Source organism: Burkholderia sp. MBR-1 (genome assembly GCF_013822785.1).
Classification (GTDB): domain Bacteria; phylum Pseudomonadota; class Gammaproteobacteria; order Burkholderiales; family Burkholderiaceae; genus Burkholderia; species Burkholderia vietnamiensis.
Map to the genome: position 1 here is coordinate 115,343 of NZ_CP053611.1, position 54,004 is coordinate 169,346.

Consider the following 54,004-nt stretch of genomic DNA (forward strand, 5'->3'; position numbering starts at 1 on the left):
TCCGTATCGCGGCCACGAGATACGCGTGTGGGCGCGCCGCAACGAACGCGGCGCGTGGGCGGACGAGGTGCAGGTGTACGTCGACGGCGCGCGCATCGAGCTGTTCGTGCCGGAGCCGGCGAATCCGGAGTGGGCGTCGGAAGAGGAGGCGCTGCGCGCGGGCGTCGAGCGTGGACGTTATCTGATCGACAAGCGGCTCGACGACGATTGAGTCGCGTTGATGCACGTTGATGCGCGGCCGGCCGGTATGGCGTTTGCGGGCCGGCCGCGCACCTCGTCACCCGATGCCGGCGCCGTGCCGGGAGGAACCATGAACGATCCGCGTACGCTTCATATCTACCGTTACGATCCCGACCGCGACGCCGCGCCGTACATGCAGCGCTACGAGATCGACGTGAGCGCCGACGACCGCATGCTGCTCGACGTGCTCGGACGCCTGAAGCACGACGACGAGACGCTGTCGTACCGGCGCTCGTGCCGCGAGGGGATCTGCGGCTCCGATGCGATGAACATCAACGGCAAGAACGGGCTCGCGTGCCTGACCAACATGAAGACGCTGCCGCGCGAGATCGTGCTGCGGCCGCTGCCCGGGTTGCCGGTGGTGCGCGATCTGATCGTCGACATGACGGACTTCTTCAACCAGTACCACTCGATACGGCCTTACCTGATCAACGACACGACGCCGCCTGAACGCGAGCGGTTGCAGACGCCGGAGGAGCGCGACCAGCTCGACGGGCTGTATGAGTGCATTTTGTGTGCGTGCTGTTCGACGTCGTGCCCGAGCTATTGGTGGAACCCGGACAAGTTCGTCGGGCCGGCGGGGTTGCTGCAGGCGTATCGGTTCATTGCCGATTCGCGCGATATGGCGACGGCCGAGCGGCTCGATGATCTCGAGGATCCGTATCGGCTGTTCCGGTGCCGGACGATCATGAATTGCACGGATGCGTGTCCGAAGGGATTGAATCCGACGAAGGCGATTTCGGAGATTCGGACGATGTTGGTCAGGAGGACGGTTTAGGGGGCGGGGGGCTCAGCGATCCGGGCGAACGCGACGCGCGTACCGTATTTTTGCTGGAAACTACGGTCGCGATTTCGTCGGGATGCTGAAACTTGGCGCCGAGTTCGTGCGCGGGGAACCGGGTCTTGTCTGCATCACCTCGTTGCCATGAATACGGGCTGCTTTTGCCCGTGGATTCGTGTAACGCCGGGAAGCCGGTGATGGATTGTCCCGTCTCGTTACGGGATTCGGGTTCGCGGCAATACGATGCCCCGTCCCACGCCCCCCGCACGCATCCGAATTGACCTCACGGCCGCGCCGCCACCTCATCGAGATGCCGCAGCAAATCGGCCGGATCGTCATACACGCGCAGCGCGCCGGCGCGCTCCAGTTCGTCGCTGCCGTAGCCGCCCGACAACAGGCCGACGCCCAGCGCGCGACAGCGGCTCGCCGCAAGCATGTCCCAGATGCTGTCGCCGACCACGACGCTATGTTCGATCTGCACGTTCAACTTCGCCGCGGCGGTCAGGAACAGATCGGGGTCCGGCTTCGCATACTTGACTTGATCGCGCGTGACGACCACGTTCTTCGCCGGATCGACGCCGAGCGCCTCCAGATTGATGGCCGCGGTTTCCATGCGTCCGCTGGTCGCGATCGCCCAGCGGATGCCGGCGTTCGACAGCGCGGCCAGCAGCTCGCGCGCACCGGGCAGCGGCCGCACCTGCGCGCGCAGCCGCTGGTAGGCGGCCGCATGCAGCCGGGCGAGCCGTTCGACGCGGTCGGCGTCGATGTCGCCCGACGTTTCGCGCAGCAGCTGGTTGAGGAACAGCCCGCCGCTCATCCCGATCTTGCGATGGATGCGCCATACCGACAGCTCGATGCCTTCTGCATCGAGCGCTTCCTTCCACGCGAGCACGTGCTGGTAGACGCTGTCGACGAGCGTGCCGTCGAGATCGAACAGAAATGACGTTTCAATGCGCATGTGAATCTCCTGGCCTGGTGACATTCGGGCGAATCGTTCGCGAAGGGTTGCGCACATTATCGGCCCGCCGACGTGTCGCTGCCATGTCGCCATGTCGCCCTCGCGCCGCGGCGGCATGTCGGGCACCGCTGTACAATCGGCCCGATGCGCGGGGCGGCACTGCCCGGCACGCTCCGTTACGGCCCGCGCACGCGCGCCCAACCTTCGTCGAATTCCCGTATGGCAACTCCGGACGCCGTCAGTTTCGAGCAGTCGTGGTGGGGCGTCCTGGCCCTCGCCCTTACTGCCTTCATCTTCAACACCACCGAGTTCGTGCCCGTCGCACTGCTGAGCGCCATCGGCGACAGCCTGCAGATGCAGCCCACCGCCGTCGGCCTGATGCTGACGATCTACGCGTGGGCCGTCGCCGTCGTGTCGCTGCCGCTCACCTTCGTCACGCGTCACGTCGAGCGCCGCAAGCTGCTCAGTTGCGCGCTGCTCGTGTTCGTCGCCAGTCACGTCGTGACCGGCGTCGCGTGGAATTTCACGGTGCTGATGATCGGGCGGCTCGGCGTCGCGTGTGCGCATGCGGTGTTCTGGTCGATCTCGGTGCCGCTCGCGGTGCGCCTCGCGCCGAGCGACCGCAAGAGCCGCGCGCTGAGCCTGCTCGCGATGGGCACCGCGATCGCGATGGTCGCCGGCATTCCGCTCGGGCGCGTGATCGGCGAAGCGCTCGGCTGGCGCGTCACGTTCCTCGTGATCGGCGTGGCGGCGGCCGTCGCGTTGCTGCTGCTGCGCGCGACGCTGCCGACGCTCGCGAGCCAGGGCGCCGGCTCGCTCGCCAGCATCGGCACGTTCCTGCGCAAGCCGGCGCTGGTGTCGCTGTACGCGATCACGGTGCTGGTCGTGTCCGCGCACTTCACGTCGTACACGTACATCGAGCCGTTCGTGCAGACCGTCAATCATGCGAGCAGCAGCCGGATCACCTACGTGCTGATCCTGTTCGGCGTCGCCGGGATGCCCGCGGCCATCTGCTTCAATCGCGTGTTCCCGGAGCGGCCGGCCGATTTCCTGCTCGCGTCGATCGTGGCGTTGTCCGCATGTCTGCTGGTGCTGTTTCCGAGCGCGCTGAACATCGTCACGCTGTCGGTGCACACGCTGGTGTGGGGCGGCGCGATCGTCTGCTTCGGGCTCGCGATGCAGGCGTGGGTGCTCAAGCTCGCGCCGCACGCGACCGATCTCGCGGTGTCGATCTTCTCGGGGCTGTACAACGTGGGCATTGGCGCCGGCGCGCTGCTCGGCAACCATATCGCCGCGGATTTCGGCCTTGCGTGGGTCGGCACGTTCGGCGGCGTGGTCGGTATCGTGTCGGCCGCGATCGCGTGGGCCGCGTTGCGGCTGCATGAGCGACGCGCGGCGGCGTAGGGCGGCGCTGTGCCGGCGATGCCGGTGAGGGCGCAGTGGGCGATTTGGTGATGTGCTGGTGTGCCGACGCCCGACGCCCGGTGTGTCGACCCACCGATGTACCAATGCATCAATCGGCCCGTCCGCCCATCCGCCGCATCCCCATCCGCCGAGACGCTGATGCGCCGACGTGCCGGTTTGTCGATACGTCAATCGTCTATGCACCGACGCACCGACGCACCGGTGCGCCGCTGCACCTACGTGCCTCGCGCGATGGTCACTCAGCGATGGCCCGAGATCTTCGCGGGCCGCCGACTCCCTATACCGGCGCGATACCATCGCCGCGCGCCCCAGTCCCGCCGACGTCATCCCGGCGAACGGATAAGCCGCCGCATTTCCACTAGCGCCACGGTAAATCCTTCCATTCCGCCGTCAGGAAAACCCTGGCCGCCCCCAGCCGACCGCTGCCTTCCGCCCAGTTTTCACGACCGCGGCCTGCGCCGCCGCACGCCTATACCCGCGCGGCCCCCAAACCTCCTCCGACCGCGCTCCAGCAAGCGTCCCGGCACGCTCGACTGCCCATTCAAGGTATCGTGCGCCGCGAAATTTCCGTTCGTACGATGTATTTCGATACCTGGTGGGTATCAAATAGCCAGGACAAAAGTATTGGACGCAGCATTTCCCCGCCGCGTATAAATCCGTTCCATGAACTCGCCACACGCAACGTGCGACCTGCCGCGCAACGTCGAGCCGCACGACATCGCAACCGCACCACCGGCGTTGCCGTACCTGAAGTTTTCGGCGACACCGTCGCGTCGCCGCCCGCCGTCGCTATCCGGCGGAGACGTTTGATCCGAGCAGCCGTCGTGTTGCGCGCGCCGCACCCGTCGATCGCTTTTTCCAAAACTACACGTGGAGACACCATCATGAGCGTCAAGGTTTTCGAAACCAGGGAAGTGCAGGATCTGCTGAAGGCCGCATCGAATGCGAACGCCAACGGCGCGAGCACCGGCGACGCGCGCACGCAGCAGATCGTGCTGCGGCTGCTCGGCGACCTGTTCAAGGCGATCGACGATCTCGACATCACGCCCGACGAAGTCTGGGCCGGCGTGAACTACCTGAACAAGCTCGGTCAGGACGGCGAAGCGGCGCTGCTCGCGGCCGGCCTCGGGCTCGAGAAGTATCTCGACATCCGCATGGACGCCGCCGACGCCGCCCTCGGCCTCGACGGCGGCACGCCGCGCACGATCGAAGGCCCGCTGTACGTCGCGGGCGCACCGGTGCGCGACGGCGTCGCGAAGATCGACCTCGACGCCGACGCAGGCGCCGGCCCGCTCGTGATCCACGGCACGGTCAAGGACCTCGACGGCAAGCCGGTGGCCGGCGCGCTGGTCGAATGCTGGCACGCGAACTCGCACGGCTTCTATTCGCATTTCGATCCGACCGGCGCGCAGCGCGACTTCAACCTGCGCGGCGCAGTCAGGACCGGCGCCGACGGCACCTACGCATTCCGCACGCTGATGCCGGTCGGCTACGGCTGCCCGCCGCAGGGCGCGACGCAGCTGCTGCTGGACCGCCTCGGCCGCCACGGCAACCGTCCGGCGCACGTGCACTTCTTCGTGACGAGCGACGGCCATCGCAAGCTGACGACGCAGTTCAACATCGAAGGCGATCCGCTGATCTGGGATGACTTCGCGTATGCGACGCGCGAGGAACTGATCCCGCCCGTCACGACGAAGACCGGCGGCGCGGCGCTCGGGCTGAAGGCCGACGCGTACCAGGACATCACGTTCGACTTCGTGCTGACGCCGCGCGTCGGCGGCGCCGACAACCAGATCGTCGAACGCCCGCGCGCGAGCGCCGCCGCCTGAACACCCGACCGCACGGCCGCGCAAACACGCGGCCGCCGGTCTCCCCAGGATTCAATCGACACCGATGCGAGCGTGCTTGCAGGACGCGGCACGCGCACAGGAGGAACCAACATGTCCGCGACGATCGACCCCACCACCGAACTGGACCACCTGCTCGCCACCGCGGTGCAGGACGACAAGGACGCCGGCATCTTCCGCTGCCGCCGCGACATCTTCACCAACGAGGCGCTGTACGCGCTCGAGATGAAGCACATCTTCGAGTGCAACTGGGTGTATCTCGCGCACGAGAGCCAGATCCCCGACAACAACGATTACTACACGACGTGGATCGGCCGCCAGCCGGTCGTCATCACGCGCGACAAGACCGGCGAGCTGCACGCGGTGCTCAACGCATGCGCGCACAAGGGCGCGATGCTGTGCCGCCGCAGGCACGGCAACAAGGGCAGCTTCACGTGCCCGTTCCACGGCTGGACCTTCTCGAACACCGGCAAGCTGTTGAAGGTGAAGGACGAGAAGACCACCGAGTATCCGGTGCAGTTCAACACGAACGGCTCGCACGACCTGAAGAAGATCGCGCGCTTCCAGAGCTATCGCGGCTTCCTGTTCGGCAGCCTCAGCGACGACGTGCTGCCGCTCGAGGACTACCTCGGCGACGCGCGCTTGATCATCGACCAGATCGTCGACCAGGCGCCGAACGGGCTCGAAGTGTTGCGCGGCAACTCGTCCTACATCTACGAGGGCAACTGGAAGATGCAGATGGAGAACGGCTGCGACGGCTATCACGTGAGCACCGTGCACTGGAACTACGCGGCCACGATGGGCCGCCGCAAGGAAGACGGCACCAAGGCCGTCGACGCGAACGGCTGGAGCAAGTCGGTCGCGGGCGTCTACGGCTTCGATCACGGCCACATCCTGCTGTGGACCAAGACGATGAACCCGGAAGTGCGGCCCGTGTACCGGCATCGCGACGAGATCGCCGCGCGCGTCGGCGCGGTGCAGGCCGACTTCATCGTGAACCAGACGCGCAACCTGTGCGTGTATCCGAACGTGTTCCTGATGGACCAGTTCAGCACGCAGATTCGCGTGGTGCGGCCGCTCGCCGTCGACAAGACCGAGGTCAGCATCTTCTGCTTCGCGCCGAAGGGCGAGAGCGACGCCGACCGCGCGACGCGGATCCGTCAGTACGAGGACTTCTTCAACGTGTCCGGGATGGGCACCGCCGACGACCTCGAGGAATTCCGCGCATGCCAGGCCGGCTACGCGGGCAGCACGGCGATGTGGAACGACCTGTCGCGCGGCGCGCCGCTGTGGATCGACGGGCCCGACGAGAACGCCGCGAAGATGGGGCTGAACCCGCGCGTGTCGGGCGAGCGCAGCGAGGACGAAGGGCTGTTCGTGTGTCAGCACGAATACTGGGTGCGCGTGATGCGCGATGCGTTGCAGCAGGAACGCGGGGAGGCACAGGCATGAACATCGACTACCAGACCATTTGCGCGGCGCTGTATCGCGAAGCGCGCCTGCTCGACGATCGCGAGTGGGACGCGTGGCTCACGTGCTACGCCGAGGACGTCACGTACTGGATGCCGGCATGGGACGACGACGATCGGCCGACCGAGGATCCGCAACGCCAGATCTCGCTGATGTACTACGCCGATCGCGGCGGCCTCGAGGACCGCGTGTTCCGGATCAAGACGGAGCGCAGCGGCGCATCGACGCCCGAGCCGCGCACCAGCCACAACGTGACGAACGTCGAGGTGCTGGCGCAGCGCGACGGCGAGGTGGACGTGCGCTACAACTTCCACACGCTGAACCACCGCTACCGCGTGACCGATCACTTCTTCGGCACGGCGTTCGTCACGCTGCGTCGCGCGGGCGATGCGTGGCTGATCTCGAACAAGAAGATCGTGCTGAAGAACGACTACATCCGGCAGGTGCTCGACGTGTATCACGTCTGACGCCGATCGACCGACAGTAACCAGACGGAGACGAAGCGATGTCCACCTACCAGATCGCACTGAACTTCGAGGACGGGGTCACCCGCTTCATCGACTGCAAGGCTGGCGAGAAAGTGCTCGATGCGGCATTCCGCGCGAAGATCAACCTGCCGATGGACTGCTCCGACGGCGTGTGCGGCACCTGCAAGTGCCGCGCGGAAAGCGGCCGCTACGACCTCGGCGACGACTATCTCGACGATGCACTGAGCGACGACGAGAAGGCGGCCGGCGTCGTGCTGACCTGCCAGATGGTGCCGCAAAGCGATTGCGTGATCGCGGTGCCGGCGTCGTCGCTCGCCTGCAAGACCGGCCACGGCGCGTTCGCCGCGACCGTCGCGAAGGTCGAGCCGCACAACGACGCGGCGATCGTTCTCGAACTCGACGTCGGCGCCGCCGCGCCGGTCTTTCTGCCGGGGCAGTACGTGAACATCGGCGTGCCGGGCAGCGGCCAGCACCGGTCGTATTCGTTCTCGTCCGCGCCGGGCGACGCGAAGCTCGCCTTCCTGATCAAGAAGATTCCGGGCGGCGTGATGAGCACGTGGCTCGAGACGGCTCGCGCGGGCGACACGCTCGAACTCGACGGGCCGCTCGGCAGCTTCTACCTGCGCGAGGTCGCGCGTCCGCTGCTGTTTCTCGCGGGCGGCACGGGGCTCGCGCCGTTCCTGTCGATGCTCGAGGTGCTCGCGCGCAGCGGCTCGCAGCAGAAGGTGCATCTCGTCTACGGCGTGACGCGCGATCTCGATCTGGTGTGCGTGGAGGCGCTCGACGCGTACGCGGCGCGGCTGCCGAACTTCACGTTCGCGACGGTGGTTGCCGATGCGGCGTCGAACCACGCGCGCAAGGGCTGGGTCACGCAGCACATTCCGGCCGATGCGCTGAACGACGGCGACGTGGACGTCTATCTGTGCGGGCCGCCGCCGATGGTCGACGCGGTACGCGGGTATTTCGACGAGCAGCGCGTGACGCCGCGCAGTTTCCATTACGAGAAGTTCACGCCGAACGTGACGGCGAAGGCGGCATGATGATGCAACGATTCTCGGGCAAGGTCGTCGTCGTCACCGGCGCGGCACAGGGCATCGGCCGCGGCGTCGCATTGCGCGCGGCGGCCGAGGGCGGCAGCGTGCTGCTGGTCGATCGTGCGGAATTCGTCGCCGAGGTGGCCGCCGAAGCGCCGGCGGGCAGCGCGGCCGCATGCGTCGCCGATCTGGAAACCTACGACGGCGCGCGCGCGGCGATCGCATGTGCGATCGCGGCGTTCGGTCGGATCGACGTGTTGATCAACGGCGTCGGCGGCGCGATCCGGATGCGGCCGTTCGCCGAGTTCGAGCCGGCGCAGATCGACGCGGAGATTCGCCGCTCGCTGATGCCGACGCTGTACAGCTGCCATGCGGTGCTGCCGCATATGGTCGAGGCGGGCGGCGGCACGATCGTCAACGTGTCGTCGAACGCGACGCGCGGGATTCGCCGCGTGCCGTATTCGGCCGCGAAGGGCGGCGTCAACGCGTTGACGGCGGCGCTCGCGATGGAGTATGCGGAACACGGGATCCGCGTGGTCGCGACCGCGCCGGGCGGCACCACGGCGCCGCCGCGCCGCGTGCCGCGCAATGCGGCCGGCGACAGCGCGCAGGAACAGGCGTGGATGGCCGAAGCGGTGCGGCAGGTGACCGATTCGACGTTCTTCAAGCGCTACGGCACGCTCGACGAGCAGATCGCGCCGATCCTGTTCCTCGCCTCGGACGAAGCGAGCTACATCACCGGCACCGTGCTGCCGGTCGCAGGCGGCGATACGGGCTGAACGACGCCCGGTCAGGCGAGGCCGCGACGCCCGGTCAGGCGCGCCGCGTTGCAGTTCAACAGGAGGAACGGCCGGCGCTGTGCGCCCGGCCACGGAGACACCGATGCGCAACCGCGAAGCGATCATCCCGGCCGGGATGGAAAGCGTGTACGACAAGATCGGCTACGCGCCGGCGATCAAGGTCGGCGATACCGTGTACGTGTCGGGCCAGATCGGCCGCGACGCGGGGATGCAGTTGGTCGAAGGTCGTGAAGCGCAGATCGTGCAGGCGTTCGAAAACCTCAAGCGCGTGCTCGAGGCGGGCGGCGCGACGCTCGACGACGTGGTCGACCTGACGACGTTCCATACCGACATGCGCGACCTGCCGCTGTTCATGCAGGTGCGCGACCGTTATTTCCACGCGCATCCGCGGCCGGCGTGGACGGCCGTCGGCGCGCACATGCTCGGCGGCGCGCCGGGTTACATCGTGGAGATCAAGGCGGTGGCGGTGGTGGAGCGGTGAGCATGAGGCTCGCGACGTGCGAGGTCGTCGGTTGGTTGTATGTACGATTGCGCGCGACGCTGGCCAGTCGCGCGATGGAACCGAAATCGCTGGCACGTCGGGCCGCGACGACGCAATGAGTCCGCCGGATTGCGTCGCCGCGAGCAACGCGATCGGAGATGGGCGTGAGTGAAGGTGAGTCGGATACGTGTCGATCCGTTCGCCCACGCGCGGTATCGCCGACGATGGATCGCCGCGCGTAACCGCCTGACATCCTGTTCCGAAGCCGAAGCCGAAGCCGAAGCCGAAGCCGAAGCCGAAGCCGAAGCCGAAGCCGAAGCCGAAGCCGAAGCCGAAGCCGAAGCCGAAGCCGAAGCCGAAGCCGAAGCCGAAGCCGAAGCCGAAGCCGATGCCGAAGCCGAAGCCGATGCCGAAGCCGAAGCCGAAGCCGAAGCCGATGCCGATGCCGAAGCCGAAGCCGACACCGACACCGACACCGACACCGACACCGACACCGACACCGACACCGACACCGACCTTGGCGCCACCCGATTCACCCACCCGCGCCGCCCCTAGCGATGAATCGCCGCACGCAATCGCCGGACGTCCTGTTCGGACACCGGCGCCGCGCGATTCCCCCACGCGCCGCGCACGTAGCGGACCACCGCGGCGATCTGACTGCTCGTCAGCGCGTCGCGCATCGCCGGCATCCACTCGACGGGGCCGTTCTTGCCGGGCGCCGGCTGCGCACCTTCGACGACGATGCGGATCGTGCTGGTCGGTTGAGGTAAATGGCGATCGCATGACGATCGCCGTCGGTCAGTAGCGCGGTGCGCTTGCCGACGACCGGCGCCATTGCGCCGAATACCGCGCCGCGCGCGGCGTGGCCGCCGCGCAGGAACGCGGCGACGTCGTCGGCCGACCAGCGGCCGAGGCCGTCCGGCGCCGCGCCCGTAAGGTTCGGCGCGAACCAGTGATCGTTGATGCCGCCGGTCAGGAACGCCGGGCTGCGCTCGTCGTAGCCGCGCTCGTTGTAGGCCGGCCCGCGCGGCGTATGGCACGCGCCACAGTGGCCGAGCCCCTGCACCAGATACGCGCCGCGATTCCATTCCGCCGATTTCGACGGCTGCGGCGTGACGCGGTCGCGGTTCGCGAACACCAGGCTCCATAGCGAAAGCGCCCAGCGCTGGTTGAACGGAAACGGCAATTCCGTACGCGTTGCCGCATTCGCGGACGGCGCGACGCCGCGCATGAAGTACGCGTACAGCGCACGCACGTCGGCGTCGCTCAGGTGCGCGAACGACGGGTACCGCATCGCCGGATACAGCCGGCTGCCATCCGCGCACACGAGCGCGGGTGAGCGCGCGAGCATCGCCGCGAAGACGGCGCTGGACAGCAGCGCGAGCACGAACGGCACGCAGCTGTCGTCGGGCATCTTGAGGATCGCGCTCGGCTTCGCCGCGAGCGGCGTGACCGCCAGCGCCTCGCGGCCGTGCGCGAGCCGATAGCCGACCCGCATGCTGCTGCGCTGCGCGGCGTCGCGCGTTTCCCACAGCGGATGCCGCGACGCGACGAGTGGCAGCACCGCGAAGTTGTACGCCGGCGCGGGCGACGCGACCGACCATTCGAGCCCGGCCGCGCCCCACGGGTTCGCGCCGGCGCGCTGGCCACGCCGCGCGCTGACGAGCGGGTTGACGACGAACATCACGATGCCGATGCCGATGCCGAACGCGAACGAGCCGATCGTGGTCAGCAGGTTCGACGTGTCCCAGCCCATCCCGGACGGGTACGTGTAGACGCGCCGCGGCATGCCGAGCAGCCCCGACACGTGCATCGGGAAGAAGCCGAGATTGAATCCGACCAGCACGACCCAGAACGTCAGCCGGCCGAAGCGCTCGTTCATCATCCGGCCCGTGAACTTCGGAAACCAGTACGTCACGCCGCCGAGCACGGGGAACACGTTGATCCCGAGCAGCACGTAATGCAGGTGCGCGACGACGAAATACGTGTCGGTGAGCTGCCAGTCGAGCGGCACCGCCGCCGTCATCACGCCGGACACGCCGCCGATCACGAACATCAGCACGAAGCCCGCGAAATAGAGGAACGGCGTGCGGAACACCGGTCGTCCGGTCCAGATCGCCGCGATCCACGCGAACACGGCGACTGCGCTCGGGATCGAGATCAGCATGCTGGCCGCGCCGAAGAACGCGAGCGCGAGCGGCGCGATGCCGGTCGCGAACATGTGATGCACCCAGACCTCGAAGCCGATCAGCATCGTCGCGACCGTCGATACCGCGACGGCTTCGTACGCGACGAGCGGGCGGCGGCAGAACGTCGGCAGCGCGTCCGACACGATGCCCATCGCCGGCAGCACGACGACGTACACCCGCGGGTGCGCGAACATCCAGAACAGGTGCTGCCACAGCAGCGGCCGGCCGCCATTGCGGTCGAGCCACAGCAGCAGGAACGCGAGGCTCACCGACGGCACCGCCACGAGGTTCGCGACCGACGCGGTCAGCGTGCCCCAGACGATGATCGGCAGCCGGTCGATCGACATGCCGTGCGCACGCATGCGCAACAGCGTGACGACGAAGTTCGCGGCGCCGCCCGTCGTCGAGATGCCGAGCAGGATCATCCTGAGCGCGTAGATGTCGATGTTCGCGCCCGCGCTGTAGTCGAGCGACGTGAGCGGCACGTAGTTGAACCAGCCGCCGTCGGGCACCGCGCCGAGCGGAAAGCTCGCGTACAGGAACAGCCCGGCGAACAGGAACACCCAGTACGAGAACGCGTTGAGCCGCGGGAACGCCATGTCGCGCGAGCCGAGCATCAGCGGCCACAGGTAGTTCGCGAAGCCGGACAGCACCGGCAGCGCGTACAGGAAGATCATCGTGACGCCGTGCATCGTGAACAGCGAGTCGTACTGCGCCGGGGTGAGCACCGTCGCGTTCGGCCGCGCGAGCTGGATGCGCATCACGAGCGCCTCGACGCCGCCGAGCAACAGGAACGCGAACGCGGTGACGATGTAGCGGATGCCGATGCGCTTGTGGTCCACCGTGCCGAGCCAGCCGCGCCAGCCGGGCGCCGATTCCCACAGCTCGGCGAGCGCCCGCTCGTGCTCGGAGCCCGGCGGCGCGTCGCCGAGGTCGGGCACGCGGCTGAGCGCGGGGCGCGTGTCGCGGGCAACGGCCATCGTCATCCTCCGTTCAATGCAGGGTTGCGAGATAGGCGGCGAGATCGTCGGCGTCGCGCGGCGCGAGCGCGAACGACGGCATCAGCGTTTGCGGCTTGCGCTGCTGCGCATGGGCGATCCAGTCGCGCAGGTTGGCCGGCGTGTTCTCCAGCGTGCCGGCCGCGAGCAGCCGGCGCGAGCCGACGTGCGTCAGGTCGGGGCCCGCATCGCCGGTCGCGTCGGTGCCGCGCACCGCGTGGCAGCCGGCGCAGCGTTCGGTGAACAGGCGCCGGCCGCGCAGCTCCGGGCCGGCCGCGTCAGCCGGCGCCGGCTGACGCTGCGCGGCGAGCCACGCGCGAAACGCGGCGGGCGGCTCGGCCACGACCTCGAACGCCATGTGCGCATGCTGCGCGCCGCAGTACTGCGAGCACTGCCCGCGATAGACGCCCGGCCGGTCGGCCTGCAGCCACTGGCGATTGGTCTGGCCGGGGATCGTCTGCGTCTTGCCGGCGAGTTGCGGCACCCAGAACGCGTGGATCACGTCGGCGCTCGTCAGTTCGACGAGCACCGGTTCGCCGACCGGGATGTGTATCTCGTTCGCGGTGACGAACGCCGCGCCGTCCGCGTCGGCCGGATAGCGGACGGCCCACCACCAGTCGTGCGCGGTCACGCCGATCGTCAGCGCGGGCGGCCGCGGCGGCGCGGCCACCACCGCGAGCACGCGCAGCATGTAGACGAGCGCGCCGAACAGCAGCACGGCGATCGTCACGCACACCAACGCGCACAGCGCCAGCAACGCCCAGCCGAGCACCAGCACTGGCCGGGCGGCCGGCCCGGCCGCATGCGCGAGCGCCGACTCGCCGCGGCGGATCACGCCGCCCGGCAACGTCCAGCGCAGCGCTTGCCGGCGCGCGACCAGCAGCACGCGGCCGTTGCGACGGCAGACGATCGTCGCGCGCTCCTTCGTCAACGGTGCGAGCGGCACCGCGCGCACCGGAAAATCGGACGGGTCGGGGAGCGTCATGCGAGGCGGGTAGGTGATGAGGGCGAGGCCTATGACCATGGGCGGCAACGGGGGTGCCCGAAGCGGTGCGCGCGGTGGGCGGCGACGAAGTCGCGGCGGCGTGGTCGTCGCGCGTATAGGGCTGGACTAGACCAAACAGACAGCGTCAGATTGTCTGACTCAGTTCGGCTACAAGGTGACTTTCTGATGCACGGACCAAGTGGCCGGCCCAGTCCCGATTGAAGACACACGAAAGCGGCTCGCTCCGCCAGACTGGAGAGCAATGGTTGCCAGCTCTAGATCGCGTGCTTTCGAGCGCCGCGTACACTCGATTCTACGAGTCAACGACTTCGACCGCTTTTGCTGATGCCTAGACTCCCGGATCAAGCAGATTAGAGGAGAAGTCGCACGATTGCGCCGCAAGTCGCGCCACGGCGGCACTGAGCGAATGCGACTGTTCCGCCCGATGCATGGCGACGTACCGCACTAGCGGGAGCGCGGGCCGCGTCGGCACCACAACGAGCGCACGTCGCTCGACCATGCGCGCAAGACAGGCTTCGGGTAGGTAACTAACGCCAAGCCCCGACAGTGTGAGCCCAATCTGCGCAATCAGGCTGTTGCTCGCCAGCACTTTCTGCAACGCGACCCCTTGCTCCTCCAGAAACCGGCTATACACGTAGCCCGTACCCGACAGGCCGCCCTGCAAAATCAGCGGAAACTTCGCGATATCGGCAAGCGGAATCGCACGCTTTCCCGGCGCGAGACTGGCCGCGCACATCCACGCATTCCGGACCTGACCGACGAGCGTCGATGCATACGGCTCGACTTCGTGCATCTGCGGCACGATGATCACGTCCACCGTGGCAGCCGCCAGCCGCTCGCGCAATGTTGCATTCAGATCGACCTCCGCTTCGACCTTGACCTTAGGGTATTCGGCCTGAATCGCGGCAATGAGGCGCGGCAGCCACGTCAGGGCCGTGAGTTCCGTTACGCCAATGCGAATTTGCCGAACCAGCGCCTCTTTCGAGCTCATGCGCTCGACGATCTGGTCACGCCGCTCGAGCAATTCCCTCGCGTGCTCGAAGAATTCTGTGCCCTTCTCCGTGAGGCGCGCGCTGCGATTCGCGCGGTCGAACACCGCCATGTCGAAAGCCCGCTCCAGTTCCTGCACGCGCTTGGAGATCGCCGATTGCGTGGTATTCAGGCGCGTCGCGGCCGCTTCGAACGAGCCGAGCTGGACGATCCAGTACAAGGCTTCCATTTGCTTGAACGTCAGCATGGCTCCGGACTCACATCACTAAAAGCGATAGTTTCTCATAGAAAAAAATCGCTTTTTTAGTTCATTTTGACTGGGTACTTTTTCCTCTAACGAGTCCCTGCAGAGGCTCGACTCATCTATATCAACCGATACGTGTCTGGAGAGCGCATGGAGTCCGTCATGGAAACACCTCACCCCGAACGCGCGGCGCGCAAGCCTCGCATCGGGCTCGCGTGGCAAATTTTGATCGGCCTGATCGCCGGCATTGCGGTCGGGCTGGTGCTCAACCGTTTCCCGGAGTTTCGCGAGTCAGCCATCAACGGCTTCCTGCAACCGGCCGGCGATATCTTCATTCGTCTGATCAAGATGGTGGTCGTACCCATCGTGTTCACGAGCATGGTGATGGGCATCGCGGGCGTCGGCGACGGGCGCTCGCTCGGGCGCATCGGCCTGAAGACGCTCGTGTACTTCGAGGTCATCACGACGATCGCCATCGTGCTGGGACTCGTGCTCGGCAACGTGCTGCATCCGGGGCTGGGCACGGATCTGTCCCAGCTCGGCCACACCGATATTTCGCGCTATCAGCAGACCACGCAGCAAACGCAGGGTCATCACGGCTTCATGGCGCTTTTGCTGAGCATCATTCCCGACAACATCGTCATGGCGATGGGGCGCGGCGATCTGCTGCCGGTGATCTTTTTCTCCGTGCTGTTCGGATTGGGCCTGCAATCCGTGCCTGCCGAATATCGCCAGCCGGTGCTCGCAACCTTCAAGGGCATCAGCGATGCGATGTTCAAGGTCACCGGCATGGTGATGCGTTACGCGCCGTTCGGTGTGTGTGCGCTAATCGCGGTGACAGTCGCGAGTTTCGGCTTCGGTTCGCTGCTGCCGCTCATCAAGCTGGTTGCGGTGACGTATCTCGCGATCGTGCTGTTCGCGGTGTTCGTGCTCGGCATTACGGCACGCCTCTTTGGCTTCAACATTTTCACGCTGGTGCGCGTCATCAAGGACGAATTGATCATCGCCTTCTCGACGTGCAGTTCGGCGACGGTTTTGCCGCAACTGATGAAGAAGATGGAAGACTTCGGCGTGCCGAAGAGCATTACGACGTTCGTGGTGCCCACGGGCTACACGTTCAATCTGGATGGCGCGTCGATCTATCTCGGCATCGGCACCCTGTTCGTCGCACAGCTCTATGGCGTGCATCTGGGCGTGCAAGAACAGATCGTGCTCGTGCTCACGATGGTCGTGACCTCCAAAGGCGCGGCAGGCGTGCCCGGCTTCATGTTCGTGATCCTGCTCACGACGCTCGCCAGTGCGGGACTACCGCTCGAAGGGCTCGCGTTCATCGCAGGGGTTGACCGCATCATGGACATGGGACGCACCGCGCTGAACGTGGTGGGCAACGCGCTTGCGCCGCTCGTCATCGCCCGCTGGGAAGGCCAGTACGACGCGGAGAAAGGCAAGGCGTATATCGCGTCGCTGGACGCATGAGATTCGTTGAATTCAGTAATGACTAACATGGAACGAGGAGCAGATCCAATGAGCAGCAATCGCGGGCAGTTGTTTTCAGCATCGATGATGGAGGCCATCAAGCAGCGCTTTCATTACGTCGATCGCGATATCGACAACCGTGAGCGTCTTTTCTTCGACAACGCAGGCGGGTCGTTCAGACTGAAATCGGCACTGGAAGCATTCGCGCGAATCGATGCGCTGCCGGACTGCCCCGAGCGTATCCACGAGCGCGCGCTGTTTCTGCAGGATATTCAGGCGCGCGGCGAAGACGACGTGCGCCGCATCCTCAACGCGCGCGGCGGAAGTGCGTACCTCTCGCTGACCGCTTCGGCGGCGATGTTCGACATGGTCCGCGCGGTGATGGAGAACGTGCCGGGCACGAACGCCGTCACCACGATTCTCGAGCATCCGTCGTCTTTCGATGCGATGACGATGTACTGCGAGCGTACGAACAAGGAGCTTCGCATTGCACCGAGCAATGCCGAAACCGGCGGCGTCGATACCGATGCCATCGTCGCGCTCATCGACGACGATACGGCACTTTTAAGCGTGATGTACGCATCGAATATCTCGGGCGCGAAGCTCGATATTGCGGCCATCGTCGAACGTGCGCGAGCGCGCAAGCCGGATCTTTTTATCATCGTCGATGCGGTTCAGCATGCGCCACATGCGGTTATCGATCTGCAAAAGACCCCTGTGGACGGCATCAATTTCGCGCCGTACAAGTTCTTCGGGTGCCGTGGTTCTGGCGTGTCATGGCTGTCCGAACGGCTTGCCGAACTTCCGCATCATCGGCTCGCGGCCAAGGACAAAGGGGTTTGGGAACTCGGCAGCCCCGCGCCCGCGCAATTCGCCGTGGTGAGCGCGATCGTCGATTATGTCGCGTGGATCGGCACCCAGTTTAGCGACGCCGAAGACCGGCGCGAACGGTTCGTACAAGGCATGCAGCGCATCGAAGAGCACGAGCGCGCGCTGCTTTCGTTGTTGCTCGACGGCGTTGACGGACAGCGCGGGCTGCGAGCGATCGAAGGCGTACGCGTGTTCTGGGATCACGACGATCTGACGCGCCGCGATCTGATCGCCGGCATCGACTTCGATAACCTGGACCCGACCGCCGCCGTACGCGCCTATGAAGAGCGGGGCGTGATCGTCTATGAGCGGATTGCGACGAGCCTTTACTCGGGGCGGATGTTGAAATCGTTCAGCCTCGACGGTGCGGTGCGCATCTCTCCGTTGCATTGCCATGCGCCGAGTGACGTTGCGAAGTTCCTGGCAGTGACTGAGGACATTGCGATCGCGAGTCGGCTCGCCGGATAGCGGAGGGTGAGACAGAGACGCATCGAGATTTTATTGTGATTCTCGGTGCGTCCCCATAGCCACGTCGGAGGGGCAGCTAGTTTGCATGTCGGGAGAGTCACAGGTATCGCTTGCAAACAAATGGTCGAGTTCAAGCCAACACCCGACTGCTGATACGCCGCGTCGAGGGGCAGTTCAGGGTCGATCCCGGCCCTTGATGAAGTGACGGTCGCCGCGACCAGCGAGCCGATCACTTCGAGGTGGCTCAACTCCTCGGTCGCGATGTCCAACAGCATGTCCTTGCGGCCTGGATCCTCCTCGGTGACCGCCTGCGTGAAATAGCGCATCGCAGCGGCGAGTTCGCCCTGCGGGCCGCCGAACTGTTCGAGCAGCAGGTTCGCGAGCCCCGGATTGGGCGCATCGACGCGTACCGTGTACTGAAGCCGTGTGTTGTGAATGAACATGAAACCTCCGTTGAGGGAGGGGAGCACACCTGCGATGCAGCCGCGAGCACGACGCGCACCCTTAGTGCTGGGGCTGCTCGGGCGCGCGCATCGTTGCCGGACGGCGTTCGGGTGCTGGACGGGCGCGGAAGCCATACCGTGATGGGGCCGATGCACGGCCCTGCGCCGCATCCGTCCGCGACTTTTCAACGCGTTGTCATTTCTGCCGTCAGCGCGCGAGTGTGCGCGCAGCTGCGCGGCGATAGCACCGGGCAAGCGCAGTCAGCGCGTATCGCCGTTGCCTGTGGGCATGTGCGCCCCGGCACCATCGGCCGGCGCGCGTTCATCGGAGGGCAGCGGCTTGCCTTCGGCCGGATCGTGCGCGCTGCGCGGCGGCGGCGTGTGCGTGCCGTGACGCTTGCCTTCGGGGCCGGGCGTGCTGTCGCCGCGGTCCTGTCCTTGCGAATCGGTGTCGAGTGAATTCGAACGGGTCATCGGGCTGGCTTCCTGTCGGAACATGGGGGGAAGGCGCGCACGCATCGCCCGTGCCGGCGCCTTCGCGTGGCGATGCACACGGCCGGGCGCGCCGTTTGCTCACCCGCGCCGTCGAGGCCGGCCCGCGCAATGTCGCGCGCGGCCGTTGCCTGGAGCGATGTTCGATGTCAGATGCGACCCTGTTCCCGCTGTCCGATCCGCAGCAAGTCCTTGCCTCCCTCCTGCGTGCTTTTGCGTCTACGCCGGCGCGACGCGCGGCCGTGTGCGCGTGGCGCGCTCTCGCGCCGCCCCGCGTCGCGGTATCGGCCTACGCCGGTGGTGCGGTCGGTCTCGCACCGCGCGTCGCCGTTGCGCGCGCCGGAGACGGCAACGCGGCCGGCGGCGACGACGGCAATGCCGGCCGCGACCGCCGCGACGACCGCGATGAGCGCGACACCGACGCGCCGGGCGGCGGCGGCGGTGACGGCCATCCGCACGACGATCGCGGCGGCCGCACCGGCGGCGATGGCGACGGCGACAGCCATGACGGCGAACGCAAGCGCCCGGGGAGGAAGCCGCTGATCATCCTCGGCGCGGTGCTGCTGGTGTTGCTGATCGTCGGGCTCGCGTGGTGGCTCGCGACGCCCGATCAGGAGCGCACGGATGACGCTTATACCGACGGCAACGCGGTCGCGATGGCGCCGCACGTGTCCGGCTAGGTGCCCCGGCTTGCCGTCGACGACAACACCTTCGTGCATCGCGGCGACGTGCTCGTCGAAATCGATCCGCGCGACTATCGCGCGCGGGTCGACGCGGCGCGCGCACAGCTCGGCCTCGCGCAGGCGCAACTCGATGCGGCGCGCGTGCAGCTCGACATCGCCCGCGTGCAGTATCCGGCGCAGTACCGCCAGGCGCGTGCACAGATCGAGTCGGCGGACGCCGCGTACCGGCAGGCGCTGGCCGTTACCGCAAGGGGCTGTCGCCGTTTCTGGACGTGCTCGACGCGGAGCGGCAATGGTCGGAGGGGCGGCAACAGGCGGTGCAGGGCGAGTAGCAGACGACGACGGATCTCGTCGCGCTGTACAAGGCGCTCGGCGGCGGGTGGCAGACGTCGGGTACGGTGGCGGCTGCGAAGATGGGGGATGCGGCGTCGAGAGATGCGGTGTCGAGGGATGCGGCGCCGAGCGATGCGGCGTCGCCGTCACGCGCGGCCACATCGGCCGCGTTTCAATAGCGCGCGGCCCTCACAGGCACGCGCGCGAGAACAGCAGCGAATCGGCGTCGTTGAAGCGAACGCGCACCGGATCGGCGTAGCCGGCCTTCTGCGCCACGCGGATGGACGCGGTGTTGGTCGGCGCGATCAGGCAGACACTGCGCTCGAAGCGCTGCTGCGCATCGAGCCAACGCAGCGCGTGCGTGAGCGCTTCGGTTGCATAGCCTTTGCCGTGCGCCCAGCTCGCGAGCGCCCAGCCGGCCTCCGGCACGCCGCGGATCGACGGCTCGACCGCGCGGTGGAAGTCCGCGAAACCGAGATCGCCGACGTAGCGGCCCGACGCCTTCTCGCGAATCGCCCAGTAGCCGTAGCCGAGCAGCGGCCACAGTCCGCGATACGCGAGCAGCCGCATCCACGAGTCGCGCGGCGCCGACGGCTTGCCGTTGAAGATGTGCGCGACGACGGTCGGCTCGGTCCACATTGCGGCGAGCGCCTCGAAGTCGCCGAGCGGATGGCCTTCGAGTATCAGGCGTGGGGTGTCGAGAATGGGCGGGGACGTGACGGGCGGCAGGGCGCTGGATGTCATCGGGCGTTCCATCGGGAAGGACGGGCGAAGGCGGCACGCGGCGTCGCCTTCGGGCTGCCGTACGATACCGCGGAACGCGCTGCGGATGCGCAAAGCCCCGCCTGTATCGTGGAATCCGCGCGTGTCGACGGCCGTCGCTACCCGTCGTTCTCGCGACGCTGTCGCGTGCGATCGCGCAGGCGCTCGTCGAGTGCTGCTCGCTTGCCCGTCACGCGAGGCGTGCGGACCCGCGGACCTGCGGACTTGCTGACTGGTGGGCTTGCAATTCACAGACCCAGAGACCCGCACACTCGCGCGGCGACGCCCCGCGGAGCGTCGCCAACGAGTCCGCTCATGCCGACGTACGGCCCGCCCGCGTACTGGCGCGACGCGTCAGCGGCCGCATGCCGGCCGCCGACTACTTGCGGCTTTTCAGAAAATTGCGCCCGTGCGCGGTGATCGACGCGCCGGAGCGGCCGTTCGCCGAATGGCTGACGAAACCCGCGCCGACGAGTTCGTGCTCGACCGACCAGCCGAGCGCCGGCGCATCGCGGCCATAGCGCACGTCGGCGAGGCGCTCGAGCGCCCACAGTGCGGCGGCCGACAGGTTGGGGGTGTTGGTGGACGTGGCGTTGTCGTTCATCGCTTCCTCTGGCTGGGTGATTCGGGGTGGACGGCACGGGGCCGTGGGGCCGGACGACGCAGCGTCAGCCGGCCTGCAGCAACGGCAGCAGCGCCTGCAGCGCGGTGTCCTCGTCGCGGCCGGTGGCCAGCAACTGGGCGGACGTGCCGCCGTGCAACTGCAGCGCCGCGATCGCGGCGGCGTCCTTGGCGGCGGCGCTGACGCCGTTGGCGATCAGCAGGATGTCGCTTTCGAAGCGGCGAGCCGCCGCGACCAGCGCATCGCGCGCATGGCTCGCGCGCTTGCGGTTCCATGCCGCACCGATTTGGACGTAGACGACGGTTGCCACGATGCGGATCAGCCGCGAAGCGCGCGGTCGGAACGGCGCGCGGCGGCCGGCAGGATCGGCTGGGTGCTTGCGTCGCTGCATCGTGCGACCAGCCTGGCTGCATCATCTATCTCGAACATGTCGGCATCCTCGGTTAAGCGGCGATCAAGTCCGGCGAACGATCGGAACGGAGGATTATAATACGTACACCAGTTTATGTGTATGGCATTATAATGTTGTGCGCATGATCTGCGGCCTGTCGAACGTTGGCGGGCCGCTGCGACATGCGATCCCGGCGCCGGTTTGCGCGCCGGTATTTTTTTGTCGATTGACCCGAACCCCCCACCGAATGGAAGCTGCAATGAACGCCGCCCCCGCCTGCCCGCAATGCGCGATGGAAAACACTTACCCGGACGGCACGCTGTACGTGTGTCCCGACTGCGGTCACGAATGGTCGGCCGGCGCTGGCGCCGAAGCGGGCGACGAGCCGGCGGGCGACGTCGTGAAGGATGCGAACGGCAACGTGCTGTCGGACGGCGATTCGGTCGTCCTGATCAAGGACCTGCGCGTGAAAGGTTCGTCGATCACGCTGAAGATGGGCACCAAGGTGAAGAGCATCCGGCTCGTCGGCGGCGATCACGAAGTCGATTGCAAGACCGACATGGGCGGCTTCATGCTGAAGGCCTGCTACCTGAAGAAGGTCTGAGCGCGTCATGGCGCGGAGCGCCAATCGCAAGGCTTGCCGAACATGAGCGACGATCGGGCATCGTACGATGCATTCCTGCGTTTTCTGGCGACGCCGTTGAGCGACGGGCGTCCGTTCGTGCTCGAGACGAAGCACGCGGTGTCGCTGCATTTCGATCATTTCGGCACGCAGAGCTTCATGTCGCTGAAGGATCCGGTCCGGCTCGAACTCGGCTACACGCGCGTGATGATGGGCTTCCTGCTGCTGCAGCCGGCGCCCGCGCGCATCAGCATGCTCGGGCTCGGCGGCGGATCGCTCGCGAAGTACTGTTACCGCCACTTGCCCGGCAGCGCGATGGAGGCGGTCGAGATCAATCCGCAGGTGATCGCGCTGCGCGACGTGTTCCGGATTCCATGCGACGACGCGCGCTTCGCAGTGGTGTGTGCGGACGGCGCCGACTACGTCGCGCGTCCCGACGTGCGTGCGGACGTGATCCTGCACGATGCGTTCGTCGCCGACGGCACGGCCGGCCGCTGCACCGGCGCCGAATTCCTCGACGCATGCCGCGCGCGGCTCAGTGAAACGGGGGTGCTGGCGATCAACTTCATGAACGACGATCCGGCGCTGCCGCGGCATCTCGAACAGCTGCGCGCGGTGTTCGACGATTCGTACTCGCTGGTGCCGTGCGGCGACGACAACAATTTCATCGCGTTCGCGTGGAAGAACGGCAACCCGTTGCCGTCGTTGCGCGTGCTGCTCGAGCGTGCGCTCGCGTTCGGCTCGGCCGGCGAGCTCAAGCTGGCGTCCACCGCGCGGCGCATGAAGGCGGGCGAGGGTATCGACCCGGCGCGGCTGGTGTGGCGCGCGCGCGAACATCCCCGCTGGGAAATCTGCACGTGACGGCGGTGCGCGCGACGGCGCCGCCGCCATGCGCGCAGCGTTATTTCCGTACCCGCTTCGCGACCGCGCTCTTGGTCTTGTAGCTGATGCCGTGCGTGTCGAGATATTCGCGGATCAGCTGACGCACGACTTGCGACGGCGTGAGATCCTGCTCGGCGCACAGTATTTCGAAGGCTTCCTTCTTCGCGGGATCGATCAGGACGGTCAGGCGGGCGGTTTTCGTTTCCATCGTCAGGCGTGCGTATTCGATAGGTTGATCGGATTGAAATTCGTCGGCATTGGCGGCCGGGCCGGGGCCGCGCTCAACGCCGGCGTTCGAACCATGTGAGCAGATCGTCGATCACGGGCATCGCGGCGAGCATGACCAGCACACCGGCGAGCGGCACGGTCGACACGTAGCCGACATGCTTGAAGCCGATCGCGCCCATGAGCCCGCCGATGAAGAACGACGCGAGCATCGTCGCGTGAATCTTCAGCTTCGACCGGTTGGCGATCACCGCATGCGCGTCGACGACCATGGCCGAGCGGTTCCAGTAGAACAGCTTGCCCAGCTCGATGCCGAGATCGGTGACGATGCCGGTCATGTGCGTCGTGCGGATTTCGGCGCCCGACATCTTCGTGATCGTCGCGTTCTGCAGCCCCATGATGAAGCAGAGCAGCGTGACCGTCGCCGGCACGAACAGCCCTTCCCACAGCGCGAGATGGCTGCCGAGCAGGCCGAACACCAGCAGCAGCACGGCTTCGACCAGCAGCGGCAGCACGAACTGGCTCTGCAGCCCGCGCCGCCGCCCCCAGTTGACCAGAATCGCCGAGCAGCCGGCGCCCACCAGGAACGACGCCAGCGAGCTGACGCCGGCCAGCGCGAGCGGGATGTCGCCGAGCGCGGTCTGATCGGCGATCGCCGACACGATGCCGCTCATGTGTGACGTGTATTGCTTGACCGCGAGGTAGCCGCCGGCGTTGGCCGCGCCGGCCACGAACGCCAGCGAGAAGCCCAGCTGGCGATTGGCGGGTGCGCTCCGGTGTTTTCCGGTCAGACTCAGAAAGTACTGCGCTGGCATAAGGGTTCGGGGTTCGCTCGATCGCCCGGATCGCCGGGCACGGACAGGGCGGCACGCGCTGGTGCCGGCCCCGGACCTGCGGGCCGGCGGCAAACGGTGCCGGATCGCTTGCATCATCTGCGATACATGATAATTACATTATCATACTCTGTTAGTCAGACTGCACTTTAAGTACAATGTCTCGCGATGCCGACGGAGCGTGTTTTTCGGCCGGCATCGTTCGTGCAGCCGGTTGCCGGCTGCTTCCGGATCGACCCGGCCGCACCCGCCACCCGTTCGCAGTTCGCTCGATATCCGCATCATGACCCCCATCAAGTTCGTTCTCCGCTACACGGCGATTCCGTTCGTGGCTATCGTGGCCGTCGTCCTGTGGGCGGTCGTGCCGTCGTCGAAGGAAATCGACGCGCGGCAATATGCGGCGCTGTCGCGCGGATACGCGAACTTTCCGCTACCGTTGCGGCATGAGATCTCGGAATCGATGGCCGACGGGCGGATCAGCGACCGGCGTTATCAAGCGCTCGTGCGCGATTCGCTCGGCAATGGCGTCGCGCTGGACTGGCCGGCATCGGGCGTCGCCGACGTCGCGGCCGAGCGGCAAAAACTCGCCGAACTGCTGAAGGCCGATCACGGCCTGGAGGACCATCCACAATGAAGGTTGCACTTGTTTCAACGGCTTTCGTGCTGATCATCGGAAGCCTGATCTTCGCGCTGTATTTCATGAACCACGACCGCGGGAAGAGCAAGCGGATGGCGTGGTCGCTCGCGGCGCGCGTGGGCTTGTCGGTCACGCTGTTCCTGTCGCTGTTGATCGCGTACAAGCTCGGGTGGATCGAGCCGACCGGGTTGCCGATCGGGCGGTGACGGGCGCGACGTGCGGCGGATTTCTGCGCTGTCAGGGTTCCGTATGTGACGGCAGCGGCGTGGCGAGAAGATCGCTCGAGCCGCTGGCCGTTCGACCGAAGCCGTGGTGCGAAGGCGGTCATGCGACGCGTTGGTTTGCGCGCGTCGGCTCGCCACGCATCACACGGCGGTTTGGTTCAATGCGCGGCGCGTTGCCGCCATCCGCGCGTCGTCGGTAGCCTAGCCGCGCCCCCCGCGTAACGCCCGCCCCATCTCCGCGATCGGCATCGCGACGATCGAATTCAGCAGCCGCATCTCGCCGGCATCCGGCTTCGCCAGCTCGCGCACCTCATCGAGCGTCTGCGCGACATGACGGTCGAGCGGTTCCAGAAAGCGCTGGAGTTCGCTCGCAGCCGCCTTCTCCCTGAGCCCCAGCGCCTGACCGAACGCCATCAGCGCATTCGCGTCGATATCCGCAAACCGCGTCGCCGCGCCGAGCGGCATCGTCAGCTCGCAGTCGGGCCAATGATCGCCGCGCTGATCGGGCCGGTGCGTCGGCGTCTGATAGACGACCGTGCTGACGATGTCGTAGAACGGCGCGAGCCGGTAGCCGCGCGCGTCGACGAAGAACGACAGGTTCTTCAGATGCGCATCGCCATTGCCGACCACGACGTTGAACACGGTCCAGCGGAACACCGACAGACGCGCAAGCGCCCGCGTGCTGGTGCGGTCGATCGCGCGCGCGAGCTCCTGCGCGTTCGCGCGCTGGTACTTGAAGCCGCGGTCGTAATTGAGCAACTGCATCGCGTCGATCGTGTGCAGCCGCCGGGCCGGCTGCGCGGCGACGTCGCGATCGAACCGGTCGATCACGTAGCACGCGGACGGTGCGCGCAGGAAGTGCACGTCCGGCACGTCGAGGCCCATCCTGCCCGCGAGCTTCATGCAGAAGAATTCGTTGATCGCCGAATGCGGATAGCCGGCCGCGCGCATGTCGGGCTTGAGCAGGTGCATCGACGGCTCGCTGCCGATCGGCTCGTACAGCGCGTAATCGGGCGCGTCGCCGCGCAGCACCACCAGCAGCTTCTGCTGCGCGCCGGCCGCCGACATGCGCTTGGGCGCAGTGGCCGTCAGCGCGCGCTCGGGCATCGCGCGGATGCGTCGCTCGAGCTCGTCGAGCGGCAGCGGTTGCAGAGCGCCGGGCGCTTCGTGCTCGCCGTCGGCCAGCAGCGTCAGCGCCCCGGCCGATTCGCGCCCGAAGTACGCGAGCAGGCCCCATGCGTCGGCGGCGGCGACGTTCGCTTCGCGTGCGAGCGACGTGCGCATGCCTTCCTCGGGCAGCAGGTTGTCGAAGAACCACTGGACCGGACGATCGCTCGACGTGTCGGTGAAGGCGCCGCCGCGCAACGCGAACGCCGGCGACAGCGGATACGCGGCCGCGCTCGCCAGCCATTGCGCATCGTATTCGAACGACCAGATTCCTTTGTCGTCGGCGAGCGTGCCCATTCGCACGCCGTTGGCGGACACGACCAGCGTTCTAGCCGCCATGGCTGCTCCTGCGGCGTTGCGCGGCCTTCAGCGCCGTCGCCTCCGAAATCTCGACCGACGATTCGGCATACAGCCGCACGCCCAGCTCGCCGAGCAGCAGCATCACCTTGCCGATCTGCGCGGTCGGCTTGCCGGCTTCGACCTGGCTGATGAATTTCGGCGACAGACCGGTCGCATTCGCCAGCTCGTCGCGCGTGAAGCCCTGCTGCAACCGGGCCGCGCGGATGAGATGGGCGAGCGCGCCGAGCGTGTCGACGGACTGGGACTCCGACATGACGTTCTCCGTGCTTCGTATCTGATCGGGAACAGTATTGCACAATTCGGGTGTGCAACCGCGGTTCGTATCCAATCGGAAACGAAAAGCGATTTGCGGGAGTTGAATCGAGGTTCCGTATCCGGTCGAATACGGAACGAGCGCGACGAGGCCTACACGGCGATGCCCGTATCCGCTCGGGTACGCGCGTTCAGGCGACGCCGGGCCGGCCGGCATCGGGCATGCGAGGGCGGCCACCAGCAGCGTGCGCCGCGCATCTACGCCGCGAGCCGCCGCTCGCCGAATCCACGCGCGAGCCGCTGCGCGACCTCATTCGGCGAACAGATCGGGCCCGAACACCTCGTAATGAATCCGCGTCTCGGGAACGCCGAGCTGCTTCAACGCGTCGTGCTGCAACCGCATGAACGGCACCGGGCCGCAAATGTAGTAATCGGCATCGGGCAGCAGGAGCGCGTCCTTGATCGCACTCACGTCGACCAGCCCTTTCAGGTCGTAGTCGACGCCTTCCACATCTTGCGGCAGCGGTCGTCGTAGAACACGACGAGCTTGAAGTTCGCATAGGTGCTGGCCGTCTCGCGCAGCCGGTCACGCATCGCATGCACGCCGCCGTTGCGTGCGCCGTACACGAACACGGCCTGCCGGTGCGGATCCTGGATTGCGCGCTCGAGCATGCTGATCATCGGCGTCGGGATGCGCGTCGAACAGCTTCCTGTAGAAGCACGTGATGATGTCGTAGCCGTGTTGGGCGAGGACCGGGGCCGTCGCCTTGACGATGTCCTTGGTTTTCTGCGTGAGCATGGTCGAACTCCTTCGTGACGAGGTGCGGGCGAGCGTCGCGCGCCCGATGCCCGTTTCTACAATTGCGCTTGCCGCGCTACACGGTCCGCGCGCTCGGGCCGGTACGCGCATAGCGGGTCCGAACCTTGCGACGTACGCGGCGTCGCTCGCGGCCGCGCCGCGCCGCATGACGCTCGACGATTTGCAAGGAGGCGCGCATGGAGCCGATGCCCGTCGTACTTCAGTGGGGCGACGTCGTCGCCAGGATCGTGCTCGCGCTCGTCGCGGGCGGGCTGGTCGGGCTCGATCGCAGCGAATCGGGCAAGACGGCCGGGCTGCGCACGACGATCCTCGTGTGTCTGGCCGCGTGCCTGTCGATGCTGCAGGTCAATGCGCTGCTGCTGCAGGCCGGCAAGCCGCAAGGCGCGTTCTCGGTGCTCGACCTGATGCGGCTGCCGCTCGGCATCCTGACCGGGATGGGCTTCATCGGCGGCGGCGCGATCCTGCATCGCGACGGCCTGGTGTCGGGCGTCACCACGGCCGCGACGCTGTGGTTCGTGACGGTCATCGGTCTGTGCATCGGCGGCGGCCAACTGCTGCTCGGCGCGCTCGGGCTCGTGCTCGCGCTGCTGGTCGTGTGGCCGCTACGCTTCGTCGAGCAGCGCCTGCGGCGCGTCATGAGCGCACATGTCACGGTCGAATATCCGCCCGGCTCGGCCGCCCGCGAACAGCTGAACGAGAAACTGCGCGCGGCCGGCTTCACCTGCCGTACGCGCGGCTTTTGCGAAACGGCGGGGCGCGACGTGCGCGAGGAAGAGTTGATCGTGCAGTGGCGCGAAGCCGCTTCGAGCGACGCGATGCTGCAGCAGTTGATGCGAATCGTCGCCTCGGCCGGCCTGAGTTCCGCGCGCTGCTCGGCGCAGAGTTGAGTCCGCGGAACGCGCGATGCTCTGGCAGCAGGCCGCCGTGGGCGGCTTGAACAGGAGCCAAGCATGACCTCTGTATCTGAAGTGATGACACGCGATGCGGCGACCATCGCGCCGACCCAGACGCTGCGCGAAGCGGCGCAAATGATGGACGCGCTGAACGTCGGCGCGCTGCCCGTGTGTGACGGCACGCGCCTCATCGGCATGCTGACGGACCGCGACATCGTCGTGCGGGCCGTCTCGATGGGCGTGCGGCCCGACGAGCCGATCGAGGGCGTCGTCAGCGGGCCGGCGAACTGGTGTTACGAGGACGACGACATCTCCGCGGTGCAGAACAAGATGGCCGAAGCGCAGATTCGTCGCGTTCCGGTGGTCGATCGCGACAAGCGGCTGATCGGCATCGTCGCGCTGGGCGATCTGGCCACGTCGGCCGACGGCGGGATGTCGTCGACGCTCGGCGCGGTGTCCGCGCCGTCGAAACCGGAACGATAGAACGTGCAATCAGCTCAGGAGAATCGGATGAACGAAGACAGGGAAACGCAGATCAGGGAACGTGCGTACCGGCTGTGGCAGGCGGACGGTGCGCCTGAAGGGCGCGCGGACGAATACTGGCAGCGCGCCGAGCGACAGCTCGACGCCGAGGGCGGCGACCCGGACGGCGGCGGCGAGCTTGCCGCGGACGTGTCGATCGATCAGTCGACGAAGCGTCGCAGTCCGGGGGAACCGCTGCAGGATACGGATGCGGTACCGGCCGCGGAGGTCGCGCGGGAGAAGCGGCGCACGCGGTAAGGCACGGCGTAGGGCGCGCCGGCCATCGGGCGTAAGGGCGCTGCTCGACGGCGCTGGCCGTCGCTGGCGCCGCCGCGCGCGTGGGTCCGAACTCAAAGAAGCGCGGTGGCTGCGGAAGCATCGGCAGTCGCCGCGCAGCACCAGCACGCATTCCCCGAGCGCACGCCCGGCGCTGCGCCCCCTCCGTTACGTCGCGATCGACGCGCTCACCCATCCTCCCCGACTTCAGTCGGATCGGGCAGCTCGGGCGGGTCGTCGCGACGCTCGGACGGCGGATTGCCCGGCTTGCCGGCGTGGCCGCCTTGCTCGTCGTCGTCGGGTGTCGGATCGGTCGGGTCGCTCGGGTCGCTCATCATCGTTCTCCTCGGTCGCAAGGGCGCCGGCGCGGCCGGCATGCCGATCTCGAGCATCGACCGTGCCGCGGCTCAGCGCCCGGCTTGCGGACCGTCGTGGCTGGGCGTCCCGCCTTGCGCGCCGGTGCGGCTCATCGCGAGATGCAGCACGGCCGGATCGACCGGTTTCACGAAATGCTCGGCGAATCCGGTCGCGAGACAGCGCTCGCGATCCGAGTGGCGACCATAGCCGGTCAGCGCGAGAAAGACGCACGGCGGGACTTCGTTGATCGCCTTCAGCCGCCGCAGCAGTTCGTAGCCGTCCATCACCGGCAACCCGATGTCGAGGATCGCGACGTCCGGACGATACGCGCGATACGCGGCCAGCGCCGTCACCGGGTCGTGCACGACCGCGACTTCGTGGCCGGCGTCGCGCAACCACTGCGCGAGCGTCGATGCGGCGTCCTCGTTGTCGTCGACGAGCATCACGCGCCGGCCGCTGCCGGGTGCGGCCGCGCGGATGCCGGGCTCCGCCTGCGGCGCGGCCGCGGCGCCGGCGCGCGGCCGGAATTCCGGCAGCACGATCGTGAACGTGCTGCCGCGGCCGGGCCCGGCGCTGTCCGCGCGCACGGTGCCGCCATGCAGGTTCACGAGGCTGCGCACCAGCGCGAGGCCGATGCCGAGGCCGCCGTGCGCCTGCTTGTTGTCGCCGTCGATCCGGTAGAACGGTTCGAAGATGCTCTGAAGGCGGTCGGGCGGAATGCCCGCGCCGTTGTCGTGCACTTCGATCAGCGTGCTGCCGTCCGCGCCGCGTTGCGCGTGCACCGCGATGTCGCCGCCCGGCAGCGTGTATTTCGCCGCGTTCGTCAGCAGGTTCGCGACGACCTGCGACAGGCGCACGGGGTCGCCGTGGCAGCGCGCCTCGGGGTCCGTGTCCACGTGCAGACGGTGGCGGCGCTGCTCGAGCAGCGGGCTCGCGACCTCGACCGCGCGGTCGACGATGTCCGCGAGCCGCACCGCTTCCTTCTTCAGCGTGATCTTGCCGCGCGTGATGCGCGACACGTCGAGCAGATCGTCGATCAGCCGGACCATGTGGTCCAGCTGGCGCTGGATGATCGCAATCTCGTTCGGCGTGGCCTGGCCGTCGCGATTGCGGATCAGCTCCAGCGCGAGCGAGATCGGCGTCAACGGGTTGCGCAGCTCGTGGCCGAGCACCGCGAGAAACTGGTCCTTCGCCTGGTTCGCGTCGCGCAGCTCGCCGAGCAGCCGGTCGCGCTCGGCGTTGGCCGCGACCAGCTTCTCGCGCGCCGCGACGTGTTCCGTCACCTCCACCGCGCTGACGATCACGCCGAGCCCGTCCGCCAGCGGTTGCGGATTGAAGTGCAGCCGGTACACGCGCGCGCCGTCCGCGTCGGTATCGTCGGTATCGGGCCGGTCGTGGTGCTCGCCGATCGTCGTCGAGCGCCCCTGCACGCGCGCCGCTTCCAGCGCACGCGCGATCGCCGCGGTGTCGCCGCCGGGCAGCACCGACGTCAGTGGCCGGCCGACGATGTCGGTTCGGCCGCACAGCGCGGAGAAGCGGTGATTCGCGAGCACGATCCGATGCGCGGCGCCCGACAGCAGCGCGATCGGCAGCGGCGCATGCATCAGCACGCCGTTGCGTTGCTGCTCGGCATCCTCGCGGCGGCGGATCTCGTCGGTCAGCGCGCGCGCCCGTTGCTGGGACAGCGCGAGCGTCAGATGCAGCGCGTTCTCGTCGCTGCGCAGCGACGCGGCGGGCAGGATGCGCCGGTGCAGCGCACAGACATGGCGGAACATCTCCGACTGCTCGGCGCTAGGAAACGCGTCGTGCGGATAGCCGCAGTACAGCGAGAAGCGATATCGCTCGATCAACTCGTTCCACAGCGCTTCGAGCCGCAGCGCACCCGCGTAGCGATGCTGCGCGCACAGCAGCGCGACCATTTCGCCGAACGCGTGTACCGGCCGGCCGGCGCGCACGGCCGCTTCGACGATGGTGCCGATCGAGCGGCGAAAGCGTGTTGGGTCGGGCAGGTCGCCGTCCATGAAGCTGTCGAGCAGCGCTTGCGCGCTCGACATGAAGACGCGGTCGCGCGCCGCACTGCCGCTCGCTCGCTCGAGCGTGCCGAGCCGCGCGTAGACGGCCGCCAGCCGCTCGGGCCGCGCAATCACGATCGCGCTGCCGCCGTCGCGCAGCGCGTCGGCGGAGAACGACGCGACTTCCGACACGAGCTGCTCGTCGGAGTCGTAGAACTGAACGAAGTGGTCGGTGCGCATCGGCGCCGATTTCAGCAGGGTAGAGGCAGATTTCATATCTCACGACACCACGACGCCGCAGGCAGCCGGCGAACTGGTACGGCCGGCCTATCCCGGCCGGCGTGAGCAAACTGCGTGCCGCGCCCGGATTCCCGTGCGGCGGGCGTCGCCGTGCCGCCATGCGGGTGCGCGCGGTGCCGGGTGGCGCGGCGTTTGTAAATTCTGCAGTGCAATGGTCGGATGGATACGTATATTGCACGGCCGCATGACGGCATGGTGCTTGCTGAAAGCGGGAATCGTCGCACGCCGCCGCGCGCCCGCGATTCGAGCGCGTTCTGCATCGCCGCGGCGGCGTTGCGCCCGCTCATCCGCACACGGAGAAAGCCATGACCCGAGCCAGCCAACCGAACGATCGCGACGCACGCGGCCCGGCCCGCACGCCGGAACCGCGCGGCGGCACGCAGGCCGAACCGGCGCGGCCGCCCGGCCACGCGCCCGGCGGCGGCGAGCTCGATTCGATTCCGGACGACCAGGCGCGCAAGGTCGTGCCCGACGATCCGCGTCAGACCGCCGCCCGCGATCCATCCGACAAGCCCTGGCCCGACGGGCACGACGCGCCCGACGACGCAGGCGACCGGCCGCGCCCGCTGTAATGGGCCGTTGCGTTGCGTTGCGCGCGCCGCACCGCAGCCGCGGCTCGGCGCGCTTCGGCATCCATCGCTATTCGTGTAGATCCCGCACCGGAGCACACCATGTCATCAGACGAAGTATCCGAATCGCGCCGCAAGTGGATGCAGGGCACGACGGCCAGCCTGGTCGCGAGCGTCGCGATTCCGGCCGTCGCGCAGAATGCCGGCGCGACCGATGTCGGCGACACCGCGCCGCACGACCCGCGCACGCTGTATCCGCACGCGCCGTTTCCGCAGCAGCACCAGCCGTGGCCCGGCCTCGCCGGACGCATGACGCCGCGGCCCGATCACGGTGAACGCAGCTACCGCGGCAGCGGGCGGCTCGATGGCCGCAAGGCGCTGATTACCGGCGGCGACTCCGGGATCGGCCGCGCCGCCGCGATCGCGTTCGCGCGCGAGGGCGCGGACGTCGCGATCGCCTATCTGCCGGACGAGGAGCCCGATGCGCGCGAGGTCGTGCAATACATCCGCAGTGCGGGCCGCAAGGCAGTGCCGCTGCCCGTCGACATCCGCACCGAAGCGGCGTGCGGCAAGCTCGTCGAACAGGCGGTCGCGGGCCTGGGCGGACTCGATATTCTCGTGAACAATGCGGCGCGTCAGCAGAGCCACGATTCGATCCTCGACATCAGCACCGAGCAGTTCGACTGGACGTTGCGCACCAATTTGTATGCGCTGTTCTGGATCACGCGCGCCGCGATTCCGCACATGCCGCCCGGTTCGGCGATCGTCAACACGACCTCGGTGAATGCGTACGATCCGTCGGCGAACCTGCTCGACTACGCGATGACGAAGGCCGCGATCGCCAACTTCACGAAAGGGCTCGCGAAGCAGATGATCCAGCGCGGGATTTGCGTGAACGGCGTCGCGCCGGGGCCGTTCTGGACGCCGCTGCAGGTGAGCGGCGACCAGACCGAGAAGAACGTCGAGACGTTCGGCCAGCAGGTGCCGATGGGGCGGCCGGGGCAGCCGGCGGAACTCGCGTCGATCTATGTCGAACTGGCGTCGTCGCGTGCGAGCTATGTGACGGGGCAGATCTACGGCGCGTCGGGCGGCGCGGGGCAGCCTTAGCGGTGCGGCGCAAGTGCTGATCGGCTGGACCGCTCCGGCGATCAGGCGCCGTTCGAACCGATCTTCAAGGCGTCGAATTCGACGGCGAGTTCGGCGCCGAGGCTTGAATACAAGTAGGCGATGGTCGCTCCTCGACGGCCGGAAAGGCGTTCGCCTTTGGCCAATTGGGCCGATACCCGCGCATAGTCGTGATCGGCAGGATTCATCAGCCGAAGGCTATACACGATGTTCAAAAGGCCGAGCCGGTCGAGCTGAAAGCACGTCACGCCTTCGAATGTCACCGTTGCGCGCCGATTGCCAAGATAGAGCCCAAGCGTCAGCGTGCGCGGCTCTTCATTGGGGCCGATTGCCACGATGTCGAGATACCAGTCGTGGAAGTGGCCACTATCGTCTAGGGTTGCTGTAGTTGTCATCTAGCTCACCACGGGTCGTCCGCGATTTGACGTTCCATTTGCTCGCGCGTGTCGCGATCCGCAAACGGGCTCCTGCGCTCCCGATAGCTCCAGTCTTGATAGAACGCGCTCACTGGCACGAGCGCGCATTGCCACGTGCCGATAGCAAGCGGGACATGCAGGCTGTTGTAGTTCATGGGCACGTGGCCTCATCCAGTTGTGGGCCCGCTGTGCATGCTAGCGCAAACCCGGACACCCCCTTCCCGGAAGTCAGAGAACGTTAAAACAATCCACCGATCTGCGTTCCCGGGTTCCCGAGCGTGGCAGCGCCGATCTGCCGGTCAAATTCGAAAAAGGGAGAGATGTAGCTGAGTTCGCCGTCATATCGATCGATGCAATCGTTCGATCGGCAGCCGTGCGATGCGGGAACGCGTGTGGGTTGCGCAGGCGCGATGGCTGTGGTCAGCGCAACATGCACGCATCCACGCCGCGCGTATCCCCTTACGAAAACGTGGTCGCGATCATGATGCCGAACACCACGCCGATCGCGATGCCGGTCAGCCGGCCGTAGATCGACGCGCGCACGTTGTCGTCGAGTTCGAACGGCGAGCGCTTGTGCTTCCATACCGTGCTGAAAGCGAGCGGGCGCGCGAGCAGCAACGCGCACGCGATCAGCACCGGTGTCGCGACCAGCAGCGCGATGCGCGCGGCGTTCCAGTCGACGCCGTGCATCAGCAGCGATACGACGGCGGCGAGCGGCACCTCGACGCACAGGCCGAGCAGCGATCCGCCGACGAAGGAATCTCCCGGTGTTTGGAACATGAGCGTCGGTCCGTTCGAAGGAATTGCGCACCCGCTTCGGGTCACATGAGAAAGCGACCGTGGTCGATCGTGTGGCCGCGATGTTAAGGCAATTTGCCGGCCGGTTGCCGGCGACTCACGCTATTTAACAAAGCGCCGATGCGCCGTGACGTCATATGCGCGCGACGCACGCGCGACACTCGACGGCGCGCGGCTTCGGCCCGACAATACGCTCGCGCGTCGGCCGCTCGATTCGGCGAAACGCATGACGGAGCTTGCCGATTCGACGGCCATCGCGGCCGTCGGCGGCGCGCTCGAAGATCCCGGGGAGACCGAAACATGTTCGAAGACATCACCCACTATCCGACGACGATCGCATGCAAGGTGTGCGCTGCCGAAGCCGACATCTGCGGCGTGGTCGACTTCTCGCGCTGCGGCGCCGACATGATCGCGGGGAACAAGATCGACCCGTTCGTCGGTGTGCCGATCTACTACTACGCATGCCGGCAATGCGGCTTCACGTGCACGCCGGCGTTCGACCATTGGACGCACGACGACTTCGCGCGTCATGTCTACAACGACGATTACGTGCGCCATGATCCCGAGTATCTCGAGCATCGCCCGCAACAGCATGCCGACCTGATCTGCACGAGCTTCCCGGAAATGCGCGACGGCCGCATTCTCGATTTCGGTTCGGGGTTGGGGCTGCTCGAGCGCAAGTTGTCGGCGCGCGGGTTCGGCGACGTCACGTCGTACGATCCGTTCAGCCATCCCGTCGCGCCGCAGGGCACGTTCGATGCGGTGCTGTCGTTCGAGGTGTTCGAGCATCATCCGCAGCCGCGACGCCTGTTCGCCGACATCGTCCGCTACCGCGGCGTCGCGGGCGCGCTGCTGTTTCAGACCTCGCTGATCACGCCGGAGATCCGCGCGCGCGGCATCGAGCAGTGGTGGTACTGCGTGCCGCGCAACGGACATATTTCGTTCTACACGAGCGCGGCGCTCACGCTGCTGGCGACGGAGCACGGGCTCGAACTGGGATCGTTCAGCCCGGAACTGCACGTGGTGTTCGATCGCGCGTCCGCGCCGCGGTGGGTGTCGAAGTTCTTCTGAACGATGCGGCGCGCAACGCGCTACGTGGCGTCCGCGTTCATACCGCAATCCACCGCCGCTACGACCATGCTACGCATGGCTTTCCGAATCGAGCCGCTTCACCGATTCCAGCGCGCGTGCACGCGCGCACTGATGATCGACGATCGGCATCGGATAGCTTCGCCCGAGCGTGACGGACGCGCGTTGCAACTGCTCGCGCGACGCGGCCCATGGCGCGTGGACGGTGTCTGCGGAAAGCTGCGCGAGCTCGGGCACCCAGCGACGCGTGTAGTCGCCGTGCGGATCGAACTTCTGCGCCTGCAGAACCGGATTGAAGATGCGGAAATACGGCGCCGCGTCGGCGCCGCTGCCCGACACCCACTGCCAGCTCGCGGGATTGCTCGCCTCGTCGGCATCGACCAGCGTATCCCAGAACCATGCTTCGCCCTGTCGCCAGTCGATCAGCAAGTGCTTCGACAGAAACGACGCCGCCACCATGCGCACGCGGTTGTGCATCCAGCCGGTGTGCCACAGCTCGCGCATGCCGGCATCGACGAGCGGGTAGCCCGTGCGGCCCGTCTGCCACTTGCGCAGCGACTTCGCGTCGTCGCGCCACGGCATCGAATCGAACTGCCGGCGGAAATTGACCTGATGAAGCGGCGCGAAGTGATACAGGAGGTGGTACGAGAATTCTCGCCAGCCGATTTCGCTGAGGAACTTGTTCAACGGCCCGTCCTTTGAGTCGATGCCGCGCACGGTGTGCGCACTTCGCATTGCATCGGCCGCCGACAGCGTCGCGTACCAAACCTGCCGAACCGATATGTTGCCGAAGCGCAGATACGGCGACAGCCGGCTCGTCGCGCGAGCGGCCGGAAAATCGCGCAGCGTCGGATAGTCGGACAGCGAATTCTCCAGGAATGCTTCGAGTTGATCGCTGGCGGCTTGCTCGCCGCACTGCCAGGTCTCACGCAGCCCGCCGGCCCAGTCGGGAGCCGACGGCTGCAGCTCGAGCTCGCGAAGCGTGCAGACGTGTGGCGTCGCGTGGGCTGGAACCGGAAAAAACCGGATGTGCGACGGTGCCGGCAGCGGAACCGGCGGGAAAAAATCGTCGCGCCGAGCGGCTCTCCAGTACGCGCTGAAGACCTGGAACGGCAGGCCTTCGCGCGTGGTCACCGTCCACGGTTCGCGCAGCAGGTGCCCGTTGAACGTCGACACGGCGATCCCGCGGTCGATCAAGTCTCTCTTGATCGACGCATCGGTGCCGGTCTGCGCTTTCGCGTAACGCCGGTTCCAGACGACCATCGCCGCGCCGATCGCCGAGGCGAAACCGGTGATCGCTTCATGCTCGTTGCCGCGCAGCAGAATCAGCGAGCCGCCATGCGCCGCGAGCGCGTCGTCGAGTTTGCTCAGCGATTCATGGAGCCACCAGCGCTGCGCGCCGCCCATCGCACGACCGTGTTTCGGCGCGGCGTCGTGCACATACACGCAAACGACCGGGTGCCCGGTGTCGAGCGCATGCGTCAGCGCGGGGTTGTCGGCCAGCCGTTGGTCGTCGCGGAACCATACGACGACGGGGCGAGCTTCGTGCGGAAGGTCGGAGCGGGTCATGAGTGTGTCGTGAAGAGTTGCGGTTGCATGGTGTGAATGGGATGGGGCCGAGCCGCGCGACGTATCCGAACGATGGCTGCGTTATTCATGTCGCGGCCGTCCATTGCCTATGCAGACCGGCGCGGTCACGCCGTCCCAACGCGCTGCGATCGCGATCGCCGCCGGCAGGATGAGCGCCCAGCCGGCCGCAATGACGACGAGCGCCGTCGTCGGCTCGTTGACATGGACGGCGCCCAACGCAGCGCCTGCACGATACGAAGCCGGGCCGCCAATTGCGCCGACGAGCGCCGCGATGAGCGGCCGCTGCCGGAGCCAGCGCAGGACGGTATTGAGTTGAATGGCGAACAGCGCCCACAGCGCCGCGAGCCAGTAAGGCGCCGAACCGTTCAGCACGACGCCGTTCGGGTATTCGAGCAGGCCGGCATGCACGACGGCGCTGTCCCATACCCATCCGGACGCCGCGATGGTGACGACGAGCCGCGCCTCGGATGACGGCCGCTGCGCGAACGTCAGATGGCCCGCGGTCGCGATCAGCGCATATGCGCATCCCCACCATGGTCGTTGCGCTGCAGCGCTCATCACGCAGACCAGCCAGCCGATCTGCGTCGTCGCGAGATAGACGCCCATGTGAGCGGCTCGCAGCGGCCGCTCATGCGATGTTCGTCGGTTCGGTGCAGTGCTCATGATCGTCTGTGGCCGCAGCGAAGCGCGCGTCGCATCTCGACAACGCGTGCAACGCAATACGTCGTTCGCAGGCGCAGCCGAGCAGCGCCGAAGGAATAGGGCGATTCGCGGACGATGGCTTCATCGGGAGCGATGGCGGGCATGCGGGCTCCGTTCGTTGGTTCATGCGTATACGGCGGTGCGCGGCGAACGGATGCATCTCGTGCCGACACGAGCGGAACGCGCGCCTGCATCCGCCTGCGCTCCGGCGACGTATACGCGGGTATGCGACCCGCGTGGTCACAATTGGAGATTTGCATGAACCTCAAGGTGGCGCTCGCCGTGCTGTCCGTGCTGGTCGCAGCCGCTTTGCTGGCCGCGCACAGTCCGCTGCGGCTTCTGAATGCATTGACGCCGACCAACACGTTCCGTCTTTTCGCCGATATCCCCTACGGGCCCGGCGAGCGGCAAGTGCTCGACGTCTACTTGCCGGCGCGCGTGGCGCGCGACTGGCCGACCGAGCCGAATGCCGGCGCGCCCGTCGTCGTGTTCTTTTACGGGGGAAGCTGGCAGTCGGGCAGGCGCAACGACTATCTGTTCGTCGGCGAGGCGCTGGCGTCGCGCGGCTTTGTCGCCGTGGTGCCCGACTACCGCACCTATCCGGCCACCACCTTTCCCGGCTTCATCGACGACGCGGCCCGTGCGGTCGCATGGGCGCGCGGGCACGCGGCCGCGTTCGGCGGCGACCCGCGGCGCGTGTTCCTGATGGGGCATTCCGCCGGCGCGCAGATCGCCGCGTTGCTCGCCACCGACGGCCGCTATCTGGCCGCGAGCAAGATGCGCAACAGCGAGATCGCGGGCGTGATCGGGCTGGCCGGCCCATACGATTTCCTGCCGCTGCGCGATGCGACGCTCGAACGGATCTTCCCCGGCGACCAGCGTGCGGCGAGCCAGCCGATCCGCTTCGTGCGGGGCAACGAGCCGCCGATGTGGTTGGCCGTCGCCGAGAACGATACGGTGGTCGAGCCCGGCAACACCGATCGATTCGCGCGGGCGTTGCAGAACGCCGGCGATAGCGTCGTGGTCACGCGCTACCGGCATCTGACCCATGCCGCGCTGGTCGGCGTGCTGGGCGCGCCGCTCAGACGCGCGGCGTCGGTGCTGGACGATCTGTCGGCATTCGTCGAGCGCGCGGGCGGCGCGTCGAACGCCGGAGTCGCGAGCAGCGACGCAAAGCCGCGTGCTGCGACGGTCGCGTCGCCGGTTTCGGCGCAGTGAGCGGTGGTGAAATGAAACGGGCGTGGGCGTGGGCGTGGGCGTGGGCGTGGTCGCGCATCCCACGTCGACGACGCGCGGCGCCACAACTCAACCCAACCGCTGGCTGGCGATGGCCGCCCTAGACCGACTTCGGCGCTTGCGCCGCCGCGTCCAGCCCTTCTTCGCGCAGGATGACGGCGAGCGCGGTTTCGAGCAATTCGGCGGCCCGATTCGCCGCGTCGCCGAGATGGCGGTGCAACAGCGCATCGGCGGGCGAGCGCGACACGCATTCGTCGCTGTAGCGCTCGAACGCGCTGAGCTGCATGATCAGTTCGGACAGATGGCGCGGGCACTCGCATTTGACCGTCGTCGACAAGCCGCTCAGCGACGCGAGCGTCGCTTCGTCGAAGCGGCGCTGCGTGCGCAGCCACAGCCCGCGCTCGGCGTCGTTCGCCTGTCGCGCCTTGACGACCGCCTGGGCGAGTTTCGAGATGATCGAGGCCGAGTTGGTCTGGCCTTCCGTCGAGCGGAACAGCTCGAACCCGGACAGCCGCGCCAGCTCGACTGCCTCCGCCGTGCCGAACCCGTATATGACGGCCACAGCATGTGCATTGAACGCTTGCGCCGCGCTGGCCAGTTGCGACACGACGTCTTCATGAAGCGACGTGGTCGTCGCGATCAACGCATCGGCGGACGGACCGGTGTGCCGGCTCGCTTCGTCGATCGATTCGATGCGCGCCGCGATATGGATGCCCATGCGCTCGATAGCGGAGGCCGAAATCGGCAAGGCGCCGATGACGGCCAGGCTCACGCCCGTTTCGGGCAGCGCCGCGCCGCGTGTATCGGTCAACGACAACGCCTCGAGTTCGTCGCGGCTCAGGCTCGCGATCGAGCCGATCGCATGGCCCTGGTTGACGAGGGCCTTTAGCAAACGAATCCGCTGCACGTCGTCGTCCGAGTACATCCGCTGCCCGGACGGCGTCTTCGGCGGCGCAACCACGCCATAGCGCCGCTCCCAAATCCTCAGCGTGGCTGCTGGCATGCGTGCCAGGCGCGCGGCCTCGCCGCTGCGATAGCGGTGCGGCGTATCGCGATCCTTGCGAGCGGACATCGGTGCTCTCCTGAAGTCGATGGCTGATGTATCAGGATTTTACGCAGTTTTCCGGAAATTTGAAGCAGGAAAGTGATTCAATGTGCGTAATTTTGGTCGGAAAGATGGTTCGTGAAGCGCATGCGCGGCTACAATGTATCGGCGCGGCGGGCGTTGTGCGCGAAGTTGTAAGTGAAGGATCGTGACGCATGCGGCGTCGCGATGCGCCCGCCTCGACACCCCATGAACGACCAGCGATCGCAAAGCATCCCATGACCACCTTGAGGCTCGTTCTCGGCGACCAGCTCGACCCGCATCACTCCTGGTTCGCCGAGGTCCGGCCCGACATCGTGTACGCGCTGATGGAGATTCGGCAGGAGACCGACTACGTGCTTCATCACGCGCAGAAGCTCATTGCGGTGTTTGCGGCGATGCGCCGCTTCGCCGAGTTGCTGCGCGAGGCAGGGCACGTCGTCCACTACATCGGGATCGACGATCCGCTCAATCGCCAGACCATTGCGGCGAACCTCGACAGGCTGGCCGACCGCTACGGCGCACGTCGCATCGAGTATCTGCTGCCCGACGAGTGGCGCGTCGACCGGCAACTGCAGGCCTATGCGGCGTCGGCGCGCGTGCCGGTGCAAGTGCTCGACACGAACCATTTCTACACGACGCGCGACGAAGTCGCGAGCCTGTTCGGCAACAGCCGCACGTGGGTCATGGACCGTTTCTATCGAAGCATGCGCGTACGCCATCGCGTGTTGCTCGACGCGCAAGGGCGTCCCGCAGGCGGGCAATGGAACTACGATGCCGAAAACCGCGAGGCGTGGTCCGGTACGCCTGCCGAGCCGCCCGACTGGCGTCCCCATCACGACCATCGCGCGTTGTGGAGCCGGATCGTGGCCGCCGGCGTGCGCAGCTTCGGCGCGCCGTCCGCCGGCGAGTTCCGCTGGCCGGTCGACCGCAGCGAGGCGCTCGCGTGTCTCGAGTCCTTCATCCGGCATGGGCTGCCTTTCTTCGGACGCTTTCAGGATGCGATGCACCGCGATGCGCGACGCCTGTTCCACTCGATGCTGTCGTTCGCACTCAACGTGAAGATGTTGAATCCGCGCGAAGTCGTCGAGCGCGCGGAGCATGCGTATCGCACCGGCACCGCGCCGCTGGCCGCGGTCGAAGGGTTCATCCGGCAGATTCTCGGCTGGCGCGAGTTCGTGCGCGGCGTGTACTGGACGCGCATGCCGGGTTACGCCGACAGCAACGCGTTCGGCCATCGGCGCGCGTTGCCGCATTGGTTCTGGAACGGCAGCACGCGCATGGCGTGCATGGCGCATGCACTGACGCAATCGCTCGACGCTGCGCATGCGCACCATATCCAGCGACTGATGGTGATCGGCAACTTTGCGCTGCTGGCCGGGCTCGAGCCGCGCCAGGTGCATCAGTGGTATCTCGGCGTCTACATCGATGCGTTCGAATGGGTCGAGCTGCCGAACACGCTGGGCATGAGCCAGTACGCGGATGGCGGCGCGATGGCGACCAAGCCGTACGTTTCCAGCGCCGCGTACATCAACCGGATGAGCAACTACTGCAAGGGCTGCGCGTACGACCATCGTGCGCGCACGGGCGAGCACGCGTGCCCGTTCAATGCGCTGTACTGGGATTTCTTCGACCGGCATCGCGGCGCGCTGCAACACAACCACCGGCTGTCGATGGTCTATCGGCAACTCGCGCGTTTCGACGACGAGGCGCTCGATGCGATCCGCGCGCAGGCGGAGCGCGTGGTGCGGGATATCGAGTCGCTGTAGGGCGCGTTAAGGGGCGGCGGATGGGGAGCGCCGCTTGCGTCGAAATGCCGAAGTGCGCGGGCGCCGTGTGTTGCGCCCGTGTCGCATATCGAGCACTGCCGCGGCGCCGCACGCTCGCTCGCCGTATGCCTTAAGCAGCAGAGAGCATCGCGGAATATGCGCGCGCCTCATCCTCCAACGTTCGCGAATCGATCAACGATCGGAACTGGGTGTCTCAACGCGTGAATTCCGCGCGCCCAACGCATCGACCACGGCGCCGCCGAGCCCGCTGCCGCTCAACCATGCACCTTCGACCTTGCCGCCGCCCAGCCAGTCCCCGCACAGCCCGACCCCCGCCGTCGTCCGCCATGCAAAGCGGCCGTGCGTCGAGGCCGTGGCAGCGGCCGGCTCCGCATAGCGCCACCGATGGGCAGTCGCCGACTCGGCGCCAGCGCCCGTGATGTCCCGAAACGCCGCCAACAATGCGTCGGTCACCCATTCGGCCCGTGCTTCCAGATGAGCGTGACTCCAGTCGGGCGTTGCATGCAGCACCCACGTGTCGATGCCGGCGCGCCCGGGCTTGGACGTGTCGTTGGCGATCCAGCCGAGCGGCCCGGCATTGACGAAGGCCGCGTCGAAGCCGACGTCCGGCAGCCCGCGGCACTGCGCCATCACCATCCACGTCGCACGCATCTCGCTGCGCTGTGCGATGACGGCAAGCCCTGGCTCCGCATGCCGCAAGAGCGGCACGGCCTGCGGCGCCGGGACGGCGACGATCACGGCGTCGTGGTGCGCGTCCAGTACGCCGTGCTCGGCCGACGTCGCGCGCCAGCAATCTCCGTCGCGAATCAACTCGACGATCGTCGTTTCGCAGCGCGTTCGAATGCCGGCCGACAGACGCCGCGCCGGCGCCGACATGCCCGGCACGCCGACGTACCGCAGCGCAGGCGCGAGCAACGCGCGCGGGCCGAGCGAGCCGATCGACGCCACGCGCGCCTCCCACGGGGCTGCTGCTCCACTTGCCACCCAGCGCGCTACTTCGGCGACGAACGCCGGATGTTGCGCGGTGAAATACGGCGCACCGTGATCGGCTTGCCAGAGCGCGGTACGGCGCGTACTCATGCGTCCGCCGACACCGCGGCTCTTTTCGTAGACGGTCACGCGGTGACCCGCGTCGGCCAGCACGCGCGCGCAGGCCAGCCCCGCTATCCCGGCGCCGACGATCGCGATATGTGCCGATGAGTCGGAAAACGGCGGCATGTGATTCATCGTGGCAACCCCGTACGTTGGGAGATCGCCGCAGCGCGTGCCGCATGGGCATCGGCACTCGACGTCGAACTTCTGCGACCGGGCTGGCTCATTGCTCGAGGTAAATCCTGAGCCGCAGCAGGCTGCGGCGAATCCAGCTCTTCATCGTGCCGAGCGGAACCTGCATGCGTTCGGCCAGCTCGGCATACGACGCGCCGCCGTGAAACGCTTCACGCAGCACGTAGGCTTGTCGCTCGCCGAGATGGGCGAGCCCGCGCTCCAGGCGCTGGCGTTCCTGGCTTGCCTGAGCGCCCGCGTCGGGCGTCGGGCCTTCGTCCGGTATCAGCAGCGCCTGTTCTTCGTCGAGCGGCGCGTCACGGTGCTGCCGGAGCCGATCGATGGTTCGATTGCGGGCGAGCGTCAGCAGCCATGTCATCGCGGTGCCGCGTTCGGCGTCGAACGCACCGGCGCGCCGCCATGCCGTCGTGAACACCTCCTGAAGCAGATCTTCCGCTTCATGGCGGTCACGTATCATCCGCACGATCAGGCCGTACAGCCGTGCCGACGTCAATCGGTACAGCTGCGCGAACGCCTGCTCGTCGCCGGCGGCGACGCGACACAGCAGGCTGTCGAGCGCCGCGTGCCAGACGGCTTGCTCGTCCGGCTCGCGCTGCGCCGTGTCGTCGGCGAACGCGTCGGCGCCTGCCGCATGCGATCGGGGATGAGCGGCGCCGCGGCGTTGCTGTCTGGCCGAATGGAGCGGCTTCGCGCGCCCGTGCGCCGACGACGGGCGGAGTGACTCGTGCGAACAGTTCATCTGCAACTCCGCATGCTGTGAGCTTCCTGCTTTTGCGCGTCGCGGTGCGAGCGGACGCCGATCATGAGTGAACACCAGGCCGGTGGATTCATTGCGCGTGGCTCCGTGCCGGCCTACGCGTCCTTGCCGGACAGAAGGGCAAGGAACTCGCGGCGAAGCGACGCGTCCGCGAGGAACTTGCCGCGCATCACGCTGTTGGTCATCTTCGCTTGGTCGTCCTTGGTACCGCGCCAGTGCATGCAGAAGTGGTCGGCCTCCAGCACGACGGCAAGCCCGTCGGGCGCGATGCGCCGTTCGAGCAGGTCGGCGATCTGCTTGACCGCCTCCTCCTGAATCTGCGGGCGCGCCATGACCCAGTTCACGAGCCGGCCATACTTCGACAAGCCGATCAGATTCGACGTGGCGCTCGGCAGCACGCCGATCCATATCCGCCCCATGATCGGGCAGAGATGATGCGAGCACGCGCTGCGCACGCGCAGCGGGCCGACGATCAGCAGTTCGTCCAGCCGCTCGACGTTGGGGAACTCGGTGACGGGCGGCGGTGCCTCGTAACGGCCGGCAAACACTTCGCGGACGAACATCTTCGCGACGCGCCGCGCGGTGTCGCGCGTGTTGTGGTCGTGATCGACGTCGATGACGAGCGAGCGCAGCACCGCTTCCATCCGCTGTGCGACTTCGCTCTGCAGCGCGTCGAGCTCGCCGTCGCGCAGGTGCGCGGCGATGTTGTCGTTCGCATGAAAGCGCGCGCCCGCATGCTCGAGCCGACGACGAATCAGTTGCGACAGAGGAATGCCCTCGTCGATCGCGGTCAACGTGTGCTCGGGCGCGTCGATTACATTTCCCATTTCGGTTCGTTTCTCGAGGTTGAATGGTGGTGCGGCAGATCGTGATCCGGTGCGATGCCGTGCGTGCGCGAAGAGGTATCGGCCGCGCGTGGCTCAGGTGCGAACGCGCGCGCGTGCCTGCCGAGCGGGCCGGCCCGCGCGCTCGCGACGGCGGCGGGCGTGCGATGTGCGGTGTCGCGCGGCAGGCGTCGTGTCGTCGCGATGCCGCATGCGCGGCAACTCCGGTTCGCTGTCGGTTCGTTCCGGCGCGAACGTGGCGGCGACCGCGCGTTTCAGTTTCGCCAGCACGAACTGACGGTCGACCTGACCGTCGGCCGCACGGAACAGATCGAAGCCGGCGACACGCAGCAGCTCGACGGCGCGCACGCTGCCGTATTCGTAGACGACCGAGGCTGCACGGACGCGACGCCCGTGCGCCAGCGACACGAGGAGCTGCGCAACGTCGCTGTGCAGCCACGTGACGTGCGCGACGAATGCATCGACGAAAAGCTCCGGTTGCCGCAGCGCCTGGAACACCGACTCGGCGCGCTCGCTTATGCGCAATCCGGGCGGCGCGGCCGGCGCGACCGGCATGTCGGCGGCGAACAGGTCGCCCATCACCAGCAGCGTCGGATAGGCGGGCGTACCGAGGTCGGCTTCGGCGAGCGTCGTTTCGTCAGTGCGGACGAACGTCGCTTCGGCGCGCGCGCATCGGTCGTTCGCCTGTGGCTGCGGGCGACGACGGCGTTCCCCGCGCGTCAGCGCCGCGAGCCGCTGGCGCGAAGCAGGTTCGTCGGCGTTCGCGGCGGGACGGTGCGAGCGCGCGCGCGCGGTGGCGGCGGCCGCACGCATCCGGCCCGCGGCCGCACGGATGGCGAGACGGCTCAGCTTGATGTGGTCGTTGCGTGTTGGCACGGAGCCTCCCTTGGGTCGATACCTGCGTCACGGCTCGATTGTATGCAAATTTTCGGGAATGTGAAGCAGAAAAGCGAGTCAAGAGTTGTGAAAATGCGAATTTAGTGTGTCATTGCCTCTGCGGCGTGGGGTATTCGTGCGGAATTGTGCGTGTGATATGGCCTATCGAGCCGAATCTGCTTCAATTTCGCGTCTATTGAAACGGAATTATGAGTCGCTAATCGTGATGAATCTGCGCCAAATGATCCGATTCATACGGATGCGAGCCAATGGGATGGGGTGTGTTGGGCGTCTGACTCAGGATATGACTCAGATAGATGAGTCAATGGCTCAAATTCGATTCATCCAGCCGCAGTGATGCGCTCGACCTCCAACTGCTGGCCCATCTCGACCGGACACCGACAGGGACAGCCGGCGTGCAGCTCTTTCGACTTGCATCAACCGCGGAGAACGCACGGCGCGCATGGGCCAACAGCGCTCAACCGCGCGACGAGGTTCACCCCTGATTGGCCCGGCGCGATGCGCGACGAGCCAGCGCGACCTCAATCGCGCGAACCGACCGACTTCCTCCTCGCGGTCGACCGCCGATTTCGCCGGCAGCGATCCGAGCAATATCGGACGTCCTCCCACACTGCCTTCCACTTCTTTCTCCAGCTGAAAGGCAACCCACAGGCGGCACACCTTTTTCGAGGCAAGTGAGTCTTGTCGACCATGGCGAACGACGCGTTGAAAGCGATCCCGACGAAGTTCGATCACGCGGCAACGCGGCCGCGTGCGGTATTCGGCCGGCCGCGACTGCCGGCCGAATCAGCGTGCGTCGTCGCCGAGCAACTGGCGGCGCAGCGATGTCGCGCGTGTGCGCGGATCGAGCCAGATCTCGAAGAACGCGCGCGCGAACGCCGGATCGGCCACTTCCGCGGTGAGGCGGCCGTTCGTATAGAAGCGTGCGCCGCGCTCGGGCAGATACACGCCGCAGAGCACGTCGCCGCGCGACACGTCGGTGAACGCGCGGGCGATGTCGCGGCGCCACGCGTCGCGCGTCGCGGCGGGCAAGGGCGCCGCTGCGAGGCGCTCGATTTCGTCCATGCCGGTCGATACGAGCCGCTCGCCCTTCACGTCGTGGCGATAGGCCAGCGACAACGCGAACGGCGTGTCGAACGCGCCGGGCGCGCGACGCGCCCACAGCTGCGCGTCGTACAGACAGATCGCGAACACGCAGAAGCGGCCCGAGCCGATCAGCCGCGCCGACGCGACATCGTCGACGCAATTTGCATCGGCGGCGCCCGGCATCGCGAACGCCGCCCACGCCGCAACGGCCGCGAGGGCCGCGAACCGGCGCGTCATGTCAGCGGCCCGCCGACACGACGAAATGCATCACGTCGGTCCGCCGTTCGGCAAATCCCGCTTCGCAATAGGCGAGGTACAGCCGCCACGTGCGAATGAAGGTCTCGTCGAATCCTTGCGCGCGCACCAGATCGGCGTGTGCATCGAACGTGTGCCGCCACGTGCGCAGCGTGCGCGTGTAGTCGTCGCCGAACGCGTGCACCGGTGCGGCGGCGAGTCCGGCGCGGCGCGCTGCGTCGACGAAGCGCTCGGCGCTCGGCAACATCCCGCCGGGAAAGATGAATTCGCGGATGAAGTCGCTCGACGCGCGGTACGCCTCGAATTGCGACTCGGCGATCGTGATCGATTGGATCAACGCGCGTGCACCGGGCTTCAGACGCCGCACGAGCGTGTCGAAGTACACGGGCCAGAACTTTTCGCCGACGGCTTCGAACATTTCGATCGACACCGCCGCATCGTATTGGCCGTCGACGTCGCGATAGTCGCGCAATTCGATCGTGACGAGATCGGCCAGCCCCTCGCGCGCGACGCGTTCGCGAGCCAGCGAATATTGCTGCTGCGAGATCGTCACGCCGTGCACGCGGATGCCCTGACGCGCCGCGTGTACGGCGAAGCCGCCCCAGCCGCAGCCGATCTCGAGCACGCGCATGCCGGCGCGCAGGCCGAGCGTCGCGACGATGCGCTGATACTTCGCCGCTTGTGCGTCGGCGAGCGGGCGGCGGTCGTCGCCGTCGAAGCATGCGCTCGAATAGGTCCACGTGTCGTCGAGCCACAACCGGTAGAAGTCGTTGCCGAGGTCGTAATGCGCGTGGATGTTGCGGCGGCTGCCCGCGCGCGTATTCGCGCGCAGCCGATGGCGCAGCGCGTACCACGCGCGTGCGAAGGGGCCGCCCGTCACGGTCTTGGCGATCACCGGCTGATTGCGGATCGCGACGCGCAGCAGCGCGACCGGATCGGGCGTGTCGACCCAGCCGGCGCGATACGCGTCGGCAAAGCCGATGTCGCCCGCGCGCAGGATCGCGCGGCAGGCGCGCCAGTCGCGGATCTGCAGCGTCGCGGCCGGCTGGCGGTGCGGATCGCCGAACACGTGTTGTGCGCCTTCGGGCGTCACGAGCGTGAGATGGCCGTCGTGGATGCGTCGCATCAGCGCGATGAACAACCGGGCCGACAGCGGCAGCGCCGCTTGCGAGGCGGCAGAGAGCAGACGCAGCAGGGTCATGGGCGGGCCTCGTGATCGGACGTCGCCGGACGGCCGCGCGACGACGCGTCCGGCGAGCGGGACAGGGACGAATCGGCGCCGGCCGAATGGCCCGGCGGCGTCTTGCCGTAGAACGGCACGCGCGCGAGCCACAGCCGCAGCGCCTGCCAATGGATGCGGATGACGACGTTCACCGCGTTCAGCGGCTGGCGAGCCAGCGCGCGCCACGCGCGTGCGGCGGTCAGCGGTTCGGCGCGCATGCCGAGCGCCGTGCGCAGCAGCAGGCCGTCGTCGTCGCGATAGTCGATCGCGACGCTCAGGCGGTCGCCGCGCTGCCGCACGCGAAACGCATAACTGCCGACCACCTCGCAAAACGGCGAGACGTGAAACGTCTTTCGGCAGACGAGGGCGGTGCCGGCGTCGATCGGCGCGTGATGCAGCGCCGTCAGCAGATAGCCGTGGTACGCGCCGAAGGTGTTGCGCACGTCCGCGTAGAGCGCGCGCAGCCGGCCCGTGCGGTCGTAGCAGTACCAGAAGCTGACCGGGTTGAACGCGTATCCGAAGATGCGCGGGATCGTCTGCAGCCAGATCGGGCCGTCGGCCGGAATGCCGGCCCGCGCGAGCAGATCGCGCATCCATGGCCCGAGCGGCCGCCCGTCGCGCGGGCCGTAGTCGCGCGATGCGAGCGCGAGCGGGCGCCAGCGGTCGACGCCGAACCAGCGGCCGTCGATCTCGTCGAGCCGTTCGACGTCGCAGCAGACCTGGAAGATCGGATACGTGAACGCATGGTGCACCGGCCGCAACCGTTCGTGCATCACGTGGCCGACCAGAAGCCGCGCGGCATGGCCGTCGCGGGCGAACGGCGCGTTCATGGGCGCGCCCAGACCGGCGCGATGCCGAAGTCGGCGGCGACGCGCAACGCCGATTTCAGCCCGTCCTCATGAAACCCGTAGCCCGTCCACGCGCCCGCGAACCACGTGTTGCGCCGTCCCTGCAGCGCGGGCAGACGTTGCTGCGCGTCGACGGCCGCGAGATCGAGCAGCGGATGCTCGTAGTCGTAGCGCCCCAGCTGCGTGCCGGGCGCGGGCTCGTCGACCGGATTCAGCGTGACGACCACCGGCGAACGGAACGGCAGCGGCTGCAACTGGTTCAGCAGATAGCTGACGCACACCGGCGCTACGTCGCCGCCGCCCGGCGCGGAGCGGCCGCTCAGGTAGTTCCAGGCCGACCACACGCGCTTGCGGCGCGGCAGCAGCGCCGTATCGGTATGCAGCACCGCGACGTTGTGCTGATAGCGCACGGCGCCCAGCACGTCGCGCTCGGCGTTGCTCGGGTCGGCGAGCAGCCGCAGGCTCGTCGGCGCGTGGCAGGCGAGCACGACCGCATCGAAGCGCTCGTGACCGGCCGCGTCGGTGGCGACCGTGACGTAGCCGTCTTCGCGCCGGATCGCGCGCACCGGCGTGCTGACGCGCACGTCGTCGAGCGTCGCGGCGATGCGCTCGACGTACTGCCGCGCGCCGCCGGCGACCGTGCGCCACGGCGGGCGGTTGTTGACCTGCAGCAGCGCGTGATTCAGGCAGAAGCGCAGGAACGTCGCCGCCGGAAAACGCAGGATGTCGTTGGCCGCGCTCGACCAGATCGCCGCCGCCATCGGCAGCAGATAGTGATGCTGGAACGGCGCGCCGTAGCGGCCGGCGGTGAGCAGTTCGCCGACCGACAGACGCTGGCGGTGCGCCGCTTCGAGATGATCGCGCGCGGCCGCGTTGAAGCGCAGGATGTCGCGCAGCATGCCGAGAAACGTCGGCGAAAACAGGTTGCGGCGTTGCGCGAATACCGTGTTGAGATTGCTGCCGGCCCATTCGAGCCGGCCGCCGTCGACCGACACCGAGAACGACATGTCGGTCGCATGGGCCGCCACGCCGAGTTCGTCGAACAGCGCGATCAGGTTCGGATAAGTGCGGTCGTTGAATACGAGGAACCCCGTGTCGACGGGGTGGCGCGCTCCGTCCAGTTCGACGTCGACCGTATGCGTGTGGCCGCCCAGATAGTCGGCGGATTCGAACAGCGTCACGCGGTGACGGCGGGCCAGCAGATAGGCGCTTGCGAGGCCCGCGATGCCGGCGCCGACGACGGCGATTCGTCGTCCGCGCGGCAGCGAGCCGATGTATTGCGGGTGCATCGCGAAGGGTCTCCGTCAGTCACAACAGCGGAATCGGAAATGACATGTCCGGATATACGTGGCGCGCGTGCGTGCGGATGCACGGCAAGCCGTCAATCGCGCCGGCCGGGCGACGCGAAGCCGGGTTGGCCGAGCTGGTCGGGCGTTTGCGGCACGCGCCTGAAGCGCGACGTGTCGTAGCCCATCGCGTCGAGCCGCGCGAGCAGCGACCGATAGGTGGCGTCGTCCATGGTCGGCTCGCGCGAGAAGATCCAGCCGAGCGTCTTGCCCGGGTAGCCGAGGATCGTGTAGCGATAGTCGGCGTCGACATACAGCGTCAGCTGCGTGACGTACACCGGCCAGAACAGCCGCACGCGCCATTCGCCGCCGCCGCTGCCGGGCTTGACCGAATCGACGAACCGGTAGCGCGTCTCGGGTCGATCGAAGCCGCCTTTGCGGCCGACGAACGCGTCGTCGATCCGGCCGTCGTCGCGCAGCCGCCATTCGGCCCGGCTGCCGACGAAATCGCGCTCCGCGAAATACGGAATGTTCGCGATCACGTACCAGCGGCCCATATAGCGTGGCAGGTCGACGGGAACGGTCGACAGCGGAACGCCGGCGCGCGGATTCGGATTCGGCGGAGCGTCGGAGCAGCCGGCGGCGCCGAGCGCGAGAGCCATCGCCATCGCGACGGCCACGCGGCGCACCGCGCCGTGCGACATGACGGGCCTCACGCGCGCCCCCGGCGCTTGTCGAACAGATAATGGGCGACGCCCCATTCCTGCCCGCCGGCATAGCCGAACAGCTCGGCGACGGCCATGTAGAACATGCGCCAGCGCTGGAACCAGATGCGCGCGTCGGCGCCATAGACGGTGTCGAAAATCGGCATGATCCGGTCGCGCGCCGCGTCGAGCGACGCGAGCCACTGGTTCGCCGTGCGCGCGTAGTGCGTGCCGTCGAGCCACCATTGGCGGGCGATGCGCACGTCGTCCTGGAACCGCAGCAGCAGATCGGCCGACGGCATCGTGCCGCCGGTGAAGAAATGGCGCGACATCCAGTCGGTGTCGTCGCGCACCGCGAAGTGATAGGCGAGCAGCTTGTGCGCGAAGATGTGCACGAACAGCTTGCCGTCGTCGCGCATCCAGCGCGCGATCTTCGCGAGCAGTTGCCCGTAGTTCTTCATGTGCTCGAACATCTCGATCGACAGCACGCGGTCGAAGCCGGCGTCGTCGGCGTCGAATTCGAAGTCGACCACGTTGCCGGTCATGATGCGCAGATTGGTCAACCCGCGCCGCGCCGCGCATTGCTCGATGAACAGCCGTTGGCCGTGCGAGTTCGACAGGCCGACGATCTGCGCGTGCGGATAGCGTTCGGCGAGCCACAGCGACAGCGAGCCCCAGCCGCAGCCGAGGTCGAGAATGCGCTGGCCGTCCGCGAGCTGGGCGCGCTCCACGTACAACTCGAGCATCGCGCCCTCGGCCTGCGGGAGCGTTTCGGTGCCGCGCGGGTAATAGCCGCACGAATACTTGAGCCGCGGGCCGAGATGCGCCTCGAAGAACGCGCCGGGCACCTCGTAGTGCTGCGTGTTCGCTGCTTGCGTGTCGATCGCGATCGGGCTCGCGCTCAGTTCGCGCACCAGCGCGTCATGGGCCGCCGCGCGCCCTTCGCCGTCGTAAGCATGTTCGGCGCGCAGGCGGTCGCGCATCAGCGAGCGCATTCCGGCGCGGATCAGCGGGTCCGGCAGCCAGCCGCGCTCGCAACAGCGGATCAGCCAGGAGTCGTTGGGTGCCGGCAGCGTGGCCGGCGACGGTGGCGAGGTGGTAGCGGTCATCAGCGTGAGCTCCGGTCTTCGGGGTGATCGGTTGGCGCGGCGGAAGTGCCGCGCATCGGCCTGGGCGGCCACGGCACGAGCGCGCTGGTCGTGCGCATGTAGTCGCGGTAGCCCGGCCGGGTTTGCACGAGACGCGCTTCGAGCAGCGGCAAGCCGGATATCTTGACCAGCAGCACGGCCATCAGCAGCGGCGGCAGCAGCGTCAGCCAGCCCCACGGCATCGCGATCGCCAGCGCCGTGTACGCGAGCCAGTGCACGCACTCGAAAAAGTAGTTGGGGTGCCGCGAATAGCGCCACCAGCCGACGCGGCAGACCTGGCCGCGGTGGCCGGGATCGGCGAGGAAGCGCGCGAGCTGCCGGTCGGCTGCCGTCTCGCCTGCCACGGCGGCGATCCAGATCGCGACCGCGGCGGCAAGCGCCGCCCCCGACGGCGCTTCCGCGCTATAGGCGGGGACGAAGAACGCGATCGACAGCAACATCGAGATCAGCGCTTGCAGCTGGAACAGCCAGAACATGTTGCGCGGCGCGGCGTCGCCCCATTGCTCGCGGAACTGGCGATAGCGCGGATCTTCCGGCTGCCCGCGATTGCGCCGCCACAGATGCCGCGCGAGTCGCAGGCCCCAGACGCCGCCGCCGATCGCGACGAGTGCGCGATTCGCGGCGAGGCCGGTGCCGAGCGCGGCGACGAACACGGCTACGCCGCCGAGCGTCGCGGCCCAGACGGGGTCGATCATTGCGGCGTTGCGGGAATGCAATTGTTCGATCCATACCGCCGTGAACGACAGGAACAGACCGATGAAAGCGAGCAGGGCAACGGCGACGGCGGGCATACGGGCTCCGAGGACGCAATGTCTTCGATATACGGAGCCGTGGGCCGAACGGATGCAGCAGGCAGGATGCAGCGCGGTTCGGCGGTGTCGGGAAGGGTTGGGTGAGACGTAGTCGCGCGCCGCGCGGTTGCGCGGCGTGCGTCATGTGGTGCGCGTTATGCGGCGTGCATCGGCCCGGTGGCGAGCACGGGCCCGGTCGGTTGACCGGTCGGCGAGCCGCCGCGCGGCTCGAGCGACACGGCGAGGACCGCGCGCGCGCCGAGTTGCGCGACGATCGCATCGGGCAGCGTCATCGACGCCGGCGCGTTCGGCGCGAAGACGCCGAGCGAAATCGGCTTCGCATTCGGCGGAATCAGCCACAGTTCGGTCGAGCGATCGGCGGCGATCGCCGGCGTGTTCGCCGGTACGACGACCATCGTCGCGCGCCGCAGGTCGACCGTGGCCGTCCAGTCGGCCACGCCGTCCTGCCGCGCGAGCGTGGCGGCCATGTAGGGCGTGCCGACGGCGGCGCGCTGCGGCGCCTCGCCGACGCGGAGCACGTTGACCGCGAGCAGCCCGAGCGCCGCGGCGCTCGCGCCGATGCCGACCCAGCGCCACAGTTGCAGGCTG

Annotated in this window: 58 protein-coding genes and 4 pseudogenes (2 of these 62 cut by a window edge); 26 read left to right on the plus strand and 36 right to left on the minus strand. The window is 67.4% G+C overall.

Going from position 1 to position 54,004, the window contains the following annotated elements:
• Together MBR110_RS24920 and MBR110_RS24925 are read left to right on the plus strand one after the other, a co-directional pair.
• A protein-coding gene (locus MBR110_RS24920; RefSeq protein WP_011879957.1) for a DUF6566 family protein crosses the window boundary here: on the plus strand, positions 1–211 show its 3' portion. The gene continues 32 nt to the left of window position 1, outside the view; only the last 211 of its 243 coding nucleotides appear in the window; its start codon lies off the left edge, out of view; it ends in the stop codon at positions 209–211.
• A gap of 99 nt (positions 212–310) precedes the next feature.
• Positions 311–1,018 carry a succinate dehydrogenase/fumarate reductase iron-sulfur subunit gene (locus MBR110_RS24925; RefSeq protein ID WP_060081436.1) on the plus strand — a complete coding sequence of 236 codons (708 nt, stop codon included), beginning with the start codon at positions 311–313 and terminating at the stop codon, positions 1,016–1,018.
• A 286-nt stretch (positions 1,019–1,304) separates the two neighbouring features.
• On the opposite strand, the gene MBR110_RS24930 is transcribed toward MBR110_RS24925, so the two are convergent.
• Positions 1,305–1,979 carry an HAD family hydrolase gene (locus MBR110_RS24930; protein WP_011879959.1) on the minus strand — a complete coding sequence of 225 codons (675 nt, stop codon included), beginning with the start codon at positions 1,977–1,979 and terminating at the stop codon, positions 1,305–1,307.
• A 219-nt stretch (positions 1,980–2,198) separates the two neighbouring features.
• Between MBR110_RS24930 and MBR110_RS24935 the strand changes: the two genes are divergently transcribed.
• The 8 genes from MBR110_RS24935 to MBR110_RS24970 all read left to right on the plus strand — a co-directional run bounded on the left by MBR110_RS24935 (position 2,199) and on the right by MBR110_RS24970 (position 10,079).
• Positions 2,199–3,383, plus strand: a complete 1,185-nt coding sequence (locus tag MBR110_RS24935; RefSeq protein ID WP_181709641.1) for a sugar transporter — start codon at positions 2,199–2,201, stop codon at positions 3,381–3,383.
• A 905-nt stretch (positions 3,384–4,288) separates the two neighbouring features.
• Entirely contained in the window at positions 4,289–5,233 is a 945-nt protein-coding gene (catA, locus tag MBR110_RS24940) for a catechol 1,2-dioxygenase (protein WP_181709642.1), read from the plus strand.
• Positions 5,234–5,344: 111 nt separating this feature from the next.
• The gene (locus MBR110_RS24945) at positions 5,345–6,703 is read left to right on the plus strand and encodes a Rieske 2Fe-2S domain-containing protein (protein WP_181709643.1); all 1,359 of its coding nucleotides are present in this window, start codon (positions 5,345–5,347) and stop codon (positions 6,701–6,703) included.
• On the plus strand, positions 6,700–7,188 hold the full coding sequence (gene benB / locus MBR110_RS24950) for a benzoate 1,2-dioxygenase small subunit (protein ID WP_011879963.1): 489 nt from the start codon (positions 6,700–6,702) through the stop codon (positions 7,186–7,188). Before MBR110_RS24945 ends, benB begins: the two co-directional genes overlap by 4 nt.
• Before the next feature lie 38 nt (positions 7,189–7,226).
• Positions 7,227–8,249, plus strand: coding sequence for a benzoate 1,2-dioxygenase electron transfer component BenC (benC, locus tag MBR110_RS24955; protein ID WP_014725729.1), 1,023 nt, complete (start codon positions 7,227–7,229; stop codon positions 8,247–8,249).
• The gene (gene benD / locus MBR110_RS24960; RefSeq protein WP_014725730.1) at positions 8,246–9,022 is read left to right on the plus strand and encodes a benzoate diol dehydrogenase BenD; all 777 of its coding nucleotides are present in this window, start codon (positions 8,246–8,248) and stop codon (positions 9,020–9,022) included. Before benC ends, benD begins: the two co-directional genes overlap by 4 nt.
• A gap of 103 nt (positions 9,023–9,125) precedes the next feature.
• A complete protein-coding gene (locus tag MBR110_RS24965; RefSeq protein ID WP_014725731.1) occupies positions 9,126–9,524 on the plus strand; it encodes a RidA family protein in 399 nt (132 codons plus the stop codon).
• A 174-nt stretch (positions 9,525–9,698) separates the two neighbouring features.
• On the plus strand, positions 9,699–10,079 hold the full coding sequence (locus MBR110_RS24970; RefSeq protein ID WP_181709644.1) for a hypothetical protein: 381 nt from the start codon (positions 9,699–9,701) through the stop codon (positions 10,077–10,079).
• Here the strand turns inward: MBR110_RS24970 and MBR110_RS24975 are convergent.
• The 4 genes from MBR110_RS24975 to MBR110_RS24990 form a co-directional block, all read right to left on the minus strand.
• A complete protein-coding gene (locus tag MBR110_RS24975) occupies positions 10,076–10,204 on the minus strand; it encodes a cytochrome c (protein ID WP_014725733.1) in 129 nt (42 codons plus the stop codon). The two genes, MBR110_RS24970 and MBR110_RS24975, sit on opposite strands and share 4 nt — an antisense overlap.
• On the minus strand, positions 10,189–12,693 hold the full coding sequence (locus MBR110_RS24980; protein WP_181709645.1) for a cbb3-type cytochrome c oxidase subunit I: 2,505 nt from the start codon (positions 12,691–12,693) through the stop codon (positions 10,189–10,191). The genes MBR110_RS24975 and MBR110_RS24980 overlap by 16 nt, the downstream gene beginning before the upstream one ends.
• 13 nt (positions 12,694–12,706) lie before the next feature.
• Complete coding sequence (locus MBR110_RS24985; RefSeq protein WP_181709646.1) at positions 12,707–13,696, minus strand: c-type cytochrome; 990 nt, start codon at positions 13,694–13,696, stop codon at positions 12,707–12,709.
• Positions 13,697–14,045: 349 nt separating this feature from the next.
• Positions 14,046–14,954, minus strand: coding sequence for a LysR family transcriptional regulator (locus tag MBR110_RS24990; RefSeq protein WP_034192821.1), 909 nt, complete (start codon positions 14,952–14,954; stop codon positions 14,046–14,048).
• A gap of 147 nt (positions 14,955–15,101) precedes the next feature.
• On the opposite strand from MBR110_RS24990, the gene gltP reads away from it, so the two are divergent.
• Positions 15,102–16,427: a glutamate/aspartate:proton symporter GltP gene (gene gltP, locus MBR110_RS24995; RefSeq protein WP_059740441.1), complete on the plus strand. Its 1,326-nt coding sequence runs from the start codon at positions 15,102–15,104 to the stop codon at positions 16,425–16,427.
• A gap of 87 nt (positions 16,428–16,514) precedes the next feature.
• A pseudogene (locus MBR110_RS25000) lies at positions 16,515–17,633 on the plus strand (aminotransferase class V-fold PLP-dependent enzyme); the annotation flags it as partial.
• Here the strand turns inward: MBR110_RS25000 and MBR110_RS32285 are convergent.
• Together MBR110_RS32285 and MBR110_RS25010 are read right to left on the minus strand one after the other, a co-directional pair.
• On the minus strand, positions 17,624–18,208 hold the full coding sequence (locus MBR110_RS32285; protein WP_231572235.1) for a manganese catalase family protein: 585 nt from the start codon (positions 18,206–18,208) through the stop codon (positions 17,624–17,626). The pseudogene MBR110_RS25000 and the gene MBR110_RS32285 overlap by 10 nt on opposite strands.
• A gap of 261 nt (positions 18,209–18,469) precedes the next feature.
• A complete protein-coding gene (locus MBR110_RS25010) occupies positions 18,470–18,682 on the minus strand; it encodes a hypothetical protein (RefSeq protein WP_060081291.1) in 213 nt (70 codons plus the stop codon).
• Between the two features lie 164 nt (positions 18,683–18,846).
• Here MBR110_RS25010 and MBR110_RS25015 point away from each other — a divergent pair.
• Positions 18,847–19,635 (plus strand): annotated as a pseudogene (locus tag MBR110_RS25015) (HlyD family secretion protein); the annotation flags it as partial.
• Positions 19,623–19,895 (plus strand): annotated as a pseudogene (locus MBR110_RS32290) (efflux transporter outer membrane subunit); the annotation flags it as partial. The pseudogenes MBR110_RS25015 and MBR110_RS32290, both read left to right, overlap by 13 nt.
• Before the next feature lie 10 nt (positions 19,896–19,905).
• Here MBR110_RS32290 and MBR110_RS25020 read toward each other — a convergent pair.
• The 3 genes from MBR110_RS25020 to MBR110_RS25030 form a co-directional block, all read right to left on the minus strand.
• Positions 19,906–20,460 (minus strand): GNAT family N-acetyltransferase, encoded by a 555-nt coding sequence (locus tag MBR110_RS25020; RefSeq protein WP_230946844.1) that lies wholly within the window; start codon positions 20,458–20,460, stop codon positions 19,906–19,908.
• A 397-nt stretch (positions 20,461–20,857) separates the two neighbouring features.
• Entirely contained in the window at positions 20,858–21,082 is a 225-nt protein-coding gene (locus MBR110_RS25025; RefSeq protein WP_011880010.1) for a hypothetical protein, read from the minus strand.
• Positions 21,083–21,146: 64 nt separating this feature from the next.
• Positions 21,147–21,410, minus strand: a complete 264-nt coding sequence (locus MBR110_RS25030; RefSeq protein ID WP_034192816.1) for an HPr family phosphocarrier protein — start codon at positions 21,408–21,410, stop codon at positions 21,147–21,149.
• 340 nt (positions 21,411–21,750) lie between these two features.
• Between MBR110_RS25030 and MBR110_RS25035 the strand changes: the two genes are divergently transcribed.
• Positions 21,751–22,095, plus strand: a complete 345-nt coding sequence (locus tag MBR110_RS25035) for a zinc ribbon domain-containing protein YjdM (RefSeq protein ID WP_014725746.1) — start codon at positions 21,751–21,753, stop codon at positions 22,093–22,095.
• 42 nt (positions 22,096–22,137) lie between these two features.
• A complete protein-coding gene (locus tag MBR110_RS25040; protein WP_034192815.1) occupies positions 22,138–22,974 on the plus strand; it encodes a spermidine synthase in 837 nt (278 codons plus the stop codon).
• A gap of 40 nt (positions 22,975–23,014) precedes the next feature.
• On the opposite strand, the gene MBR110_RS25045 is transcribed toward MBR110_RS25040, so the two are convergent.
• The gene (locus MBR110_RS25045; RefSeq protein WP_011880014.1) at positions 23,015–23,203 is read right to left on the minus strand and encodes a CopG family transcriptional regulator; all 189 of its coding nucleotides are present in this window, start codon (positions 23,201–23,203) and stop codon (positions 23,015–23,017) included.
• A gap of 73 nt (positions 23,204–23,276) precedes the next feature.
• Complete coding sequence (locus MBR110_RS25050; RefSeq protein ID WP_011880015.1) at positions 23,277–24,035, minus strand: YoaK family protein; 759 nt, start codon at positions 24,033–24,035, stop codon at positions 23,277–23,279.
• 301 nt (positions 24,036–24,336) lie between these two features.
• On the opposite strand from MBR110_RS25050, the gene MBR110_RS25055 reads away from it, so the two are divergent.
• On the plus strand, positions 24,337–24,687 hold the full coding sequence (locus MBR110_RS25055) for a hypothetical protein (RefSeq protein ID WP_059463649.1): 351 nt from the start codon (positions 24,337–24,339) through the stop codon (positions 24,685–24,687).
• On the plus strand, positions 24,684–24,896 hold the full coding sequence (locus MBR110_RS25060; RefSeq protein ID WP_011880017.1) for a twin transmembrane helix small protein: 213 nt from the start codon (positions 24,684–24,686) through the stop codon (positions 24,894–24,896). The genes MBR110_RS25055 and MBR110_RS25060 overlap by 4 nt, the downstream gene beginning before the upstream one ends.
• A gap of 219 nt (positions 24,897–25,115) precedes the next feature.
• Here MBR110_RS25060 and MBR110_RS25065 read toward each other — a convergent pair whose 3' ends face one another.
• The 3 genes and pseudogenes from MBR110_RS25065 to MBR110_RS25075 all read right to left on the minus strand — a co-directional run.
• Complete coding sequence (locus MBR110_RS25065) at positions 25,116–26,420, minus strand: HipA domain-containing protein (protein WP_059463648.1); 1,305 nt, start codon at positions 26,418–26,420, stop codon at positions 25,116–25,118.
• The gene (locus MBR110_RS25070; protein ID WP_011880019.1) at positions 26,410–26,694 is read right to left on the minus strand and encodes a helix-turn-helix domain-containing protein; all 285 of its coding nucleotides are present in this window, start codon (positions 26,692–26,694) and stop codon (positions 26,410–26,412) included. The genes MBR110_RS25065 and MBR110_RS25070 overlap by 11 nt, the downstream gene beginning before the upstream one ends.
• Before the next feature lie 309 nt (positions 26,695–27,003).
• Positions 27,004–27,380, minus strand: a pseudogene (locus tag MBR110_RS25075) (nitric oxide dioxygenase); the annotation flags it as partial.
• 309 nt (positions 27,381–27,689) lie between these two features.
• Between MBR110_RS25075 and MBR110_RS25080 the strand changes: the two are divergent.
• From MBR110_RS25080 to MBR110_RS25090, 3 genes are all read left to right on the plus strand, one after another.
• The gene (locus tag MBR110_RS25080; RefSeq protein ID WP_014725751.1) at positions 27,690–28,400 is read left to right on the plus strand and encodes an MgtC/SapB family protein; all 711 of its coding nucleotides are present in this window, start codon (positions 27,690–27,692) and stop codon (positions 28,398–28,400) included.
• Positions 28,401–28,463: 63 nt separating this feature from the next.
• Positions 28,464–28,889, plus strand: a complete 426-nt coding sequence (locus MBR110_RS25085) for a CBS domain-containing protein (RefSeq protein WP_014725752.1) — start codon at positions 28,464–28,466, stop codon at positions 28,887–28,889.
• Positions 28,890–28,916: 27 nt separating this feature from the next.
• Positions 28,917–29,186 (plus strand): DUF2934 domain-containing protein, encoded by a 270-nt coding sequence (locus MBR110_RS25090; RefSeq protein ID WP_059897229.1) that lies wholly within the window; start codon positions 28,917–28,919, stop codon positions 29,184–29,186.
• Positions 29,187–29,392: 206 nt separating this feature from the next.
• On the opposite strand, the gene MBR110_RS25095 is transcribed toward MBR110_RS25090, so the two are convergent.
• The gene (locus MBR110_RS25095) at positions 29,393–29,539 is read right to left on the minus strand and encodes a hypothetical protein (protein WP_155626716.1); all 147 of its coding nucleotides are present in this window, start codon (positions 29,537–29,539) and stop codon (positions 29,393–29,395) included.
• A gap of 72 nt (positions 29,540–29,611) precedes the next feature.
• Positions 29,612–31,813: a hybrid sensor histidine kinase/response regulator gene (locus MBR110_RS25100; RefSeq protein WP_175984335.1), complete on the minus strand. Its 2,202-nt coding sequence runs from the start codon at positions 31,811–31,813 to the stop codon at positions 29,612–29,614.
• Positions 31,814–32,178: 365 nt separating this feature from the next.
• Between MBR110_RS25100 and MBR110_RS25105 the strand changes: the two genes are divergently transcribed.
• Both MBR110_RS25105 and MBR110_RS25110 read left to right on the plus strand, forming a co-directional pair.
• Positions 32,179–32,445, plus strand: a complete 267-nt coding sequence (locus MBR110_RS25105; RefSeq protein WP_181709647.1) for a hypothetical protein — start codon at positions 32,179–32,181, stop codon at positions 32,443–32,445.
• A gap of 99 nt (positions 32,446–32,544) precedes the next feature.
• Positions 32,545–33,549 (plus strand): SDR family oxidoreductase, encoded by a 1,005-nt coding sequence (locus tag MBR110_RS25110; protein ID WP_176322732.1) that lies wholly within the window; start codon positions 32,545–32,547, stop codon positions 33,547–33,549.
• A gap of 41 nt (positions 33,550–33,590) precedes the next feature.
• Here the strand turns inward: MBR110_RS25110 and MBR110_RS32295 are convergent, their stop codons facing one another.
• From MBR110_RS32295 to MBR110_RS25125, 3 genes are all read right to left on the minus strand, one after another.
• Entirely contained in the window at positions 33,591–33,962 is a 372-nt protein-coding gene (locus MBR110_RS32295) for a hypothetical protein (RefSeq protein WP_230939083.1), read from the minus strand.
• 5 nt (positions 33,963–33,967) lie between these two features.
• A complete protein-coding gene (locus tag MBR110_RS25120) occupies positions 33,968–34,138 on the minus strand; it encodes a hypothetical protein (RefSeq protein ID WP_014725759.1) in 171 nt (56 codons plus the stop codon).
• Positions 34,139–34,442: 304 nt separating this feature from the next.
• A complete protein-coding gene (locus MBR110_RS25125) occupies positions 34,443–34,763 on the minus strand; it encodes a hypothetical protein (RefSeq protein ID WP_034192810.1) in 321 nt (106 codons plus the stop codon).
• 318 nt (positions 34,764–35,081) lie between these two features.
• Here MBR110_RS25125 and MBR110_RS25130 point away from each other — a divergent pair, with 318 nt between their 5' ends.
• The gene (locus MBR110_RS25130; RefSeq protein WP_059463643.1) at positions 35,082–35,852 is read left to right on the plus strand and encodes a class I SAM-dependent methyltransferase; all 771 of its coding nucleotides are present in this window, start codon (positions 35,082–35,084) and stop codon (positions 35,850–35,852) included.
• Positions 35,853–35,921: 69 nt separating this feature from the next.
• On the opposite strand, the gene MBR110_RS25135 is transcribed toward MBR110_RS25130, so the two are convergent.
• Both MBR110_RS25135 and MBR110_RS25140 read right to left on the minus strand, forming a co-directional pair.
• Complete coding sequence (locus MBR110_RS25135; protein WP_014725762.1) at positions 35,922–37,439, minus strand: cryptochrome/photolyase family protein; 1,518 nt, start codon at positions 37,437–37,439, stop codon at positions 35,922–35,924.
• Between the two features lie 81 nt (positions 37,440–37,520).
• On the minus strand, positions 37,521–38,066 hold the full coding sequence (locus MBR110_RS25140) for a DUF2878 domain-containing protein (protein WP_034192807.1): 546 nt from the start codon (positions 38,064–38,066) through the stop codon (positions 37,521–37,523).
• A 354-nt stretch (positions 38,067–38,420) separates the two neighbouring features.
• Between MBR110_RS25140 and MBR110_RS25145 the strand changes: the two genes are divergently transcribed.
• Positions 38,421–39,380 carry an alpha/beta hydrolase gene (locus MBR110_RS25145; RefSeq protein WP_181709648.1) on the plus strand — a complete coding sequence of 320 codons (960 nt, stop codon included), beginning with the start codon at positions 38,421–38,423 and terminating at the stop codon, positions 39,378–39,380.
• A 118-nt stretch (positions 39,381–39,498) separates the two neighbouring features.
• Here MBR110_RS25145 and MBR110_RS25150 read toward each other — a convergent pair whose 3' ends face one another.
• Positions 39,499–40,470, minus strand: a complete 972-nt coding sequence (locus MBR110_RS25150) for a MerR family transcriptional regulator (RefSeq protein ID WP_014725765.1) — start codon at positions 40,468–40,470, stop codon at positions 39,499–39,501.
• 251 nt (positions 40,471–40,721) lie between these two features.
• Between MBR110_RS25150 and MBR110_RS25155 the strand changes: the two genes are divergently transcribed.
• Complete coding sequence (locus MBR110_RS25155) at positions 40,722–42,251, plus strand: cryptochrome/photolyase family protein (RefSeq protein ID WP_181709649.1); 1,530 nt, start codon at positions 40,722–40,724, stop codon at positions 42,249–42,251.
• Between the two features lie 192 nt (positions 42,252–42,443).
• Here the strand turns inward: MBR110_RS25155 and MBR110_RS25160 are convergent, their stop codons facing one another.
• The 13 genes from MBR110_RS25160 to MBR110_RS25220 form a co-directional block, all read right to left on the minus strand.
• Positions 42,444–43,490: an NAD(P)/FAD-dependent oxidoreductase gene (locus tag MBR110_RS25160; protein WP_155626717.1), complete on the minus strand. Its 1,047-nt coding sequence runs from the start codon at positions 43,488–43,490 to the stop codon at positions 42,444–42,446.
• A gap of 97 nt (positions 43,491–43,587) precedes the next feature.
• The gene (locus MBR110_RS25165) at positions 43,588–44,295 is read right to left on the minus strand and encodes a sigma-70 family RNA polymerase sigma factor (protein ID WP_014725769.1); all 708 of its coding nucleotides are present in this window, start codon (positions 44,293–44,295) and stop codon (positions 43,588–43,590) included.
• 113 nt (positions 44,296–44,408) lie between these two features.
• Positions 44,409–45,140, minus strand: coding sequence for a GTP cyclohydrolase I (folE, locus tag MBR110_RS25170; RefSeq protein WP_011880035.1), 732 nt, complete (start codon positions 45,138–45,140; stop codon positions 44,409–44,411).
• A gap of 93 nt (positions 45,141–45,233) precedes the next feature.
• Positions 45,234–46,034, minus strand: coding sequence for a hypothetical protein (locus MBR110_RS25175; protein WP_014725770.1), 801 nt, complete (start codon positions 46,032–46,034; stop codon positions 45,234–45,236).
• A gap of 542 nt (positions 46,035–46,576) precedes the next feature.
• Entirely contained in the window at positions 46,577–46,747 is a 171-nt protein-coding gene (locus tag MBR110_RS32635; RefSeq protein WP_081054382.1) for a DUF2256 domain-containing protein, read from the minus strand.
• A 94-nt stretch (positions 46,748–46,841) separates the two neighbouring features.
• On the minus strand, positions 46,842–47,378 hold the full coding sequence (locus tag MBR110_RS25185) for a chalcone isomerase family protein (protein WP_034192799.1): 537 nt from the start codon (positions 47,376–47,378) through the stop codon (positions 46,842–46,844).
• A gap of 1 nt (position 47,379) precedes the next feature.
• Complete coding sequence (locus MBR110_RS25190) at positions 47,380–48,597, minus strand: SAM-dependent methyltransferase (protein WP_059740453.1); 1,218 nt, start codon at positions 48,595–48,597, stop codon at positions 47,380–47,382.
• On the minus strand, positions 48,594–49,448 hold the full coding sequence (locus MBR110_RS25195) for a DUF1365 domain-containing protein (RefSeq protein ID WP_181709650.1): 855 nt from the start codon (positions 49,446–49,448) through the stop codon (positions 48,594–48,596). Before MBR110_RS25195 ends, MBR110_RS25190 begins: the two co-directional genes overlap by 4 nt.
• Positions 49,445–50,755, minus strand: a complete 1,311-nt coding sequence (locus MBR110_RS25200; protein ID WP_181709651.1) for an NAD(P)/FAD-dependent oxidoreductase — start codon at positions 50,753–50,755, stop codon at positions 49,445–49,447. The genes MBR110_RS25195 and MBR110_RS25200 overlap by 4 nt, the downstream gene beginning before the upstream one ends.
• A 92-nt stretch (positions 50,756–50,847) precedes the next feature.
• Complete coding sequence (locus tag MBR110_RS25205) at positions 50,848–51,456, minus strand: lipocalin family protein (protein WP_181709652.1); 609 nt, start codon at positions 51,454–51,456, stop codon at positions 50,848–50,850.
• An 8-nt stretch (positions 51,457–51,464) separates the two neighbouring features.
• Positions 51,465–52,565: an SAM-dependent methyltransferase gene (locus tag MBR110_RS25210; protein ID WP_176000065.1), complete on the minus strand. Its 1,101-nt coding sequence runs from the start codon at positions 52,563–52,565 to the stop codon at positions 51,465–51,467.
• Positions 52,565–53,395 (minus strand): DUF1295 domain-containing protein, encoded by an 831-nt coding sequence (locus MBR110_RS25215; protein ID WP_181709653.1) that lies wholly within the window; start codon positions 53,393–53,395, stop codon positions 52,565–52,567. Before MBR110_RS25215 ends, MBR110_RS25210 begins: the two co-directional genes overlap by 1 nt.
• 155 nt (positions 53,396–53,550) lie before the next feature.
• Positions 53,551–54,004: the 3' portion of an anti-sigma factor gene (locus MBR110_RS25220; protein WP_176315224.1), read on the minus strand. It continues 278 nt past the right edge of the window; only the last 454 of its 732 coding nucleotides appear in the window; its start codon lies off the right edge, out of view; the stop codon is at positions 53,551–53,553.

Coding starts and splice junctions, on each gene's coding strand:
- MBR110_RS25065 (WP_059463648.1), bottom strand. CDS start 26,420: ATGGCGGCTAGAACGCTGGTCGTGTCCGCCAACGGCGTGCGAATGGGC.
- MBR110_RS25205 (WP_181709652.1), bottom strand. CDS start 51,456: ATGTCGCACGGCGCGGTGCGCCGCGTGGCCGTCGCGATGGCGATGGCT.
- MBR110_RS25150 (WP_014725765.1), bottom strand. CDS start 40,470: ATGTCCGCTCGCAAGGATCGCGATACGCCGCACCGCTATCGCAGCGGC.
- MBR110_RS25060 (WP_011880017.1), top strand. CDS start 24,684: ATGAAGGTTGCACTTGTTTCAACGGCTTTCGTGCTGATCATCGGAAGC.
- MBR110_RS25035 (WP_014725746.1), top strand. CDS start 21,751: ATGAACGCCGCCCCCGCCTGCCCGCAATGCGCGATGGAAAACACTTAC.
- MBR110_RS25200 (WP_181709651.1), bottom strand. CDS start 50,755: ATGCACCCGCAATACATCGGCTCGCTGCCGCGCGGACGACGAATCGCC.
- MBR110_RS25195 (WP_181709650.1), bottom strand. CDS start 49,448: ATGAACGCGCCGTTCGCCCGCGACGGCCATGCCGCGCGGCTTCTGGTC.
- MBR110_RS25090 (WP_059897229.1), top strand. CDS start 28,917: ATGAACGAAGACAGGGAAACGCAGATCAGGGAACGTGCGTACCGGCTG.
- MBR110_RS25125 (WP_034192810.1), bottom strand. CDS start 34,763: ATGTTCCAAACACCGGGAGATTCCTTCGTCGGCGGATCGCTGCTCGGC.
- MBR110_RS25045 (WP_011880014.1), bottom strand. CDS start 23,203: ATGGAAACGAAAACCGCCCGCCTGACCGTCCTGATCGATCCCGCGAAG.
- gltP (WP_059740441.1), top strand. CDS start 15,102: ATGGAGTCCGTCATGGAAACACCTCACCCCGAACGCGCGGCGCGCAAG.
- MBR110_RS25210 (WP_176000065.1), bottom strand. CDS start 52,565: ATGACCGCTACCACCTCGCCACCGTCGCCGGCCACGCTGCCGGCACCC.
- MBR110_RS25070 (WP_011880019.1), bottom strand. CDS start 26,694: ATGTCGGAGTCCCAGTCCGTCGACACGCTCGGCGCGCTCGCCCATCTC.
- MBR110_RS25025 (WP_011880010.1), bottom strand. CDS start 21,082: ATGAACGACAACGCCACGTCCACCAACACCCCCAACCTGTCGGCCGCC.
- benC (WP_014725729.1), top strand. CDS start 7,227: ATGTCCACCTACCAGATCGCACTGAACTTCGAGGACGGGGTCACCCGC.
- MBR110_RS25055 (WP_059463649.1), top strand. CDS start 24,337: ATGACCCCCATCAAGTTCGTTCTCCGCTACACGGCGATTCCGTTCGTG.
- MBR110_RS24935 (WP_181709641.1), top strand. CDS start 2,199: ATGGCAACTCCGGACGCCGTCAGTTTCGAGCAGTCGTGGTGGGGCGTC.
- MBR110_RS24925 (WP_060081436.1), top strand. CDS start 311: ATGAACGATCCGCGTACGCTTCATATCTACCGTTACGATCCCGACCGC.
- MBR110_RS25120 (WP_014725759.1), bottom strand. CDS start 34,138: ATGAACTACAACAGCCTGCATGTCCCGCTTGCTATCGGCACGTGGCAA.
- MBR110_RS24945 (WP_181709643.1), top strand. CDS start 5,345: ATGTCCGCGACGATCGACCCCACCACCGAACTGGACCACCTGCTCGCC.
- MBR110_RS24965 (WP_014725731.1), top strand. CDS start 9,126: ATGCGCAACCGCGAAGCGATCATCCCGGCCGGGATGGAAAGCGTGTAC.
- MBR110_RS25080 (WP_014725751.1), top strand. CDS start 27,690: ATGGAGCCGATGCCCGTCGTACTTCAGTGGGGCGACGTCGTCGCCAGG.
- catA (WP_181709642.1), top strand. CDS start 4,289: ATGAGCGTCAAGGTTTTCGAAACCAGGGAAGTGCAGGATCTGCTGAAG.
- MBR110_RS32295 (WP_230939083.1), bottom strand. CDS start 33,962: ATGACAACTACAGCAACCCTAGACGATAGTGGCCACTTCCACGACTGG.
- MBR110_RS32285 (WP_231572235.1), bottom strand. CDS start 18,208: ATGTTCATTCACAACACACGGCTTCAGTACACGGTACGCGTCGATGCG.
- MBR110_RS25085 (WP_014725752.1), top strand. CDS start 28,464: ATGACCTCTGTATCTGAAGTGATGACACGCGATGCGGCGACCATCGCG.
- benB (WP_011879963.1), top strand. CDS start 6,700: ATGAACATCGACTACCAGACCATTTGCGCGGCGCTGTATCGCGAAGCG.
- folE (WP_011880035.1), bottom strand. CDS start 45,140: ATGGGAAATGTAATCGACGCGCCCGAGCACACGTTGACCGCGATCGAC.
- MBR110_RS25145 (WP_181709648.1), top strand. CDS start 38,421: ATGAACCTCAAGGTGGCGCTCGCCGTGCTGTCCGTGCTGGTCGCAGCC.
- MBR110_RS24930 (WP_011879959.1), bottom strand. CDS start 1,979: ATGCGCATTGAAACGTCATTTCTGTTCGATCTCGACGGCACGCTCGTC.
- MBR110_RS25165 (WP_014725769.1), bottom strand. CDS start 44,295: ATGAACTGTTCGCACGAGTCACTCCGCCCGTCGTCGGCGCACGGGCGC.
- MBR110_RS25185 (WP_034192799.1), bottom strand. CDS start 47,378: ATGACGCGCCGGTTCGCGGCCCTCGCGGCCGTTGCGGCGTGGGCGGCG.
- MBR110_RS24975 (WP_014725733.1), bottom strand. CDS start 10,204: ATGCGCGACGCGCTGACGAGCAGTCAGATCGCCGCGGTGGTCCGCTAC.
- MBR110_RS32635 (WP_081054382.1), bottom strand. CDS start 46,747: ATGGTCGACAAGACTCACTTGCCTCGAAAAAGGTGTGCCGCCTGTGGG.
- MBR110_RS25105 (WP_181709647.1), top strand. CDS start 32,179: ATGACCCGAGCCAGCCAACCGAACGATCGCGACGCACGCGGCCCGGCC.
- MBR110_RS25040 (WP_034192815.1), top strand. CDS start 22,138: ATGAGCGACGATCGGGCATCGTACGATGCATTCCTGCGTTTTCTGGCG.
- benD (WP_014725730.1), top strand. CDS start 8,246: ATGATGATGCAACGATTCTCGGGCAAGGTCGTCGTCGTCACCGGCGCG.
- MBR110_RS24990 (WP_034192821.1), bottom strand. CDS start 14,954: ATGCTGACGTTCAAGCAAATGGAAGCCTTGTACTGGATCGTCCAGCTC.
- MBR110_RS25160 (WP_155626717.1), bottom strand. CDS start 43,490: ATGCCGCCGTTTTCCGACTCATCGGCACATATCGCGATCGTCGGCGCC.
- MBR110_RS25190 (WP_059740453.1), bottom strand. CDS start 48,597: ATGACCCTGCTGCGTCTGCTCTCTGCCGCCTCGCAAGCGGCGCTGCCG.
- MBR110_RS25095 (WP_155626716.1), bottom strand. CDS start 29,539: ATGAGCGACCCGAGCGACCCGACCGATCCGACACCCGACGACGACGAG.
- MBR110_RS25215 (WP_181709653.1), bottom strand. CDS start 53,395: ATGCCCGCCGTCGCCGTTGCCCTGCTCGCTTTCATCGGTCTGTTCCTG.
- MBR110_RS25010 (WP_060081291.1), bottom strand. CDS start 18,682: ATGACCCGTTCGAATTCACTCGACACCGATTCGCAAGGACAGGACCGC.
- MBR110_RS25130 (WP_059463643.1), top strand. CDS start 35,082: ATGTTCGAAGACATCACCCACTATCCGACGACGATCGCATGCAAGGTG.
- MBR110_RS25140 (WP_034192807.1), bottom strand. CDS start 38,066: ATGGGCGTCTATCTCGCGACGACGCAGATCGGCTGGCTGGTCTGCGTG.
- MBR110_RS25110 (WP_176322732.1), top strand. CDS start 32,545: ATGTCATCAGACGAAGTATCCGAATCGCGCCGCAAGTGGATGCAGGGC.
- MBR110_RS25135 (WP_014725762.1), bottom strand. CDS start 37,439: ATGACCCGCTCCGACCTTCCGCACGAAGCTCGCCCCGTCGTCGTATGG.
- MBR110_RS25100 (WP_175984335.1), bottom strand. CDS start 31,813: ATGCGCACCGACCACTTCGTTCAGTTCTACGACTCCGACGAGCAGCTC.
- MBR110_RS24985 (WP_181709646.1), bottom strand. CDS start 13,696: ATGACGCTCCCCGACCCGTCCGATTTTCCGGTGCGCGCGGTGCCGCTC.
- MBR110_RS25050 (WP_011880015.1), bottom strand. CDS start 24,035: ATGCCAGCGCAGTACTTTCTGAGTCTGACCGGAAAACACCGGAGCGCA.
- MBR110_RS24980 (WP_181709645.1), bottom strand. CDS start 12,693: ATGGCCGTTGCCCGCGACACGCGCCCCGCGCTCAGCCGCGTGCCCGAC.
- MBR110_RS25020 (WP_230946844.1), bottom strand. CDS start 20,460: ATGACATCCAGCGCCCTGCCGCCCGTCACGTCCCCGCCCATTCTCGAC.
- MBR110_RS25155 (WP_181709649.1), top strand. CDS start 40,722: ATGACCACCTTGAGGCTCGTTCTCGGCGACCAGCTCGACCCGCATCAC.